This window comes from Nocardia paucivorans NBRC 100373 (genome assembly GCF_000308675.1).
Classification (GTDB): domain Bacteria; phylum Actinomycetota; class Actinomycetes; order Mycobacteriales; family Mycobacteriaceae; genus Nocardia; species Nocardia paucivorans.
In genome coordinates, this window is record NZ_BAGE01000035.1 from 55,944 (window position 1) to 113,614 (window position 57,671).

Consider the following 57,671-nt stretch of genomic DNA (forward strand, 5'->3'; position numbering starts at 1 on the left):
ATCCGGCACTTCCCGTCCCGGCGCTGATCGACGTCCCGTCCCGGGGCGCCGGTCGGCGACCGGTCAGATTCGTTCGGGAATGGCCTCTCGGTCGGTATCGACCCGTTGTCGGGCGCTGATGGTGAACGGAATATCGGCCGCCGCGCCACTGTCGAGGCTTGCGGCGAGCCGGTGTTCCAATGCCGTCACATCGGTATCGGTGAGCTCGGCCGGGTCGCCCACCAACCCCAGCGCGATCTCGTAGGTGGCACGCCCGTCCGGATCCCGGTCGGGGTGGTGGTAGCGCCACCGGGTGTCGAATTCACGGTGGAGCGGATCGTCGTCGGCGACCGGGAGGGTGAATCGCCAGGCGAAGATATCGCGATCGGACAGGTGATCGTCCAGTGCCGTGCAGACGGTGTCGACAATCCGTTGGAGCGTTTCCGGCGTCACGTAAACATGAAGCGAAACATCCGAAATGCGTTTCGGCATGCCTGATTCCTGTCGTGTGTCGAGCCTTCAACGGCAGTGTGCTTCGCCGGGCAGTTTAGTGCCTTTCGAAAACGAGAGTCGGATGCACCCGCCCGTATACCGAGCCGTCACCGATACCGGCTGCGGGGCGGTATCGAGTTGCCGGTGTGGTGTGGGCCGTTGCCACACGGTCGGTCGTGGCGACTCGGCGGGTCAGGGGCATATATTCGGTCGCGCCTATGGGGAGAACAGGCGATAATGTGATTTCGGACACTTCGATCATTCGGCTCGTCTCGGAACCGGCGAAGACGTGCGCCCGCGGCGAATTCGTCACCGTGTTCGTCGACGATATCCCTACGGATCCTCGACGGAGAAGAAGAACCGCTGTTCGAGCCCGCAAGAGTGTCGAGTCGTTCGCCCGCCGGTATACCACCGGTGCGATCCCGGCCAACGCTCCGACGCCACCGGGCGGTGCTCGATCGGGCGCGTTCCGAGACCATACGGCAATAGCATCGGGTATCGGAGTGGGGTCGGGCCATCCGAGTCGGGTGAACATGTGGTCGCTCCAGCTCGTCGAACCGAAACCGAAACAGCGCAACCGATTTCGAGTGTGTGGACCATCACCACGTGAGTGAACCGGGCCCGTGCGATGAGGGCGGAGGCCGAGTGCGCTTCGCGACCGGAAACCACCGTGTCCGTCGTGGTTTCAATGCTCGAAACGGTGGTGACGGATTGCTCTCCGATCCGGAAAACCGGAAAGCCGAAGAACGGTTCGGGCTGCGTTGCGAAGAAGAACCGGGCGAGATCGAGACGGTGCCGGCGCGCTCCGGAAAAGGGCTGGGAGACGCTGAACGACAACTGGTTCGAGAAACAAGGAGTGCAGGGTGGTCGAGCGCCCGAACATCGTGCTCACACTGTTCGAATTCACCTCGAACGACCCGGATCATGTGCCCTCCCGATATCGGGAAGACGTGACGCTGCTGTACGTGGAATCCGAAGAGGAGGCACGCGGGCTCGCCGAGGAGAATTTCCGAGGCGATGCCGGAATCCACGAGAACGAAGCCGGCTACGACATCACCGTCACACCCAAGGTGATGATCGGTGTCACGGCGGCGTCGACCGAGGATCCATCCGAGGGTGGCGACCTGTACTCACGCCATCTCCATGACATCGACTTCCATGACATCGAGGCCTACCCGAGGTGGAGTCGCTGTTGGGGACCGAATGGCGGTGACGTTTCCCGGCCGGTGACGACAGAGCGTCCGCTATGGGTTCGAGCGGAACCGTATGGCCGGATTTCCGGTTCGACCTTGGTGCCGAGTGTGGGACTCGAACCCACACGCCCTTTCGGGCAACGGTTTTTGAGACCGTCGCGTCTGCCAGTTCCGCCAACTCGGCGCACCGGGTGGAAATGATAGCCGGTCGAGGGGCGATTTACCGAATGGGCCTCCCCGTGGGGCGCGTAACGCGGGATTTGCGCAGGGTATATGCGGTGCGCGCCGGAGTGAACGGTAGTCTCTATGACACTCGATCGCGTGACGGCGGATCGTCGGCCGGGTCCTCCGGTCGGGTCCGCGTTCGCGGTGTCGGGACAGGCATCGGAACCAGAGGGGTCTAGCTATGAGCAGTACTGCGAACGCCGGGGCGAAGCGTGTCGTCGTCGCCGAGGACGAGGCGTTGATCCGGATGGATCTGGTGGAGATGCTGACCGAAGAGGGCTACGAGGTCGTGGGGGAGGCCGGTGACGGCCAGCAGGCGGTCGATCTGGCGGCGGAACTGCGTCCGGATCTGGTGATCATGGATGTGAAGATGCCGCGCCGCGACGGAATCGACGCTGCCGCCGAGATCGCGTCGAAACGTATTGCGCCGGTAGTGATCCTGACCGCGTTCAGTCAGCGTGACCTGGTGGAACGGGCGCGTGACGCCGGGGCCATGGCGTATCTGGTGAAGCCGTTCACGAAATCGGATCTGGTGCCGGCCATCGAATTGGCGGCCAGCCGTTTCCACGAGATCACCGCACTGGAAACCGAGGTCGCGACTCTTGCCGAGCGGTTGGAAACCCGCAAACTCGTGGAACGGGCCAAGGGCGTGCTGATGCAGACGCAGGGGCTGTCCGAACCGCAGGCCTTCAAGTGGATTCAGCGTACGGCCATGGACCGGCGGACCACGATGAAAGCGGTCGCCGAGGTCGTTCTGGAGAACCTCACCCCGCAGTGACGTGGTGTTTCGTGGTGCGGTGGGAATGGGATCAACAGAACCGAAACTCGGTCTTGAAAAATAATTCGCCGTACGGCCATCGATGCGCGTCAAAGTGACGCGAAAAAAATATTGCGCCGTCATGTTTCTTTTCGGGCCGGTGCAACGGGCCCCTCGGCAACCCCGGGGACAGAGGAACAGTAGGGGTCTGTCGTGTTCGGTTCGGAAGAGCTGTTCGGCCCGTCTATATACAGCCGGACCGTGCGCGGGGTGGTGGGGCGCCGTCATCGCGCTCGTACCGGCCGGATGCGGTGTGAAAACCACGGGGGCATCCGATGCGGCCGATAGTGCGGGAGGATCGTCCATCCGACCGGTGATGCGGGTCGACTCGGCCGGTAGGGAGGTCGCCGCCGTCGGCCCGGCGGGTGATGGCTCGGCCACCTGCCCGTCGAATACGACCACCGCCATGGCGGGGCGCATCGACCGGCCCTACCGGCGGAAGCCGGAGTGTCACGCCGCGCTCGAGCGGGTGTTCGACCTGTTCCCCCGTCGCGGGAACGGCGCCGCCGGGCCGGCGGCACCTGTCCGGTGGGGAACAGCAGATGCCGGCGATCGCGTGCCCCCGTGGCTCGTCCTCGGCTGCTACTGCTCGACGAGCCGTCCATGGGCCTGGCGCCGATGATGATGCGGTAGATCTTCCGAATCGTCGCCGAGATCAACCGGGCCGGTACCACCCGTCCTGCTGGTGGAACAGAACGCCCGACAGGCCCTGGGGCGCAGCGATCGGGCCTACGTCCTGGAGACCGGCTCGGTGACCGTTACCGGGACCGGCCGGATCTGCTCGCCGATTCCGCGGTGCAGGCGGCGTATCCGGGTGTCGGATAACGGTCCCCGATCGCACGCCGGGGTGGGTGTCGGCCGTCCGGGCTGTCGGGGGTGGTCCCTAGACTCTCGGATGTGACCCCACCGACCACCCGGAACACAGCAGCGCAGCCCACCTCCACCGCTCTCGTCTCCGAGACGCCCGATATCTCCGGGGAACGGCCCACCCTGCTGCTACTGGACGGTCATTCGCTGGCCTACCGCGCGTTCTACGCGCTGCCCGCGGAGAACTTCAAAACGGTTACCGGCCAGACCACCAACGCGGTGTACGGGTTCACCGCCATGCTGATCAATCTGCTGCGCGATGAGAAGCCTACGCATGTGGCCGCCGCCTTCGACGTCTCCCGACAGACCTTCCGGGTCGAGAAATACCCGGAGTACAAGGCCAATCGGATCACGACCCCCGACGATTTCCGTGGCCAGATCGAACTCGTCAAGGATGTGCTGGGGGCGCTCGGCATCCCGGTGATGGCGGTGGAGGGGTATGAGGCCGACGATGTGATCGCCACCCTCGCCGGTCGGGCGGCGCCACAGGGTTATCGGGTGCTCATCGTCACCGGGGACCGCGATTCCCTCCAGTTGGTCGACGACAATGTCACCGTGTTGTACCCGCGCAAGGGGGTTTCGGACCTGACGCGGTTCACCCCGGAGGCGGTGGAGGCCAAATACGGGCTGACGCCTGCCCAGTATCCGGATTTCGCGGCCCTGCGCGGCGACCCGAGCGACAATCTGCCCGGTATCCCCGGGGTGGGGGAGAAGACCGCCACCAAATGGATCCGGGAATACGGTGATCTGAACACCCTCGTCGACCGGGTCGACGAGGTGCGCGGCAAGGTCGGTGACGCGCTGCGCGCCAATTTGAGCACCGTGGTGCTCAACCGGCAGCTCACCGAGATGGTGCGCGATGTTCCGCTGCCCTATACCCCCGATCAGCTGGCTCGCGGCCCCTGGGACCGCGACCGTATCCACCGGTTGTTCGACGACCTGGAATTCCGGGTGTTGCGTGACCGACTGTTCGAAACCCTCGCCGCGCCCACACCGGAAGCCGAGGCCGGTTTCCACATCAGCGGGCGGACACTCGCCCCGGGAAGCGTCGCCGACTGGTTGAACGAACATACGAAAGCCGGTGTGCGCCACGGTATCTCGGTGTCGGGTAGCGGTGCGCCCGGTCGCGGTGACGTCCGTGCGATCGCCTTCGCCGCCGCCGACGGCGAAGGGGCCTACATCGATACCGTTGCCCTGACCCCCGAGGACGAGGCCGCGCTCGGGGCCTGGTTGGCCGATCCGGATGTGCCCAAGGCGCTGCACGAGGCCAAATCCGCCATTCACGCCCTGCGCGGTCGCGGGTGGACCCTGCGCGGGATCACCAGCGATACCGCCCTGGCCGCCTATCTGGTGCGTCCCGGCCAGCGCAGTTTCGACCTGGAAGACCTCTCCCTGCGCTATCTGAGCCGGGAACTGCGTACCGAAACAGACGACACGCAGCAGTTGTCGTTGCTCGACGAGGAGGACGCCGCCGACAACCGCCTTGCCGAGGGCGAGATGTTGCGGGCCCGCGCCGTCGCCGATCTCGCCGATGCGCTCGATGTGGAGCTGGCGAATATCGAATCCACCGCGCTGCTGCACGAGATGGAGCTCCCGCTGCTCGAGGTGCTGGCCGCCCTGGAGGACGCCGGAATAGCCGTCGATATCGACCGGTTGGAGGCGCTGCAGCGGCAGTTCGCGGACAAGGTCGCCGAGGCGGCGAACGCGGCCTACGCCGAGATCGGCCGACAGATCAACCTGGGATCGCCGAAACAACTGCAGGTGGTGTTGTTCGACGAGCTCGGTATGCCGAAGACCAAACGCACCAAAACCGGCTACACCACCGACGCCGACGCTCTGGAATCGCTGTACGAGAAAACCGAGCATCCGTTCCTGGCGCATCTACTGGCCCACCGCGACGCCACCCGCCTCAAGGTGACCGTGGACGGTTTGCTCAAATCGGTCGCCGACGACGGCCGCATCCACACCACCTTCAACCAGACCATCGCCGCCACCGGCCGGTTGTCGTCCACCGAGCCGAATCTGCAGAACATCCCCATCCGCACCGACACCGGTCGGATGATCCGGGACACATTCGTGGTCGGCCCCGGCTACGAATCGCTGATGACCGCCGACTACAGCCAGATCGAAATGCGGATCATGGCGCACCTGTCCGGTGACGAGGGCCTCATCGAGGCCTTCAATTCGGGGGAGGATCTGCACAGCTTCGTCGCTTCCAAGGCGTTCGACATTCCGATCTCCGAGGTCCATCCGGAAATGCGCCGCCGTATCAAGGCGATGTCCTACGGTCTGGCCTACGGCCTGAGCTCCTACGGCCTGTCCGCGCAGCTGAAGATCAGCACCCAAGAGGCCAAGGAGCAGATGGACACCTACTTCGCCCGCTTCGGCGGTATTCGCGACTACCTGCAGGAAGTGGTCGAACAGGCCCGCAAGGTCGGCTACACCCAAACCCTTTTCGGTCGGCGTCGCTACCTACCCGATCTGGACCACAGCAACCGTCAGCGACGTGAGGCCGCCGAGCGCATGGCACTCAACGCTCCCATTCAGGGCACCGCCGCCGACATCATCAAGGTGGCGATGATCAATGTGTACCGGGCCATCGCCGAGGCCGGGCTGCGCTCGCGCATGCTGCTGCAGATCCACGACGAGTTGGTGTTCGAGGTCGCACCCGGGGAACGCGAGGCCCTGGAGTCCCTGGTGCGGGAGCAGATGTCCTCCGCCATCGAGCTCTCGGTTCCGCTGGATGTCTCGGTTGGCACCGGCCCCAGTTGGGACACCGCCGCGCATTGACGTGTTCGGCCTCTGAGGCGCGAGCGACTCCCGCGTATCGTGTACCTCCGCGCCCCGAGAGCCGGGTTTTCGACCCGGTGCTTTCGGGGTGCGGAGATACGGGACGGGTTGCGGACTCCGGCCCCGCGGGCGCGAGCCCGCGCGAATCGCGGGCAGAAATATCCGACCCGGTCGGTTTCTCGGATGATTCCCGACGAGTCGGGTGGGTTCGTTATCCGTAGGTGATTTATCGATGGAATATGCGCGTCCGGGCGGGGCCGGTTGTGATGCGAGACATGGGCCGGTGCGGCGCGTAGGGCTGTGAGCAGGTCAAACAGTACTTACGAGTAGGAAAAAGGGCCGCCGAATATGGTTGCCATCGAGATACGAAGTCTTTATTCTCGAATGCGTGCAGATTCCCGCCGACCCCCGTGCCGCGCTGAAGGTTGACCTCGGCAGCGTTGTACTTCCGCTCACCACCAGGGTGTCGGGTCGGCTACTGCTCGTAGTAGCTCGCCCGTAGCGGGGTCTATTCGGACCGGCCCCTCGCTGCGGGCTGTTACTTGTTTGCTGGTCCCCCTCTGACTACCGAAAACTATTCTTCGGGAAGACCTACGTGCCATGACCATGCTGACCCTGGACAGTGATGAATTCAGTGCGTTCGCGCCGAGAAGCCTGCGGGCAGAGAGCGCGAACCTGACCCCCGCCCAATTCCACGACAAATACGGTGAATGCGGCGGTTCCATTCGACTCGACGCCTGGTCGTCGACCGGAGACCGGAATGGCGCATTCACCGCCACTCTCGATTTCGCCGGTCGGGTGAAGACCGTCGTCGCCGCCGGTAGCCCGGTGGCGGCCATGACCTCGGCCCTGTACGAGGCGGGCTATCCGGTCGAGATTTTGCAGTTCCACCAGCGCCGGACCGCCGAGGGCACCGCGACCTATATGCAGTGCGAGTTCGACGGCCGCCGGGGTTGGGGCGTCGCCTTGGCCGCCGACGGTGCGGAATCCTCGGTGCGCGCCATGATAGCGAGCGTCAATCGACTCGGCGCCTGAGGCGGCGTGAACGAAATCGACTGCGCGGCAACGGAATAGCGAACAACAACGGCGGGCCGTTCATCTTTTCGGGTGAACGGCCCGCCGTCGTACCGTCTGTTCGCGGCCGCTTGTCGCGACCATTCCCCCGGAGTCGCTAGGCGACTATTCGGCGGCCTGGCCGTTCTGTGCCTGCTGCTCGGCGATCTGCCGGCGGACCTCGTCCATATCCAAGGCCTTCACCTGGGTCACCAGGTCCTCCAGCGCGGCGGGGGGCAGTGCGCCCGGCTGCGCGAAGACCAGCACACCTTCGCGGAAGGCCATGATGGTGGGGATGGACTGGATATTGGCGGCCGCCGCCAATCCCTGTTCGGCCTCGGTGTCGACCTTTCCGTGCACCACATCGGGGTGCTTCTCCGATGAAGCCTCGAAGGTCGGTGCGAAGCTGCGGCACGGGCCGCACCACGAGGCCCAGAAATCGACGAGTACCACGTCGTTTCCGGTGACGATCTCATCGAAGTTCTGTTCTGTCAGCGTCTGGGTGGCCATGGCGTCCTCTCGTTTCGGTATGCGGTGCAACGTCGACGCCGGCCGCAATGTTCCACAGCGGTGTCGGACGCCGCGGGTGTTCGGGTCCTGTTCGGTGATCGGGCGGGTGAGGTGACGATCGCCCGGTGGCGAACAGGGCGCCGGACCGCGCTGTGCGGCCGTGCCCGGTCACCTCCCGTGCGTCGAGGATCATTCGACCTCGGTGATCGGCCACGCTCGCCGCTGATCACCGTCCCATCTCCGGATACCCACCACCGTAGCCGTGGAATCCCGATCGGACGCCACCGCCCGTACCGCCTCGCCCAGTCGGTGCGGCAGGATGCGCCGGGCCAGGGTGATATGGGGGGTCCAGTGATCCGGTCGTAGATTCGCCGGTACGCCGGGGCACGGTTCCAGGAGTTGGTAGATCCGGCGGTGCCAGCCCAGCAGCGGTTCGGACGGGACCACCAGCCGTACCAGGATGGGTCGACGGGCGCCGAAGACCAGTACCCCGCCCAGCCGCACCGGAAACGGTCGGAACTGCAGTTCCTCCAGTGCGTGCTCGATGCGCGGCCAGATCTGGGCGGCGACACCCACCGTGATGTGCGGTCGATGCCGTGGGCCGGCCGCCGCACCGTGATCGGTGGAACCGCTGCGCCCGAGGCTGGGTAGCCCGGCCTCGATCAACATCTCCCACTGCCGTCGGATGGTCTCCTCCGATGTCTCGTCCAGCACCAGTTCGACCGACTGCACCATGCCGCGAGCTTATGTCTCGGCGTCCATGGGGTGGGGCGGTTCGGTGGGGCCTGTCGTTCCTACTAGCTCGATGATATTGTGGTGATATCACTTTGATAGTGGGAGGATGTCATGGAGTTTCGGAACGCCGCGCGGGTCAACGGGTTCGTGGTGCTGCTGGTGTGGTTGGTACCGTTCGTCGCGTTGACCGTGGCCGCGATATTCGGATTCGTCGCCGCCGGTCGCGACCACAATGCGGGAGCGCTGGTCGGTGCCATTGCCGCCTGCGTGCTGTTGGTGGTGCTGCTGCTCGCGATCAGCGGGCTCACCGTGGTGAATCCGAACGAGGCCAAGGTGGTGCAGTTCTTCGGCCGATACATCGGTTCGGTGAGTGAGCCCGGTTTCTTCTCGGTGCTGCCGCTGACCGGTCGGCGCAGTATTTCGCTGCGGGTGCGTAACTTCGAGACGCAGAAGCTCAAGGTCAACGATGCCGACGGCAATCCGGTCGAAATCGCCGCGGTGGTGGTGTACCGGGTGGTCGACAGCTTCAAGGCGGCCTTCGCGGTCGACGACTACGAGGAATACGTGGCCACCCAATCCGAGGCCGCGGTGCGTCATCTGGCCACCACCCACCCCTACGACGCGCACGACGACGATCGCACCAGCCTGCGCGACGGCACCGAGGTCGCCGAGGAGCTGACCGTCGAACTGCGGGAGCGCACCGAGACCGCCGGAATCGAGATCATCGAGGCCCGGATCACCCACCTGGCCTATGCTCCGGAGATCGCCCAGGCGATGTTGGTGCGTCAGCAGGCCGCGCAGGTGGTGGCCGCTCGAACCCGGATCGTCGAGGGTGCAGTGGGTATGGTGCGGCTGGCGCTGGACCGGTTGGTCGAGGAGGGCATGGTGGAGCTGGACGAGGAGCGCAAGGCCGCCATGGTGTCGAACCTGCTGGTAGTTCTGTGCGGGGATCGGCCGACCCAGCCCGTGGTCAACACCGGAACCCTCTACGCCTGACCGCCGCCGATGGTCGATCGCAAGAAGGTGCTGCTACGGCTCGACCCGGCCGTGTACGAGGCCCTTGCCCGCTGGGCGGCCGACGATTTGCGCAGCGTCAACGCGCAGATCGAGTTCGCCCTCCGGTTGGCACTCGAACAGGCGGGGCGGAAACCGCGCACCGGAGGTGAGGGCACCTGAACGACCGTCCGGACCGCGCCGGCGACCGGGCGGTCGCGGCCGTTCGAGGGGCGGGGTCAGTGGGGTTTGTGGTCAGTGGGGTTTGTGGTCAGTGGGGTTTGTGGTCAGTGGGATTTGTGACTGACGAAGATCGCGGTCCCGGGGAAGTACTGCCCGCGCAGGGGACTCCACTGCCCCCATTCCCGGTCCAGCCATTCCGGCCATTCCGGTTCCACGATGTCGTCCAGTACCAATCCGGCACCCACGATCTCCCGCACCCGGTCGCCGATGGTGCGGTGATGCTCTACGTAGACGGGCTCACCATTGCCGTCGACCTCGGTATAGGGGGTGCGATCGAAGTACGGCACGGTGGCGACGAGGCCCTTGGGCCCGGGATCGTCCGGGAAGATCCACCGCATCGGATGGTTCACCGAGAACACCCATCGCCCGCCGGGGCGTAGGATCCGGGCGACCTCCCGCATCACCTGCGCGGAATCGGCGACGAACGGCACCGCGCCGAATGCCGAACACGCCAGATCGAACGATTCGTCCGAGAACGGCAGCGCCTCCGCATCGGCCTGGACGAGCGGCACCCGCGGCCCGCCTCGCGCCATGGCGGCCAGTCCACGGGAGAGCATCCCCATCGAGAGGTCCAGGCCCACCGTCGTGGCGCCCTGTCCGGTCAACCAGCGGGCGCACGGCGCCGACCCGCAGCCGATCTCGAGCACGCGCTTGCCCGCCACCTCGCCGAGCAACCGCATATCGCCCTCGTGCAGGCCCTCCGGACACCAGATGAACTCCCCGCCGGGGGAGTCCACCCCCAGGAATCCGGCGTGGGTGTCGTGATACTGCTCGGCGTCGGCGTCCCACCAGCGCCGGCTGGCGCGTCGACTGGCAGCGGAACCGATCCGGTCTCGGCCCACCCCCACGGTTCCCAACCGGGCATTCGCCTGCGCATGACGTTCTTCCGACACCGGGCGATCCTATCCGGGCGATACCGGGGGCGGTGTTTGCGGTGACTCGTTCTCGGAGGTCTCGCCATCCCGTGCCATCAGGCGGATTCGCGGGGGAATTCCCGGCGGATTCTCGGTGGATTCTCGGTGGATTCGCGGTGGATACGGCAAGATCATCGACGCGCCGTGGGGACCGGTTTGCCCGCCTTGCCAAAGGTCGCGTACGCTGAACGCGCGAATGATCACACCATATGCAGAGTGGTGTATCGCAGCGTACCGAAAGTTCCAATGTCCGCAACCGACCACAATCCGTCCGGAGCAAACCGCCACATGCCCACCACCATCACCTCGCCGCAGGTAGCCGTCAACGATATCGGCTCCGCCGAGGACTTCCTCGCCGCCATCGACGCCACGATCAAGTACTTCAACGACGGCGATATCGTCGAAGGAACCATCGTCAAGGTCGATCGTGACGAGGTCCTGCTCGACATCGGCTACAAGACCGAGGGCGTCATCCCGTCCCGCGAGCTCTCCATCAAGCACGATGTCGACCCCAATGAGGTCGTTTCCGTGGGCGATGAGGTGGAGGCGCTCGTCCTCACCAAAGAGGACAAAGAAGGCCGCCTGATCCTGTCGAAGAAGCGGGCGCAGTACGAGCGCGCGTGGGGCACCATCGAGGAGCTCAAGGAGAAGGACGAGGCCGTTCGCGGCACTGTGATCGAGGTCGTCAAGGGCGGTCTGATCCTCGATATCGGTCTGCGTGGCTTCCTGCCCGCCTCGCTGGTGGAGATGCGCCGGGTCCGCGATCTGCAGCCGTATGTCGGCAAGGAGATCGAGGCGAAGATCATCGAGCTGGACAAGAACCGCAACAATGTGGTTCTGTCCCGGCGTGCATGGCTGGAGCAGACCCAGTCCGAGGTGCGCAGCGAGTTCCTGCACCAGCTGCAGAAGGGCCAGGTCCGCAAGGGTGTGGTCTCCTCCATCGTCAACTTCGGCGCCTTCGTCGACCTGGGCGGTGTCGACGGTCTGGTGCACGTCTCCGAGCTGTCCTGGAAGCACATCGACCACCCGTCCGAGGTCGTCGAGGTGGGCAACGAGGTCACGGTCGAGGTGCTCGATGTCGACCTGGATCGCGAGCGCGTCTCGCTGTCGCTGAAGGCCACCCAGGAAGATCCGTGGCGGCAGTTCGCCCGCACCCACGCGATCGGGCAGATCGTGCCGGGCAAGGTCACCAAGCTGGTTCCGTTCGGTGCGTTCGTGCGCGTCGAAGAGGGCATCGAGGGCCTGGTGCACATCTCCGAGCTGGCCGAGCGTCACGTCGAGGTGCCGGACCAGGTCGTGGCCGTGGGCGACGACGCGATGGTCAAGGTCATCGACATCGACCTGGAGCGGCGCCGCATCTCGCTGAGCCTCAAGCAGGCCAACGAGGACTACAGCCCCGAGTTCGATCCGTCGAAGTACGGTATGGCCGACAGCTACGACGAGCAGGGCAACTACATCTTCCCCGAGGGCTTCGACCCCGAGACCAACGAATGGCTCGAGGGCTTCGAGAAGCAGCGGGAAGAGTGGGAGAGCCGCTACGCCGAGGCCGAGCGGCGGCACAAGATGCACACCGCGCAGATGGAGAAGATGGCGGCCGACGCCGCGGCCGAGGCCGCGAACGGCGGCGCGGGCAACTACTCCTCCGAGAGCGGGGCCCAGGCCGCGTCCGGCCAGGGCGAGCCGGCCGGTGGTTCGCTGGCCAGCGACGCTCAGCTCGCCGCACTGCGCGAGAAGCTGTCCGGTAACGCGTAGACCCCACGGCGGGTGATCCCCGCCGTGACGATGCCAGACGCCGAAGGCCCCGGTCCGTCCTCGACGGACCGGGGCCTTCGTCTGTGCTCAGTGGGCGGCCAGCATCGCGGGCATGGAGCGATAGGCATGCAGATTCCGCAGTGGATGGGGGATCGGCGGGCCATCCAGACGCAGATCCGGATGCCGGTCGAAAAGGGTGCGTAGCGCGATGGTGCCTTCCAATCGGGCCAGTCTGGCACCCAAACAGCCGTGTATCCCGCTGCTGAACGCGAGATGGTCCGCGGCGTTTTCCCTGCTCACATCGAATCGCTGCGGGTCGGGGAAGACCGCCGGATCGTTATTGGCACCCGCCAATGACAACAGGACCAGCGAACCCGATTTGATGTGCTCGCCGGCGATCTCGACATCACAGTTCGCGACCCGCCCGGTCATCCGTACCGGGCCGTCGTAGCGCAGGATTTCCTCGACCGCGTTGGGCCACAGCTGTGGTCGTTCGGCCAGTAGCTCCAGCTGGTCCGGGTGGCTCGTCAGCAGGACGATCCCATTGCCGAGCATATTCACCGTGGTCAGGAACCCGGCGTCCAGTAACAAGGCGGCATTGGCCACCTGCTCACGGCGGGTGAGCTCCTCGTCCGTTACCAACATGCCGAGCACCTTGTCGCCCGGTTCGGTGGCGAGCTCGTCGAAGTAGTGGTCGAAGTACTGCTTGACCTCGGCGAGGTCTTCGATGGCGTGGCGGTAGGTGGCCCAGGCCAGGCCGCGCTCGATCAGCGGTGCGCCGGTGTCCCCCCATTTCAGCAAGGTCGCGTGCATATCGGCCGGCAAACCGAGCATCTCGGCGATGATGGTGACCGGTAGCTGCGCGGAGAAGTCGTTGATCAGATCCGGGTGGGGTTTCGCTTCCAGGCGATCGAGGAGGTCGTCGGTCACTCGGGTGACCCGCTCCTCCAGCGCGTTGATCGCTTTCGGGCCGAATGCGTGCCGGACCGAGCGCCGGTACCGGGTGTGATCCGGTGGATCGGTCACCAGCATCGAGGGCGGTTCCCCGAGGTTGGGAAGTTCCAGATCCGTTTTGGTCAGTGTCCAACGGATCGGTTTCGGCAGGGCCGGATGATTGGGCGTCACCACCCCGAAGCGGCGATCCCGCAGGACGAGGCGACATACCTCGTAGTCCGCCGTGACGTGCACCCCCGACATCCGGGGAACTCGTCCGCGCCGCCGGATTTCCTCGACATACGGCGACGAGCCGAGCAGACGATCCTGACCGACGGCGATCTGCCCGAGCGGATCGCCCCGACGAGCCGCCCACTGGAGGTAGGTCCGGACCAGGCCATGGGTGAGCAGCCACCGAATCCATGCGCGAGTCAACATTGCTATCTCCTCACTCCCCGGACCCACCGCTCATAATAGAGAGTAGCTATGAATAATGGAGAGTAGCCATGAAAGATCGACTGTGAAATGGTGCTGCCGGTGGCTCGGTCGGTCGCTGTCGGGGTGGCGGTGCCCGATCGGGGTGGGAAGGTAGGACGCATGGTCGTCGCGATGGGGGCGCGGAGGTGATGGACCGGCGGGGTTTCGTCAAGGCCGCCGGTCTGGCCGTGGCGATGCCGGGGCTCGCGAGCACCGTCCCGGATACGTCCCGGGCTCGGGCCGACGACCCCGGTCCGGGTCCGCGAACCCCGAGCCCGCGAACGGCGATGTACCGGGCGCTGGTGCCGGAGATCTTCGCACCCTTACCGGATCCGGCCGATCATATGCCCGCGATCGTCGTCGGTTCGGGATTCGGGGCGGCGGTCACCGCACTGCGGCTGGCGCAGGCCGGGGTTCGGGTCGCGGTACTCGAGCGGGGGTCGCGCTGGCCGAACGATCCATGGCGGGACATCTTCGCCATGGATACCGTTCCGGATGGTCGTGGCTTCTGGTACCGCACCACCTTCACGGGGGTGAACAGGATTCCGCTGCCTATCGATCCGTTCGGCGGAGTTCTGGACGTCTCGAGTTATCCGGGTATGGATGTGTGGCGCGGCGCGTGTGTGGGTGGCGGCTCGGTGGTGTTCACCGGGGTGATGGTCGAACCGGAGCAGCGGTTCTTCGACCATGTGTTCCGGGGTGTGGTCGACTACCGCGAGATGCACGAGGTTTACTACCCCAGGGCGCGAAAGATATTGCGACCCGAGGTGATGCCCGACGATATCTACCACTCCTTCGCCTTCGCGCATTCACGGGCCTGGGACGAACAGGTTCGCGCGGCCGGTTATCCGCCGCAGCGCGTCGCCGGCGCGTGGAATTGGGATATCGTCCGCGACGAGCTGGCCGGGCGTTCGAGACCGTCGGCGACGGTGGGCTGTTCGAATCTCGGCAATTCCAATGGCGCGAAGTTCGATCTGAACCAGAACTACCTGCGCTATGCGGAGGCCACCGGTCGAGTCCGGATCTATCCGGGTCATCGGGTGGACACCATTGCCGCGGAACCGGGCACGCCGGGCCGCTACACCATCACCGTGACCAAACTCGCCCCGACCGGTGAGGTTCTCCGCACCCGGACGCTGACCTGCGACATGCTGTTCCTGGCCGCGGGCTCCATCGGCACCTCCGAACTGCTGGTGCGAGCGCGGGAAACCGGTGCGCTCCCGAATCTGAACGAACACATCGGCGAAGGCTGGGGCAGTAACGGCGATGTCGCCCTGGCACGTCCGCTCGCTACATTCGACGTGGGGACGCAGGGCGCGGCGTGTGCGAGCCGAATCCTGGCCGAGGCGGGAGCTCCGGTGGCGCTGGAGAGCTGGTTCATTCCGGGTACCACCCCGTTCGACACCACGCTCCTCGCCTCGTTGGGCATCGTGCTCGACGACACCCGCGGCCGATTCGGCTACGACCCCGGCGACGGTCGGGTGAACCTGTGGTGGCCGTCCGCCGGCGCCGCCGAATATCTCGCGCGGGCACGAGAGGCCAATACCGCGACCTGCGGCTGTCGACCTATCCCGTGGCCGGATCTGGAGGCGGATGCCTCGTTCACCTCCCACCCCTTGGGCGGCGCGGTGATCGGACGGGCGACGGACGAATACGGCCGGGTACGTGGGTATCGGAATCTGTATGTGGTGGATGGAGCGGCCGTGCCCGGTAGCACCGCGACGGCGAACCCCTCGTTGACGATCAGCGCGCTGGCCGAACGCAATATCGAACAGATCATTCGTGCCGGGGGATGAGGAGACGGCCGGGTGTCGACGACGCCGGTCGAGATCCCGGTCGTCGTGCCGCGTGAATTCTCGGATTCGCGCTTATACAGTCGAAAAGTGTGAACGACACTCCGGTCACGAACCGTGAGCGGTCGCTCGTCGAACGGCTGACGATTCGGCTGCTGTACCCGACGTTTCGGCCCACTGCGGAATCACTGCGGTCGGCCGTCGCCGGCAAAGTGGTGGTGGTGACCGGGGCCTCGCACGGTATCGGTAGGGCCAGTGCCCGGAAATTGGCCGCGGCGGGCGCGGTGGTGCCGCTGGTGGCCCGTTCCCGGTCGGAGCTGGAACAGTTGGCCGCCGATATCACCGCCGATGGTGGCACGGCCCACCCGTATCCGACCGACCTGACCGATATGGATGCCGTCGACCGGCTCGGTCGGACACTGTTGGTCGAGTACGGGCATATCGATACCGTGATCAGCAATGCGGGAAAGTCGATTCGGCGGCCCATCGCCGAGTCCTACGATCGCTTCCACGATTTCACCCGCACCATCGACGTCAACTATCTCGGGCCGGTGCGGCTGTTGCTCACTCTGCTGCCCCATATGCGCGCCCGCCATCGGGGACATATCGTGAATATCTCCACCTGGGGTGTGCTCATGCCGCCGAGTCCGCGCTGGTCGGCATACTTCGCCTCGAAAGCGGCCTTCGATGTCTGGTTTCGCAGCGTCGCCACCGAAATCGCGGGTGACGGGGTCGCCACCACATCGGTCTACATGCCACTGGTGCGGACCAGAATGAGTGCCCCCACCGACTTCGGTCGGCTGCCGGCGCTGAGCGTCGACGAGGCGTCCGACCTCGTCACACACGCCGTCACCGCCAAACCTCGCGATATCGCACCCTGGTGGGCGGTTCGGGTCCAGGCCTGGTCCGCCGTCCACCGGGATCAGGCCCGGCGTTTCCTGGAGCGCAGGTTCCGCGACTGACCCCGCACACGATCGTGGCCCGGTCCCCGGGGAAAGGACCGGGCCACGACGGGCGCTGCGATCAGCCGGCGGTTGCCGGTGCCCACCGGGCGCGCGCCGGAACCGGATGCCTGGGGCGGGTGACGAAACCGTGTCGGGCGGGGACAGCCAACGAGGTGAACCACGAGCGTCGATGCCTGGACAACGCGGTCTTGACAGCGGGAAACTCGCGACAATACACCCCGCCCGGCATGCCCAGTCGGTGTCGACCCGTCGTGCTCTTCCTCGTGCGCATGACCTGTCCTCCGTCTCGCCGGGCTTCCTTCTGCTTCACGGGGTATGTCCTGGACGCGGCCGAAGATTAACCGAGCTGCACTCTCCCGGCCCGTACCCATGCCGGGGAATCGCCGTGTCGTATCGGAAAAGTTATTGGCACGTCCCTGCTGGTCCCTTCGCTCTTCTGATCCTTTCGCCCCTTTGATCCCTCCGCTCTATCGACGCGGCGGCGAATGCGAGACTGGGCGAATGTTACGAATCGGCCTCACCGGAGGTATGGGTGCGGGAAAATCCACGGTTGCGCGGGCGCTCGTCGACCGGGGAGCGGTGCTCATCGACTCCGATGTCATAGCCCGGGAAGTGGTCGCCCCCGGCACCGAGGGACTTGCCGCACTGGTGGATGCCTTCGGTACGGATATTCTGGCCCCGGACGGCAGCCTCGATCGTCCGAAGCTCGCTGCCAAAGCGTTCGCCGACGACGAGTCCCGCGCCCGACTCAACGGGATAACCCACCCCCTGGTGGGCAAGCGCACCGCGGAGCTGCTAGCCGCCGCGGCCCCCGACGCGATCGTGGTGCAGGACATCCCGCTGCTCGTGGAGAACGGACTGGCACCGTTCATGAACCTGGTCCTCGTCGTCGACGCCGCGGTCGAGACCCGTATCCGGCGGTTGGTCGAGTTCCGGAACGTGCCCGAGGCCGATGCCCGGGCCCGGATCGCCGCCCAGGCCACCGACGAGCAACGTCGGGCGGTCGCGGACGTGCTGCTGGACAACAATGGACCGGCCGAGCGGGTGGAAGAGACGGTACACCGACTGTGGGACGAGCGGTTGGTGCCGTTCGAGGCCAATATCCGCAGCGGAACTGCGGTCTGCCCAAAACTGCGGGTGGTGGAGCACGATGGCGAGTGGGCGGCGCAGGCGCAACGGTTGATCGCCCGACTGCGGGTGGCCTGCGGCGCAGCGGCGGTCGACATCGACCACATCGGTTCCACGGCGGTACCGGGGCTACCGGCCAGGGACATCATCGATATCCAGATCACCGTTACCGATATGGCTGCCGCCGACGGTCTGCGCGATGCCCTGACGGTCGCCGGTTTCCCGCTCCTGCCCGGCCACGACCGGGACACATCGGGCGCGGTGGACGACGATTCGACCGTCGCGCGGACCCCACGGTGGGCGAACCGGGTGCACGGTAGCGCGGACCCGGGCCGGCCGGCCCAGGTGTATCTACGGTCGGTCGACGATCCCGAACGGATGGCCGCACCGGCCTTCCGCGACCTGCTACGCACCGACCGGGCCGTCCGCGACGAATACGCCGCGGTGAAACGGGAAGGCACGGCCGCGGCGGCCGGACTCACCGGGGACGTGGCGACGGCGGCATATCAGGCGGTGAAGCAGGCCTGGTTCGACACGGTGTATCCGCGGGTCACGGCGCGTCCTGACGCCAGGTGAGCGGCATGCCCAGGGATGCGGTCCAGCGTTGGAGGTCGTGGCCGTGGGCGGCGAGACCATCGATGGCGGTGGTGGCGGTGACAATGGCGCGTTCGGCGGTAGCGGCATCGATGAGACCCGCGGTGTGCGCGGCGAGCAGTTCGTCGACGTCCAGTAGTTCGGTGCCGCGACCGGTGCGGACCACCAGGTCGAGGTAATGGTCCTCCGAACGCCACCGGTGCGGTTCGATCGGGCCGAAGTCGCCGATATCGAGGTAGTAGTCCTGGTCGCGGCGGTGGGCGGGGCGGAAGTGGAATATGGTGGCGCGCAACGACAGCTCGGGTAGCAGCCACGATTCCAGGTAGTGGAATTCCGGGTGATCGGCGCTACGCGCCATGTACAGGCCCCACGGCTCGAGGTGATACTGCTCGACCTCGCGGACGAAACCCTTGGGATCGATATTGGTCAGCTCCGAGACATTGAAGTACTCGACCTTGGGCCGGTGGACGTCCACCAATGGTGCCTGCGACATATCTGCCGAATCTACCGTCGGCGGCCGGACGGGCGGCAATGTGTCGGTGGCCGGGCCTAGTCTGATGGGTATGGCATTCGCAACCGAACTCCGCGCCTCGGGCACGACCGGAGGCGAGACGGACGGCGAGACCCCCCTGGCCCGCTCGGAGTTCCGGCCGGTCGGCGAGATCGAACGCGCCGACGGCAGGTTCGAGGTGGTCAGCCCGTATCAACCCGCTGGTGACCAGCCGGCAGCCATCGATGAACTGGAACGGCGGCTGAAGGCGGGCGAACCGGATGTGGTGTTGCTGGGCGCGACCGGCACCGGTAAATCGGCGACCACCGCCTGGCTCATCGAACGGGTGCAGCGGCCCACCCTGGTGATGGCGCCGAACAAGACCCTCGCCGCCCAGCTGGCCAACGAGCTGCGGGAGATGCTGCCGCACAATGCGGTGGAGTACTTCGTCTCCTATTACGACTACTACCAGCCCGAGGCGTATATCGCGCAGACCGATACCTATATCGAGAAGGACAGCTCGATCAACGACGATGTGGAGCGCCTGCGCCATTCGGCCACCTCCAGTCTGCTGTCGCGGCGGGATGTGGTGGTGGTCGCGTCGGTGTCGTGTATCTACGGTCTGGGCACCCCCCAGTCGTATCTGGATCGCTCCATTCGTCTCGAGGTGGGCACCGAGGTCGATCGCGACGCGCTACTGCGGCTGTTGGTCGACGTTCAATACACCCGCAACGACATGTCCTTCACCCGGGGCTCGTTCCGGGTGCGTGGCGATACCGTCGAGATCATCCCCTCCTACGAGGAGCTGGCGGTGCGGATCGAGTTCTTCGGCGACGAGATCGAGGCGCTCTACTATCTGCATCCGCTCACCGGTGACGTGGTGCGCAAGGTCGATACCCTGCGGATCTTCCCGGCCACCCACTATGTGGCCGGTCCGGAGCGGATGGAACGAGCGATCCGCGATATCGAGGCCGAACTCGACGAGCGGTTGGCGGAGCTGGAACGACAGGGCAAACTGCTGGAGGCGCAGCGGCTGCGGATGCGCACCCAGTACGACCTGGAGATGATCCGTCAGGTCGGCTTCTGCTCGGGTATCGAGAACTATTCGCGGCATATCGACGGCCGTCCCGCCGGATCGGCGCCCGCGACCCTGCTGGACTATTTCCCCGACGATTTCCTGCTGGTGATCGACGAATCGCATGTCACCGTGCCGCAGATCGGCGGTATGTACGAAGGCGATATGTCGCGTAAGCGCAATCTGGTCGAATACGGTTTCCGCCTCCCTTCGGCAATGGACAACCGTCCCCTGACCTGGGAGGAGTTCGCCGAACGGATCGGACAGGTGGTGTATCTGTCGGCCACCCCCGGCCCCTACGAGTTGGGCCGCACCGGCGGTGAGGTGGTGGAGCAGGTCATCCGGCCGACCGGGTTGGTCGACCCGAAGGTGGTGGTCAAACCGACCAAGGGGCAGATCGACGATCTGCTGCACGAAATCCGGCTGCGCACCGAACGCGACGAGCGGGTCCTGGTGACCACCCTGACCAAGAAGATGGCCGAGGACCTCACCGACTATCTGCTCGGCCTCGGGGTGCGGGTGCGCTATCTGCACTCCGAGATCGATACCCTGCGCCGGGTGGAGTTGCTGCGCCAACTGCGGTTGGGCGAATACGACGTCCTCATCGGTATCAACCTGCTGCGAGAGGGTCTGGACCTACCCGAGGTATCGCTGGTAGCGATCCTGGACGCCGACAAGGAGGGATTCCTGCGCAGCAGCACCAGCCTGATCCAGACCATCGGCCGCGCCGCCCGCAATGTCTCGGGCGAGGTGCACATGTACGCCGACAAGATCACCGATTCCATGCGTTTCGCCATCGACGAGACCGAACGCCGGCGGGCCAAACAGATCGCCTACAACGAAGAGATGGGGATCGATCCACAGCCGCTGCGCAAACGGATCGCCGATATCCTCGACCAGGTCTATCAGGAGGCCGACGACGAGGTGGCCGTCGGCGGATCGGGCCGCAATGCCAGTCGGGGCAGGCGGGCTCAGGGCGAACCCGGCCGCGCGGTGAGCGCCGGGATCGTCGAGGGGCGGGACGTATCGTCCATGCCTCGCGCCGAATTGGCGGATCTGGTGCAGCAACTCACCGATCAGATGATGAACGCCGCCCGGGAACTGCAATTCGAACTCGCGGCGCGGCTGCGGGACGAGATCGCGGACCTGAAGAAGGAACTCCGCGGTATGGACGCCGCCGGGCTGAGCTGAGCCCCCGGGAGCGAGGTCGAGGTGGCGGGGCCTTCCGGACGGAGCGCGGTTTCCGGGGTCCGGTTGCGGGGCGGACACACGGACGGTCTGGTCGATGCTCGGCCTCGGCGGCCCGGCCGCCGCCGTGCCGGAACACTCGGGACGGTCGCCGGCCGGGACACGGTCCGATCAGGACTGGGCGGCCAGCCACTCGTTCACTCGGCGTTCGGCCTCCTCCCGGGAGACGTTCTCGACGCGGGTCAGCACCACCCAGCGATGCCCGAACGGGTCCATGACCACGCCGTAACGGTCACCGGTGACGAAGGTTTGCGCTTCCTCGACCGAGCGCGCCCCGTGCTCGACCGCCCGTGCGAGTACGGCGTCGACATCGGGGCAGTAGTGCACGATCGAGGTGTGCACCCATTCACCGTTGGGTGCGAGTATCCCGGTCTCGGGGATCGGGATCCCCACCTGAACGGTCGAGTCACCGATTTTCAGTTCCGCGTGCACGGGTTGTCCGTCGGGGCCATCGTTGCGGGACAGGACTTGCGCGCCGAAGACGGCGGAGTAGAAATCGAGTGCCTTGTCGGCGTCGCCGACCGCGAGGAAACAGGTGATGGAATGGTAGTCCTCGGGGATGGGATTCACGGTATCGCTCATGCGGACAACTCTGCTCGTGGCCCGCGCCCAGGTCTTGTAAGAAAGCGACACCATGTCCGCACCCGGTGACCCGACGGTGTCGCCGCCCGCGACGCCGATTCCCCACGACCGCAAGGGCATTCTGCACCCCTACGAACAGGGTAGATACCGCACGCTGCACCGTCTGCCCGCCGGCCCGGCGGCGGCCGACCACGTCGAGTGGTACTGGGCGGTGCGGTGGGATCTGCGTGGTCGGCCGCCCTATTTCGCCGAGGTGCTGCCGTACCCGTGTGTCCATGTCACTTTCGAACGCACCGAAACCCGTTCCGGGGGTTTCGTGAACGGTGTCTGCACCAGGAAATTCGTCCGGGAACTACGCGGGCGCGGTGAGACGTTCGGGGTGCGATTCCGACCGGGTGGTTTCGGCGCGTTCACCGGCCTGGATGTGGGTGCCTTCCGGGACAGCGCGGTCGCGCTCGATGAGGTTCTGCCCGATACCGGTGACCTGACCGAGCGGGTGCTGGCCGAACCCACCGATACCGGGCGTCGGCGGATCGTCGAGGAATTCCTGTCGTCCCGCCCGGTGCCCGTCGACCCAGCCTATCGGCTCGTGCTGGATATCGTCTCGAGCATGGCGGACGATCGGCGATTGACCCGGGTGGACCAGGTCACGGCTGCGTTCGGGGTGTCGCCACGGACCCTGCAACGGCTGTTCCGCCGCTATATCGGGGCCGGGCCGAAATGGGTGCTGCGCCGGTACCGGCTTCAGGACGGCGCCGATCTGCTCGCCCATGGCCGGGTAGACGACCTCGCCGCCCTGGCGGCCGACCTGGGCTATTTCGATCAGGCGCATTTCACCAAGGAGTTCACCGCCGAGATAGGAATGGCGCCGGGGGAATATGCCAAGACCTCGTCACGCTCACGCGACGAAGTGATATCGAAAGTCATACCGGCGCCTCGATAGTGGCCGTTCGGCGAATGCGACGTGCGAGCGTTGGGGTGGGCGGGGCTGGTCCCACGACGGCGATGAAGGAGCGGGGCATGGATCTCGTGGTGTTGATCGGTCGCGTGTTGTTCGTGATTTTGTTCCTCGGTTCGGCTTTCGGCCATTTCACCCAGACCAAGGAGATGGCCGGATATGCGCAGAGCAAGGGTGTGCCCATGCCCGAGCCGGCCGTCCTGGCATCGGGTGTCCTGATGCTCCTGGGCGGGTTGAGCGTTCTTCTCGGCGTCTGGGCCGATCTCGGTGCATTGTTGCTGGTGATCATGCTGATCCCCACGGCGGTGATCATGCACCGGTTCTGGGACGAGACCGATACCGAGACCGCCCGGGTCGAGATGATCCAGTTCAACAAGGACATCGCACTGGCCGGCGCGGCATTGATGCTGTCCGCTTTCTTCGCGCATACCGAGGATCTGGGTTTGACGATAACCGGTCCGCTTTTCTGATGTGACCCCCGAGGCGGCGAAAGGGAAATATTCGGCATACTCGTGCGGGAAAATCTCCCGCTCGTTGTGGCCGAGGGGCGTGTGATGAATATCCCAGGGCCCCAACGTTGTTCGTCACGGTTGTGGTGTTTCACGCCGAAATTGTGCCGATCGATGAATCGATGCAGGTAGGGCAGGCCCTGTCGGGGTACGTGCAGAGAAGGTGGCGTATGCGTGCGGGGAACACGTTGGTGTGATGTATTACGAATCGAAATGATTCACGGTCGGATGCCGCTATGGTCTACGCAGTCGCTGTGCTGCCGTATGCCCGCCCGTGGCGTGCCTGCGGCACGGGCGCGTTTATACCCTGCACAATTGGAGGAGAAATGACCGCCTACCGGACCATTGTCGTCGGTACCGACGGCTCGGATTCGTCGTATGTCGCCGTGGACAAGGCCGCCGCACTGGCCGGCAGCGCGGGCTCGACACTGATCGTCGCCTGCGCTTACTACCCGACCGACGAACGTGAGGTCGCCGCGGCGGCGGATGTGCTCAAGGACGAGGCCTACCAGGTTCGCGGTTCGGCGCCCACCAATGAGATCCTGCGCACCGCGCGGGACCGGGCGGTGGCCGCGGGAGCCAAGGAGATCGTCGAACGCGGCATTGTCGGCGAACCGGTCGAATCGCTGTTGAAGCTGGTGAAGGAGACCCAGGCCGATCTACTGGTGGTCGGCAACCGGGGCCTGAACACCCTCGCCGGCCGGTTGCTCGGTTCGGTGCCTTCGGATGTCGCGCGCAAGTCCCCGACCGACGTGCTGATCGTGCACACCGTCCGCTGACGCGGAAACCACGCCCAACCGATACGGTCGCGAACGCCCGCCGCCTGCACAGGTGGCGGGCGTTCACATCGAGGGAGCCATGACGGAACCGTCGGTGTGGTGACTCAGTGCGCCAGGGCGCGCAGGACTTCCGGGAGATCACCGGTGTGAACCACGGTGAGTCGCTGGGTGGCCCGGGTGAGCGCGACATAGAGATCGTTGAGGCCACGCGGGGATTCCACGACGATATCCCGTGGTTCCACCAGACAGACCGCGTCGAATTCCAGGCCCTTCACCTCGGATACCGTCAGCACCCGCACCGATTCCCCACCGTATGCGGACAACTCACCGATCAGGGCGTGCGGTGCGATCACCGCGGTGGTGCCGGGGCCGTGTTCTTCGGCGAGCACCGCCGCCACCGCGGTGGCGCGCTCCGATTCGGTCACCCGGCGGGCGCTCGGTCGGTGCCCGGAGGCACGCACCGAACGCGGAACTCGGGCCGACGGGTCGATGGCGGTGAGCACATCGGCGGCCACGGCCATGATCTCGGCCGGGGTGCGGTAGTTGACGGTGAGTTCGGTGAGTTTCCAGCGTTTGGCCACATAGGGTTCCAGCATCTGCTGCCACGACGAGGCCCCGGCCGGATCGCCGGTCTGGGCGATATCGCCCACCACGGTGATCCACCGGTTCGGGATGCGGCGCATCACCATCCGCCAGGCCATTTCCGACAGTTCCTGCGCCTCGTCGACAATGACGTGGCCGTAGGTCCAGGTGCGATCACCGGCCGCGCGTTCGGCGGTGCTCTGCCGGGCCCGAACCTGCTGTCGCTGCGCCAACTGGCTCGCATCGATCAGGTCGTAGGCCATGAGGATCTCCGGGTCCAGTTCGTCCTCCAGATCCTGGGGGGCAGAACCGGTGAGGATGTCCAGGGCGTCCTGGGCCTCGGCGAGTTGGGCGCGCCAGCGGCGGCGGGCGCGTTCGCGTTCGGCGGTATCGTCCACGCCGAGCAGTTCGGCCAATTCGTCCAGCAGCGGGGCGTCGGCGGCGCTGAACTCGCCGGTGTTCGGGCGCAGCAGTTCGGCGCGGTCGGCCGGGTCGAGCATGGGCGCGGCGCGGTCGAGCCGCTCTCGGTCGGTGAACAGATCGGTGAGCACCTGTTGCGGTGTCAGGATCGGCCACAGCGTATCGATAGCGTGCTGGATACGCGAGTCGGCGCGCATATCGTCGGCGATCTCCGACAGGTCCTCGGCGCTGAGCAGACTGCGCCGTCCCCCCATCGGGTCGGCCCCCATGGTGTGGGCGAGCTGATCGGTGAGCGCATCGATCACCGCGGCGGCGAAGACCGGACGGGCCAGATTGTGGGGGCGGCGGGAGGACCGGGCCCGGCCGCGGGCCCGGGTCGCGGTCTTGCGGTCGATGGTGATCGGGTAGCCGTCGAAGGTGAGCTCGATGGGCTCGGTGGGCACCTGCTGGCGGTCCCGGACGGCGTTCTTGAGGATGTCGAGGACGGCCAGGCTTCCTTTGATCTCCCCGGCCCGCAACGAGTCCTCGCGAGTGGCCTTCACCCCGGGGTAGAGGTCGCCGATGGTGGACAGCAGCACCCCGGTTTCACCGAGCGAGGGGAGCACCTGACCGATGTAGTCGAGGAAGGTGGCATTGGGTCCGATGATCAGCACGCCGCTCTTGGCCAGCTGTCGCCGATGGGTGTAGAGCAGGTATGCGGCGCGGTGCAGGGCCACCGCCGTCTTCCCGGTGCCCGGACCACCCTGCACCACCAGCACACTCTTGTGCTCGGCGCGGATGATCGCGTCCTGTTCGCTCTGGATGGTCTCGACGATGTCGTGCATATGGCCGGTGCGGGCCGCATTGAGCGCCGCCAACAGCGCGCTCTCACCGCCCACCCCGCTGTCGGTGGTGATCGCGCCGGCCCGTTCGGCCGCATCGAGGTCGAGATATTCGTCGTGAACCGCGGTGACCCGGCGATTGCGGGACCGGATGTGGCGGCGGCGCACCACCCCGTCGGGGGCGGCGGTGGTGGCCAGGTAGAACGGACGGGCCATCGGGGCGCGCCAATCCAGCAGGAGCGGTTCGTAGTCGTTCTGCTCGTCGAGGATGCCGAGCCGGCCGATGTAGCGACGCTCCGCTTCGCCATCGCCGGATGATTCGTCACCCGCGTCCATATCGATGCGGCCGAAGCACAGACCGTGCTCGGCGGCATCGTATTTTGCCAGGTCCTCGGTGTAGAGCTGGGTGAACGATTCGCGTTCGCTGCGGGCCTGCGGGGTGCCGCCGGTTTCCAGCAGCACGGTGCGCAACCGGTTCTCGGCGTAGGCGCGCATATCGTCGAGGCGGCCGTAGAGGCCCGTCAGGTACTCCTGTTCCTGCGCGATGTCTTCCTGCGCGATGTCTCGGTCCTCGTCGTTCGCCACCACCTCGTCGGGACGAGCGGTGCCAGGGCGCTCCTGAGTGCGATGGTCGGGCAAAACTGGACTCCTTGTCACCCCGGGCGTACCTCGCCTCCGCCGCGGTCGTGCGCAGGTCGTCGTCGGGGGAGACGGTTGACTGCGCATGCCGGACGGACGGCTCATATGGCCGCGGCACTTGTGTGCACGGAATTGTCGAGTCTACTGCGAGTTCGGACGGCTCGCCGGTCCCGCCGGTCGCGGCGTGGGTTCGGCGTCGCCGACTCAACTCGCGTGTTCGTTGTCGGGGCGCCGGTCGGGGACCGTGTTGGTGTTGCGATGGGTCGGTGCCTTGTTCCGGTACATGGCGATATCGGCGTCGTGCAGCACCGCCTCCGGGGTGCGTCGGTCGTTCGGGGCCAGGGTCGTCACCCCGATGGAGGCGTTCACCGCGATTCGGTGCCCCCGTGCCACGATCGGTTCGGCCATCGTCGAGCGCAGCCGCCGGACCAGAGGCGTCAGATCCTCGTCGGCGGGGTTGCCGGACAGCAGGACCAGGAACTCGTCGCCGCCGAGCCGGCCCACCATATCCTCGGTGCGCAGCGCCCGCTGCAGCCGTTGCGCCACGATCTGCAACACCGTGTCGCCGATGGCGTGGCCCATGGTGTCGTTGATCGACTTGAACCCGTCCAGGTCGACGAACAGCACGGTGGACACTTTCCGGCGCGCGCCGGCGTTGAGCGCGCCGGCCAGCTGGGACAAGATCAGCGACCGGTTCGCCAGCCCGGTCAGCGAATCATGGGTGGCCTGGTATTCGAGCTGTTCGCGGCTGGCCCGGTACTCGGTGATATCGCCGAACGAACATACCGCCGCCGATTCGGGATCGCCCGGGGTGAGCAGCCCGGACGACACCACCAGCCACCGGCGCTGCCCGTCGGGACGGGTGACGCCCAGAACGAAACCGCTGATCGTCTCGCCGGTCACGAAGGTTCGCGCCACCGGATGACGGGAACGCGACAGCGGTTGGCCGTTGGTGTCCTGCATGGGTATCGGTAGCCGGGTGATGTCCGCACCGACCAGCTCGTGCCGATTGTCGAAGCCGAGGATGCGGTGCGCGGCGGGATTCGCCGACAGAATGCGGCCGTCCCGATGGACCACCGCCACGCCTTCCTCCAGTTGCGATACCACCGCGGTGAAATGCTGTTCGGCGCGGCGCTGGGCCCGCTCGGCCGCGCGCTGCGCGGTGAGATCGTGAATGACGACCTGGTAGGCCAATCGGTCGTGCCAGGGGATGACCACCGAGATCGTCTCAACCGGCACTTCCCGCCCGTCCACGCCCACCAACGTCATCTCGGTGGGCGGTGAGGCGGTGCCCTCCTCGGCGACGGACAGCTCGGCGATGCGTTGGTTCATACCGGGAAGCGAATTCGGATGCACGAACTGCGCCACCTCGCGGCCGACGAGCTCGTCGGCGCTGCGTGCCCCCAGCATGCGCACCACGGCCGGATTGACGTAGACGATGATGCCGTGTTCGTGGACACACGCCCCGTTGGGGCTGTGTTCGACCAGCGAACGGTAGCGTTCCGCCAGCCGTTCCGCGGCGGCAGCCCGTTCGGCCGCATCATCCGTCACGCGAAACCTCCGATCATCCTTGACCCCCGACCGTCGGTTGATCGGGCTATTGAAACACGTTGGGGCCCGGCACGAAGTGTGCTCGACATCACCTGTGGGCGCGAGCGCCGAGCGCCCGATGTCACCTCACCGGACGAGAGTCGACTGTCATCCTGGAAAGCGTGACCCACGGAGTGGGATGGTGGGGAACGGATGAGGAGCTACGACCATGTCGGATCTCGGGCTCGTTGCCGATCGTATGTCCATCGAGCATATGTCCATCGCAGGTGTCGGCGCCGTCACCGGATATGGCTGGGGGCGGGAGAAACTCTGGTCGGGATTATCGGGTGGGAAATCCGCGGCCCGGATGGAACCGGGTTACGGCGCCGCCACCGCGTCCGGTTGGGTGGCGTTGGTTCCCGACGGCGGTGACCCCGAGGTGAGTTCCAGTCGCTATGGTCGCGCGGTGCACGCCGCGGCTGCCGAAGCCATCGACGATGCGCTGGGCCGGGGTTGGCGGCCGGGACGGACGGTCGGGCTGGTGCACGGCATCGTGCTCGGCGACGTCCGACACTGGCGGGATTTCTACCTCGAGGCCGAGGGCCATTACCGATCCCGCGAATTCTTGCGTTTGTTGCCCTCCACACCGGTGTCGGTGCTGATGCAGGAGTATGGCTTCACCGGTCCCGCCATGAACGTCTCGGCGGCATGCAGTTCGGCGAATGTCGCGTTGGTCACGGCGAAGCTGTGGCTGGCGGCCGGGATCGCCGACGATGTGGTGTGTGTGACGACCGATATGTCGGCCACTCCGGAACTACTCGGGCATTTCGTCCGGATGGGCGCCGCGGTCGACGATGTCGAGCCGCTGCAGGCGTGCCGACCGTTCCAGGAGGGCAGTCGCGGGTTCGGCATGGGGGAGGCGTCGGTGGGGTTCGTCCTCACCCGGCGCGTCGCGCGCTCGTACGCGGTGGTGCTCGGCGGCGCCATGACCAATGACGCGCACCATGTGGTGTCGGTACATCCCGACCACACGCAGATCGTCGAATGCGCGCAGCGCGCCCTCGTCGATGCCGGGGTGTCGGCCGAGCAGGTGCGCTATTTCAACGCGCACGGCACCGGAACCCGACAGTGCGATCGCGCCGAACGCGATCTACTGGCCCGTGTCTTCGCCGACCGCCCGGCGATCTACGCGGTCAAACCGCTGGTCGGGCACTGCCAGGCCGCGTCGGGAGGAGTGGAGATCGCGGCCACGGCATTGGGCTTCGAGCACGGAATGGTGCCCGCGGCACCGATCGTCGCCTCCGCGCATCCTCGGCTGATGGACGGGCCGACTGTGGCCGAGCCGGGAATCACGGCGAAACTGTCACTCGGGATGGGGGGAAACAATTCGATGGTCGTGCTCGCCCCGCCCCACGTGGCCGGTGACACTGCCCATTGACAGCGGGAATTGCCCTAGGCTGGAGGCGCAACCTTCCGGATGCCGTGCGGCCCCGGTCCGAGATCGTCGACCGGTGTTCACCGTGGCGGGGCTCGATGTGCTCCATGATCGGGGTGCTCCGTGGTCGGGACCGTAATCCGCCCCGGTCCCGCTGCCCGCCGAGGTCGTCGTCCGCCGGGCCGACGAAACTTGTCGGTGGCCCGGCCTAGCATCACCGGGGCGCCTCCCGCGACCCACTTCGACCCCGGTCGGGTGCCGGTGATCGGCCCGGCCCCCTCGCCGACCGCTGTGCCATCGATCGGGTCGACCGGTGCGAGCTCCGGGCAGGGCGCCGATGGCGATATATCGACGAACGAGAAGGGACCGACCTGGTGGCGGAACGCCTCACTGTGCGCGGAGCTCGGGAACACAACCTCAAAGGGGTCGACCTCGACCTACCCCGCGACAGTCTCATCGTGTTCACCGGGCTGTCCGGCTCCGGTAAGTCCAGCCTCGCCTTCGACACCATCTTCGCCGAGGGGCAGCGCCGCTATGTGGAATCGCTGTCGGCCTACGCCCGACAGTTCCTCGGCCAGATGGACAAGCCGGACGTCGATTTCATCGAGGGCCTGTCTCCGGCGGTCTCGATCGACCAGAAGTCGACCAACCGCAACCCGCGTTCCACGGTCGGCACCATCACCGAGGTCTCCGACTACCTGCGTCTGCTCTACGCCCGCGCCGGCACCCCGCACTGCCCGGTCTGTGGCGAGCACATCGCCAAGCAGACCCCGCAGCAGATCGTCGACCAGGTGCTGGCCCTGCCCGAAGGCACCCGATTCCAGGTGTTGGCGCCGGTGGTGCGCACCCGCAAGGGCGAGTTCGTGGACCTGTTCGAGCAGCTCAACGCGCAGGGGTATGCCCGCGTCCGGGTGGACGGGGTGGTGTATCCGCTCACCGATCCGCCCAAGCTGAAGAAACAGGAGAAACACGATGTGGAGGTGGTGATCGACCGCCTCGCCGTGAAGGCGAGCGCCAAACAGCGGCTCACCGACTCCATCGAAACCGCGCTGCGGTTGGCCGACGGCATCGTGGTGCTCGATTTCGTCGACCGCGACGAACACGCCCACGACCGGGAGCGCCGCTTCTCCGAGAAACTGGCCTGCCCCAACGGCCACCCCCTCGATATCGAGGATCTGGAACCACGCTCCTTCTCGTTCAACTCGCCCTATGGCGCCTGCCCCGACTGCACCGGTCTCGGTATCCGCAAGGAGGTCGACGTCGACCTGGTGGTGCCCGATCCGGAGCTGAGTCTGGCCGAGGGCGCCATCGCGCCGTGGTCGCGCGGGCAGAGCGCCGAATATTTCACCCGATTGCTGTCCGGCCTGGCCGACTCCATGGGATTCGATATGAACACCCCGTGGCGCGAGCTGCCGCCCCGGGTACGCAAAGCCGTATTGGAGGGCAGCTCCGATCAGGTGCACATCTCCTACACCAACCGCTACGGCCGCAAACGCTCCTACTACGCCGACTTCGAGGGCGTGATGCCGTTTTTGCAGCGTCGGTTGGACAGCACCGAGTCCGAGCAGATGAAGGAGCACTACGAGGGGTACATGCGGGATGTGCCGTGCCCGGTGTGCAACGGGGCCCGGTTGCGTCCGGAGATCCTGGCCGTCACTCTCGCCGCGGGCGACGAACGCAAATCCATCGCCGAGGTCAGCGATCTGTCCATCCGCGACTGCTCGAATTTCCTGAACGCGCTCACCCTCGGGGAACGGGAGGCCGCCATCGCCGGTCAGGTGCTCAAGGAAGTGCAGGCCCGGCTGGGCTTCCTACTCGATGTCGGCCTGGAGTACCTCACCCTGTCGCGGGCCGCGGCGACCCTGTCCGGTGGCGAGGCCCAGCGCATCCGACTCGCCACCCAGATCGGTTCCGGGCTGGTGGGCGTGCTGTACGTCCTGGACGAACCGTCGATCGGTCTGCACCAGCGGGACAACCGACGGCTCATCGACACGCTCACCCGCTTGAAGAATCTCGGCAACACTCTCATCGTGGTGGAACACGACGAGGACACCATCCGCGCCTCCGACTGGGTCGTCGATATCGGCCCCCTGGCCGGGGAACACGGCGGCCGGGTGGTGCACAGTGGCCCCTACCAGGAGCTGCTCACCGACCCGAACTCGCTGACCGGCGCATATCTGTCGGGTCGGGAGCGGATCGAGGTGCCGCGGCAGCGGCGGCCGGTCGACAAGAAGCGTCGGATCACCGTGGTCGGCGCCGCCCAGAACAATCTGCGCAATATCGACGTCGCGTTCCCGCTCGGCGTGCTGACCTCGGTCACCGGTGTCTCCGGATCCGGTAAGTCCACTCTCGTCAACGATATTCTGGCCACCGTGCTGGCCAACAAACTCAACGGCGCCCGCCAGGTCCCCGGCCGGCACACCCGGGTCAACGGCCTCGACCAGCTGGACAAACTGGTGCGGGTCGACCAGTCACCCATCGGCCGCACCCCCCGCTCCAATCCGGCCACCTACACCGGTGTGTTCGACAAGATCCGTTCCCTGTTCGCGGCCACCACCGAGGCCAAGGTGCGCGGCTATCAGCCGGGACGGTTCTCGTTCAACGTCAAGGGCGGTCGCTGCGAGGCGTGTTCCGGTGACGGCACCCTGAAGATCGAGATGAACTTCCTGCCCGATGTGTACGTCCCGTGCGAGGTGTGCCACGGCGCCCGCTACAACCGGGAAACCCTGGAAGTGCACTACAAGGGCAAGACCATCGCCGAGGTGTTGGACATGTCCATCGAGGAGGCCGCCGAGTTCTTCGAACCGGTCACCTCGATCCACCGCTACCTGAAGACCCTCGTGGGGGTCGGACTCGGCTACGTCCGGCTCGGCCAGAGCGCCACCACCCTGTCCGGTGGTGAGGCGCAGCGCGTGAAACTGGCGGCCGAACTGCAGAAACGCTCCACAGGACGGACCGTCTACATCCTGGACGAGCCCACCACCGGTCTGCACTTCGAGGACATCCGGAAACTGCTGAAGGTGATCAACGGCCTGGTCGACAAGGGCAATACGGTGATCGTCATCGAACACAACCTGGATGTCATCAAGACCTCCGACTGGGTGATCGATATGGGTCCCGAAGGAGGTTCCGGCGGTGGCACCGTGGTGGCGCAGGGCACGCCGGAGGAGGTTGCCGCGGTACCCGGTAGCTACACCGGCCAGTTCCTGAAAGAGGTTCTCGCCGCGTCCGCCGTAACCGCTCCGGCCCCGCGTGCCGAGGAGTCCGCGCCGAAGAAGTCCGTCCGGAAAGCGGCGGGCAAGGCCGCGGCGAAGTCGGCGGGTAACGGCTCGGACAAGGAGAAGAAGGCAACTGCCGAGCAGAAGGCCAAACGGCTTTCCCGTAAGGCGGCGGCACTGCGCTGAGCAGGCCGGTATGCGACCGCTCGCCGAGGTGACGGCGAGCGGTCGCATCGATCACCGGCCGCAGGATGGTCCCTTCGGTGCCGGTCGGCTTTCGTCACGAGGTGAGAGGCCGAAACACGGCGATCACACCATGGCGGTCGCGCGGTTCGGGTTCGGGAAGAGCTGCGGTCAGTAGACCGGGCCGGTGTACTTCTCGCCGGGCCCCTTGCCCGGTTCGTCCGGATGCGCCGACGCTTCCCGGAACGCGCGCTGCAATGACTGCAGACCCTCGCGCAGGGGACCGGCGTGCGGTCCCAGGTACTCCACGGAGGCGGTGATCAATCCGGCGAGTGCGGTGATCACTCGGCGTGCTTCGTCGAGATCGCGGGTGGCGCTGGTCTCCGGATCCTCGTCGGCCAGCCCCAGCTTCTCCGCGGCCGAACTCATCAGCATCACCGCCGCTCGGCTGATCACCTCCACCGCGGGAATATCGGCCAGTTCGCGCACGCTGCTGTCGGGCTGTTCGGTCATGAGCTACAAGGCTAGGTCCTGCCCGCGACGCCCTCGGCGGCGCGTCCGTCGTGACCGTCGGGTCGGAGCCGGCTCAGGCGGCGGTCGCGGCGCGCAGCAGCCGAAGTTGACCTATCTCCGCGATGTTCTTCATCAGCTCGCCGTTCACCCAGGCGGCCTGATGCGCGAGGGTCAACCCGGTATCGGCGGGCCAGGGGTAGGCCGAGGGCGCGTCCAGTTCGGTGTCCGTGCCGCGATCCAGAACGGCGCGCCAGGCGGTGTGGAGTTCGGTGAGGCGGGCCAGGGTGGCCGTCGTATCACCCGGCCAGAACACCGCCGTGCGGTCGGGCGGGGTCCGGCCCTCGGCATGGTCTATGGCGGCGCCCCACCACCAGATAATGTGCCAGGTGAGCCAACCGATGGTGGGGACGGGAACCGGATCGGGTTCGGTATCGGCCCAGTCCGGCCGCCATCGGCCGTCGTCGCCGCGGTGGACGGTCCAACAGGGCTCGGCCGGAGTCCAGTGCATATCGTCGTCGGCCAGCACGTCCAGATGCAGTCGCGCCAGTGACCAGGTGAAATCGAACTGCCAGTGCAGGAGATCACGTGGGGAACCCATGCGCGGCAGCCTGACAGGTCGAATCCCTTGCGGCAAAGGATTTTCCGGGTGGGTGATTCGGGAACCCGAGCGATTCGTCGTCGGCCTCGGGAGATGCTAGACTGACCGCTGACGACCGTCCCGGGTCCTGCCCGGGCAGACAAGTGGAGCCCGACTCCCACCGTTGCCGGTGAGCGATCACCTGGTCAAACGGTCCGGTCACCCGCCGTAGCGGTGGGTTGCTCGATCTTCGGATCGGGTGGCCCGACCACAGCGTCCGGGTGGATCGGTCGACTCGGGCCTCGCTTGCGATGAAATATCGCGGCGGGGTCTTTGTGTTGAACAAGGGGTTCATTTCCTGCGGTCGTCACCGACACCGCTAGACCTAGGAGGCCCCATCAGCACTGAGACCCGCATCAACGATCGCATCCGCGTTCCCGAAGTCCGGCTCATCGGACCAGGTGGTGAGCAGGTTGGGATCGTGCGTGTTGAAGATGCACTACGCGTCGCCCTCGAAGCCGACCTCGATCTGGTCGAGGTGGCCCCGGATGCCAGACCGCCGGTCTGCAAGATCATGGACTACGGCAAGTTCAAGTACGAGACCGCGCAGAAAGCGCGCGAGTCCCGGAAGAACCAGGTCCAGACCGTGATCAAGGAGCAGAAGCTCCGTCCCAAGATCGACGACCACGACTACGAGACCAAGAAACGCAATGTGGTGCGTTTCCTGGAGGCCGGTTCCAAGGTCAAGGTCACGATCATGTTCCGGGGGCGCGAACAGTCCCGGCCCGAACTCGGTTTCCGGCTGTTGCAGCGACTCGCCTCCGATGTCGCGGAATTGGGTTTCGTCGAGACCTCGGCCAAGCAGGACGGCCGGAACATGACGATGGTCCTCGCCCCCCACAAGGGCGCGAAGACCCGGGCCAAGGCTCAGCAGGATTCGGTCGCCCGACCGGAGTCCGGCGGTGCCCGCTCCGGTGCGCAGTCCGGTTCGTCCGGTGCCGCGCAATCCGGTGGTGCGCCGCGGCCGGGTCCGAGGCAGTAACGCGCCAACGCGCCAACGCGTCACCGCAGTACCGCGGGCCATCCGCGGATAACACCGATCAGAACATCCGGTCCGCCGCTGCGCGGGCACGAGACAGATTGAGGTACTCCTCCATGCCCAAGATGAAGAGCCACAGCGGCGCTTCGAAGCGATTCAAGGTGTCCGGTAAGGGCAAGTTGCGTCGGCAGCAGGCCAACCGTCGACACCTGTTCGAGCACAAGCCTTCCCGCCGGACTCGTCGTCTGGAGGGCACGGAGGCGGTCGCTGCCGCCGACGTTCGTCGTGTGAAGAAGCTGCTGGGTATCTGAGACGCCTTCCGGCTCGATACCTTCCCCAACGACCACTCCGGGCGCGTCGGCGCCCCCAAGATCGAACAGGACTGACCAGTGGCACGCGTCAAAAGGGCCGTCAACGCTCAGAAGAAGCGCCGTTCCATCCTCGAGGCCTCGAAGGGCTACCGTGGGCAGCGTTCCCGCCTCTACCGCAAGGCCAAGGAACAGCAGCTGCACTCGCTCAACTACGCCTACCGGGACCGTCGGGCGCGTAAGGGCGATTTCCGCAAGCTGTGGATCACCCGGATCAATGCCGCGGCCCGCGCCAACGACATCACCTACAACCGTTTCGTGCAGGGTCTGAAGGCCGCCGGCGTGGAGGTCGACCGCAAGAACCTCGCCGAACTCGCGGTCTCCGATCCGCAGGCGTTCGCCGGTCTCGTCGCCGTCGCCAAGGCCGCCCTGCCGGAGGACGTCAACGCCCCGGCCGCCTGATTCGGTGACGGTGTCGAACTCTCGTACGGCTCGACACGGGCAGCATTCGAAACGACCCGCGGAGGCGCTCTCCGAGCGCAATCCGCGGGTCGTTTCCGCTGTGAAGCTGCATCGCGGGGCGGCCCGCAAACGAGCCGGGCTGTTTCTCGCCGAGGGTGCGAACTCTGTCGCCGCGGCGCTGGAGACGGGTCGGGTCCGGGAACTGTTCTATTCCGTCGAGGGCGCGACCCGAGAACACGGGTTGATCGCGGGTGCCGCGGCCGCCGGTGTGCGCACGACCCTGGTCTCGGATCGGGCGGCGCAGGCATTGGGGGAGACCGTCACCCCACCTGGGCTCGTCGCGGTCTGTGAGCTCGTCGATGTCCCGGTGGAACGGATCCTTCCCGAGTCCGAGGGCGCGGGGGATGCGCCGCGCATCCTCGCCGTGCCCGTCGGTATCGCCGATCCCGGTAACGCGGGCGCGCTCATCCGGGTGGTCGACGCGGTCGGCGCGGACGCCGTGATACTGGCCGGTGACAGTGTCGACCCGCACAACGGCAAATGTGTGCGTTCCTGCGCGGGCAGCCTCTTCCACGTCCCGATTGCGCGTGCCCGCGATACCTTTACCGTGCTCGATGCCATTCGGGCCGCGGGTATCACTGTCGTGGCCACCGCTGCCGATGGCGAGGTCGATCTCGACGACGCCGAGGACCTGTTCACCAGGCCGGTCGCTTGGCTGTTCGGCAACGAGGCCCACGGGCTCGACCCGGAGGTGGCGGCCCGAGCCGATCATCGGGTGCGGATTCCCATCCGGGGTCGTGCCGAGAGCCTCAACCTGGCCACCGCGGCCGCCATATGTCTGTATGCGAATGCGAGGGTGCGTTTTCGGAATCGATGACCGGGTGGGTCGAGGCCTGGTTCAGTCGCCGTGTTCGTTCAGGTCCGCCAACAGTTCGCCGGCCCAGTCGGTGGGAATGGACTCGGGGCCGACGACCTGGAGTGCGGCCATGACCGTGAGCAACATGCCGGTCGCCATGAAACGTCGGGTATCGGAGACCGAGGCGCCGGTGAGTTCCCGAACCAGTCGGTAGATTCTCCCGTAGCGTTCGCGGATGACCGGGCCGATTTCCGGCACCCGCGCCGCGGCGAAACCGTGGAGGAGTAGCCGGAGCAGATCGCCTTCGGCCAGGAAGACCTCGTATGCGTGCCCGAGGGCGTCCAGCGGTTCCGCATCGCCGGCCGATTGCGAGGCTTCGGTGAAGACCTGCTCGATGCGATCGCACACCCGGCCGAGCGCGGCGAGGAACAGGGCCTGTTTGGAGCCGAAGAGCCGGATCACATATGGCTGGGAGACACCCGCCCGTCGGGCTATCTCATCGGTACGGGTGGCCGCGTAACCGGCTTCCGCGAATGCGGATATCGCTGCCGTCAGTACCTGCTCACCTCGTTCGCCCGCGGTCATCCGGGTCCTGCTCACCTCGGTCATCGTCCTCCTTCCAGCCGATCCCTTGACATGTTATCAGCCGATGCATACTTTCGACGATATTGGTTATCAGTCGATTACAACAAGGAGTGGATATGGCCGAGACGATTACCTCGACGCCCGTACCCCCGCTCGGCGCCCCCGTTCGGCCGTCTACGCTCGAGGCTCCGCCGACCCACACCGACGACCCCGGGCCGCGTAGACCACTCGCCGCCGTCCTCGCCGCGGTCGGCATCCCGATGTTCATGGTCACCCTCGACAATCTGGTGGTCACCACCGCCTTGCCGGTGATCCGCGCGGAGTTGAACGCTTCGCTCGGCGATCTGCAATGGTTCGTCAACGCCTATACGCTCTCGTTCGCCTCGCTACTGCTCACCGCGTCCACGCTCGGTGACCGCATGGGCCGTCGGCGAATCTTCACGGCCGGTATCGCGCTGTTCACGCTCGCCTCCGCGGCCTGCGCACTGGCCACCGACCCCACCATGCTGGTCGTCGCCCGCGCGATCCAGGGATTCGGCGCCGCCGCGGTGATGCCGCTCTCTCTGACCCTGCTCACGGACGCGGTCCCGCGGCGGTTGCGCAGCGCCGCCATCGGTATCTGGGGCGGTGTCTCCGGCCTCGGGGTCGCGCTCGGCCCGCTGCTCGGTGGGGCGGTGGTCGACGGACTGAGCTGGCAGTGGATCTTCTGGGTGAACGTTCCGATCGGACTGCTGGTGCTTCCACTGGTGGTGTGGGCCCTGCGGGATGTCCGAGGTGGCGGCCGGCAGTTGGATCCGCTCGGCCTGGTATCGGCGTCCGGGGGAGTGTTGGCCGTGGTGTGGGGGATCGTGCACGGTGCCGAGGACGGTTGGACCTCCCGCGGTGTGCTCACGGCTCTGATCGGCGGTGCCGTATTACTGGCCGCCCTGATCGGCTGGGAGTCGCGGACCGCCACGCCCATGCTGCCGATGCGGTTGTTCCGGATACGGGCCTTCGGTGTGGCCAATGTGGTGGCCTTCGCCTTCTCTGTCGGCGTATTCGGGTCGATCTTCCTGCTGGCCCAGTTCTTCCAGGTGGTGCAGGGCTACAGCCCATTCGAATCCGGGGTCCGCACCATGCCGTGGACCATGGCCCCCATGGTGGTCGCGCCATTGGCCGGTCTGGTGATCGACCGGGTGGGCGCCCGTGTTCTGTTGGTGAGCGGGCAGGTGCTGTTGGCGGTGGGGTTGGCCTGGATGGCCGCGATCACCACCACCGATATCGGCTACGGATCGTTCGTCGTTCCCATGCTGCTCGCCGGAACCGGTATGGGGCTCACCTTCGCGCCATTGGCGACCGTGGTGATGGCGAGTGCTCCCGAGGAGGACCGGTCCATTGCCTCGGGCACCAACAACACCGTCCGCGAGGTCGGGGTGGCCATGGGTATCGCGGTGCTGACCTCGGTGTTCGTCTCATACGGCGGCTACACCGATCCCCAGGGCTATGTGGAGGGTCTGGTCCCCGCCGTATGGGTGGGCGCGGCGATCGTCGCGACCGCCGCACTGGTCTCACTGCTCATACCGGGCCGACGTGCGGCCTAGCGATGGCGGTCGAACGGCGGCATCCCCCGAGCGGGGTGCCGTCGTTCGACCTGGGGCGGGGAGATCCCGGCACACGCGGCGACGATCTCGAGCGGACTATTGATCCCGGCTGCCGACCAGGGTGTCGCTGGGCTCGGGTGCGATACGGGGTTCCTCGGGGGCCGAGCGTCGGGCGGCGATGACCACGAAGACCACGAGCAGCAGACCGAACCAGACATAGGTATCGCCGATCACCTGTTGGATCGGTGTCCAGTCGAGCTCCCGGTTGTTCTCTCCGGGCAGATAACCGTGCGGGGCCGCGATGAACACCACGATTGTGAGCGTCGCCGCGATATACCAGCGCAGTCCGTCCCGCCCCGGTTGCCGGATCGCGTAACCGGTCATGGCCAGGATCGCGGGCGCCACCCATACCCAGTGATGCGACCAGGAGATCGGCGATACCAGCAGCGCGACGATCGCATTGACCGCGAGTGCGATCGACGGTGGTGTCCCGGGCCGACGCATGGCCACCACCGCGAGTGCGACCAATGCCGCGCTGAGCACCACCCACAGCGCGGTGGCCACGGGTCCGGTGATCTCCAGCCGGGTCAGGACGGCCTGGAACGACTGGTTGGTGTGGAAGGCCGAGCCGCTCAGACCGTCGACATTGCCGAAGCCGCCGAACCAGTACCGCACGGATTCGTCCGGCAACACCACGAACCCCACCAGAGTGGCCGCGGCCCCGCTCACCGTGGCGGTCACCGCCGCCCGGTAGTCGCGGCGGACGAGCAAGAACAATACGAATGCGGCCGGGGTCAGTTTGATCGCCGCGGCGATACCGATCAGCAGGCCACGCGGCCAGCGGGGGTTACGGGTCAGACAGTCGGCCGCGACCAGACCCATCAACAGCAGATTGACCTGGCCGAAGTCCAGGGTGGCGAAGACCGGCTCGAGCAACAACGCCGGTGGTGTGGCGGTGGCGCATACCAGGAGCGCGGTACGGGCCCGGCCGGTCTCCGGCCACAACTGTCGGGCCACCAGATACAGGGTGAGCGCCAGTGCCCCCACCGATGTCACCAGGTAGGCCACCATCGAGACCGTCCACGGGACCAGAGCGAACACCCCGAGCGCCAATGCCGCGAACGGCGGATAGATGAACGGCAGGCTGATGCCGATCCCGGTTTTCGGCAGTTCCCCGTACAGATCCCCGCCCGAACGCCATTCCTCGACACCCAGCCGGTAGACCTCGAGGTCGATGTAGTCGCCGCTGATCCTCTCGAACGGGCCGAGCGACATCCCCAGGCACACCGCGGTGACGGCCGCCGCCAACAGCGGTAACAGCCAGACCGCGAACTCGCGGACCCGGGACCCGGCCGGTGTCGTCGTCGTGGTGGTGGGGGCTCTCCTCATCACCGGGCGACTCTACCGGCTCCTCGCCGGCACGTCCCCGTCGTAGGCCCGGTGATATCCGAGTGAATTGCCGACAGCGCATCGAATACGATTCGACCAGCAACAATATGGGCAGGCGGACAACCCGGGTCCGCGAAAACCGATCCCCAGGGGAGAGACGAACGACCGTGGCCGACAACGAGGCAGTCGCACACAATCGCGCCGACGAGGCGCGCAACGCTGCCGGGCAGGCGCCCGCGCTCACCGAGGAGGGCCTGGCCGCGGCCGCGGCCGCCGCCGAGAAAGCGTTTGCCGCCGCCGCCGATCTGGACGCGCTCGCGGTCGCGAAGACCGAACACATGGGTGGTAGATCACCGGTGGCCCTGGCCCAGCGCACCTTGGGTTCGTTGCCCAAATCGGAGAAGGCCGAGGCCGGTAAGCGGGTGAACGCCGCGCGCAAGCGGATCGCCGAGGCGTTCGAGGCCCGACACGCCGTACTGCTCGCCGAACGCGATGCCGCGGTGCTGGTCGCCGAGACGATCGACGTCACCCTGCCCGCCGATCGGGTCCCGTTGGGTGCGCGGCATCCGATCACCGTGATCTCCGAGCAGGTCGCCGACGTCTTCGTCGGCATGGGCTGGGAGGTCGCCGAGGGCCCGGAGGTGGAGACCGAGCACTTCAACTTCGACGCGCTCAACTTCCTGCCCGACCATCCCGCCCGCACCATGCAGGACACCTTCCATATCGCCCCGGAGGGCTCCCGACAGGTGCTGCGCACCCATACCTCCCCGGTGCAGGTGCGGTCCATGCTGTCGCGGGAGCTGCCGATCTATGTGGTCTGCCCCGGGCGAACCTTCCGCACCGACGAACTCGACGCCACCCACACCCCGGTGTTCTCCCAGGTGGAGGGTCTGGCCGTCGACAAGGGTCTGACCATGGCGCATTTGCGCGGCACCCTGGACGCCTTCGCGCGGGCCCTGTTCGGTCCGGAGACCCGCACCCGTATCCGGCCGAACTACTTCCCCTTCACCGAGCCCTCCGCCGAGGTCGACGTGTGGTTCCCGGACAAGAAGGGCGGCGCCGGCTGGGTGGAATGGGGCGGCTGCGGCATGGTCAACCCCAAGGTGCTGATCGCCAGCGGTATCGATCCCGACGAATACAGCGGTTTCGCGTTCGGTATGGGGCTGGAACGCACCCTGCAGTTCCGCAACGGCATCCCCGATATGCGGGACATCGTCGAAGGCGATGTGCGGTTCACCCAGCCCTTCGGTATCCGGTCCTGACCGTTTCGACTAGAGAGCGATACGACAAGTGCGAGTAGCGCAGTCCTGGCTGACCGAACTCATCCGGCGCACCACCCCCGACTGGTCGGTAACCCCGGAGGAACTCGACGCCGGTTTCGTCCGGGTCGGGTTGGAGGTCGAAGAGGTCGACAAGCTGCGACCGGTGACCGGGGATATCGAGCGGCCGCTGGTGGTCGGGCGGGTCGCCGAGATCACCGAGCTCACCGGCTTCAAGAAACCGATCCGATTCTGCAAGGTCGATATCGGCAAACCCGAGCTCCAGGAGATCATCTGCGGAGCCACGAACTTCGCCGTGGGCGATCTGGTGGTCGTGGTGTTGCCCGGTGGGGTGCTGCCCGGCGGGTTCGCAATTTCCTCCCGCAAGACCTATGGGCATATCTCCAACGGCATGATCTGCTCGGTCGCCGAACTCGGGATCGGCAAGGACCACTCCGGCATCCTGGTGCTGGAACCCGGTAGCGCCGAGCCCGGCGCCGACGCCAACGAGCTGCTCGGCCTCGACGACACCGTCATCGAACTCAATATCACCCCCGACCGCGGCTACTGCTTCTCGCTGCGCGGCCTGGCCCGGGAACTGGCCTGCGGTTTCGACCTCGGATACGCCGATCCCGCGGTGCGTGTGCTGCCGAACGACGAGGCCGAGGCCTGGCCGTTGCAGGTGACCGAGGAATCGCGGTGCACCCGGTTCGGGATACGTCGGGTGACCGGTATCGACCCCGATGCGGTGAGCCCGTGGTGGCTGCAGCGCCGGTTGCTGTTGGCCGGGGTGCGGCCGATCTCGCCGGCGGTGGACGTCACCAACTACGTGATGTTGGAGCTGGGGCAGCCGCTGCACGCCTTCGACGCGGCGAAACTGTCCGGTTCCCTGGTGGTGCGGCGGGCGCAGACGGGGGAGAAGCTGCGCACCCTCGACGACGTCGAACGGGTCCTCGACCCGGAGGATGTGGTGATCGCAGACGATTCCGGTGTGATCTCCCTGGCCGGGGTGATGGGTGGGGCGAGCACCGAGGTGGGCGCCGAAACCACCGATGTGGTGCTGGAGGCGGCCACCTGGGATTCGCTGCTGGTCTACCGCACCGCCCGCCGGCACAAACTCGTCTCCGAGGCGAGTAAACGCTACGAGCGAGTGGTGGACCCGGAACTCAATCTGGCCGCCCTGGACCGAGCCGCCGCCCTGCTGGCCGAGATCGCCGGCGGCACCGTGGAACCGGCGCTCACCGATTTCCGGGCGGTTCTGCCCGCGCCGGAGCCGATCCGAATGGACATCGACCACGCCGACAAGGTGGCCGGCGTGGTCTACCCGACCGGGACGTCGGCGCGCCGGCTCACCCAGATCGGCTGTCAGGTCGACGTGGGGGTGAACGAGACCACCGGTCACGCACAGCTGGTGGTCACCCCACCCAGCTGGCGGCCCGATCTGGCCCAGCCCGCGGATCTGGTGGAGGAGGTGCTGCGACTGGAGGGACTCGAGCAGATCCCGCTGGTGCTGCCCAAGGCTCCCGCCGGTCGGGGCCTGTCCCCGCAGCAGCAGCGGCGGCGCTCGGTGAGTCGGGCGCTGGCCTTCGCCGGTTGTGTGGAGGTGCCGCCGCCGGTGTTCCTGCCCGCCGACGTCTTCGATGTGTGGGGGCTGGACGACGACGATCCGCGTCGCACCACCACCCGAGTGCTCAACCCACTCGATGTGGACCGGGCCGAACTGGCCACCACCCTGCTGCCCGGCATGCTGGAGGTGGCAGCCCGCAATATCTCGCGCGGCGCTCGCGATCTGTCGCTCTACGGGATCGCGCAGGTGGTGCTGCCCGGACCGGAGACCAAGCCGGTCGACCCGCTGCCGGTGGATCGGCGGCCGACCGACGAGGAGGTGGCCGCGCTATTGGCGTCGCTGCCGGAGCAGCCGGTGCATGTGGCGGCGGTGCTCACCGGACGTCGGGAGCCGCGCGGCCCGTGGGGCCCGGGCCGACAGGCCGAGGCCGCCGACGCCTTCGCGCTCGCCGATGTCATCGGCGCGGCGGCCGGCGTGCCGATCGAACGCCGCGCCGGCAGGTATCTGCCGTGGCATCCGGGTCGATGCGCCGAACTGGTGGTCGACGGTGTGGTGGTCGGTCACGCCGGTGAACTGCACCCGGCCGTGCTGGAACGGTCCGGTCTGCCGCCGCGCACCTGCGCGCTGGAACTGAATCTGGATGCGCTTCCGCTGCGGGATTCCCGACCGGCGCCGCTGGTGTCGCCGTTCCCGGCCGTGCTGCAGGATGTCTCGGTGAGCGTCGACCGCGAGGTCCCCGCCGCAGCCGTGGAGTCGGCGTTGCGCTCCGGTGGCGGCGACCTGCTCGAGGACATCGCCCTGTTCGATGTCTACGAAGGCGCTCAGGTAGGCGAGGGTCGCAAATCCCTCACCTACGCGCTGCGGTTCCGGGCACCGGACCGCACCCTCACCGAGGACGAGGCGAGCGCCGCCCGTGACGCAGCGGTGGCCGCGGCCGCCGAGACGGTCGGCGCGGTGCTGCGCTCTTGACCACATCGGTCCGGAGATCGTGGCGGCCGGGCCATCCGGCCCGGCCGATCCTGTACGCGCTCACCTACCGGCCGACGCGTCGGATCGAGCGGACGCCGTCTGCGCTCGGACTGGACTACACCGATCTGTCCATCCCGACCGCCGACGGCCGGACCCTGCACGCCTGGTGGGTGCGTGCGCAACGTCCGATCGGCCACATCCTGTTCGCGCACGGGAACGCAGGCAATATCGGTGACCGGGTGCCGATCTACGCCCTGCTGAACGCCGCCGGATTCGACGTTTTGGCCTTCGACTACCGCGGTTACGGCCGCAGCACCGGCCGCCCCTCCGAAACCGGTACCGCCCTGGATGCTCGCGCCGCCCGGCAGGCGCTGCTCGATCGGCCGGGTGTCGATCCGGAGCGCGTCGTCTATCTGGGTAAATCCCTCGGTGGCGCGGTCATGCTGGAACTGGCCGTGGCGCATCCGCCCGCCGGGCTCGTCCTCATGTCCACCTTCACCGGTCTGCGTGACACGGCCCGGCGGCTGTATCCGTTCCTGCCCGCGCCCGCCATTCCGGACGCCTACCCGAGCCTGCGCCGTATTCCGTCACTGACGGCGCCGCTGCTGCTCATGCACGGTGACCGGGACGAGTTGATCCCGCTGAGCCACGCCGAACGCCTCTACGCGGCAGCTCCCGAGCCGAAGCGGCTCATGGTGTATCCCGGGGCGGGGCACAACGACATCATCGGTATGGCCATGACGGACTGGGCCGCGGCGATCGTCGAATGGGCGCAGGAAAACGAGATCATCCGCCGCGCCGCCGACCGGTGACGGCATTCGTCGTCCGCCGTGGCTGCGTAGCCTGAGAAATATGAGCGGCAGGCGCTCGAAGGTGGTGGCGCGGCGTGACCGTGGAGGGCGCGCCCGTTCATACCGCGAAAGGACACAGTATGAGTGAACCCGATGCGGATCCGAGTGAGTTGGCGGTGCGGTTGGCCGCCTTGTCCGATGAGCAACTGCTCGCCGTGTTGAGTGTGGTCACCTCCGGCCGTCCGGGATTGGCGGAGGTGTACGAGGTGGTCACCCGACTGCTCGCCCGGACCGGCGCGACCGGACCGAACCCCGACGTGATTCCCGACACCCCGATATCCACCGGATATCAATCCTCTTCTGGTGGTCGGGTGTCTCCGCAGGTGGGTGGGGGCTTTTCCGCCGATACGGGGGTGACCGATCCCGGCGGTGGTGATCTCGGCGGTTATGGTCCCGATGGTGTGCCGACCTTCGAGTCGGTTCGCGATAAGGTCGAGCAGCGCTTCGGTACCGCGCAGGGGATGAGTGAACTCGACCGCCGAACTCCGGCGGGGCGTGGCGTCGACGAACAATGGGAGGCGCGCGAACAGGCCGCGCGAGAGCGTCTGGAGCAGATCCGGAAATCGGTGCGCGGCGAGCGCGGCGAATGAGGCCGGTCCGGTCCTCCGGCCCGGCAGGATAGGTGGACCCCATGACCGAACCAGCACTCACTCCGACACCGCGGCAGGCCGAGGCCATCGCCGAACGTCTCCTCGACGCCCAGGTGAAATATCTGCTGTCCGAGGTGACCGGGGACCGTTTCACCGAGGTCGTCGCCCGGGATGTGGCCGCCGTCCTCGGCGTGGCCGAAACCATCGGTTTCGAGGAGGTGGCGCCGGTCGATCGGGCCCGGGAGACCGTCGCCACGGTGATCGACCGGATCGGCGGTAGCAGCGTTATCGCCGATATGGTCGGTGTGTTCGCCGACGCCATCTACGACCACACCGCCGCCACCGACGACTACACCCTCGGCGAGGTGGTCGAACGGGAACCGGTGGAGGCGCTGCTGGAGAAGATCTTCGGTATGCACCGAACCCAGGAACGCATCCTGGACCGGCTCACCGACAGTCCCCTGATCGCCACCGTCGCCTCCAAATTCGTGGACAAACTGGTCGGTGACTTCGTGGAGGCCAACCGCCGGCGGGCCGAAAAGGTCCCCGGTATGGGCGCGCTCATGTCCCTGGGACAGTCCGCCGCCGAGCGGGCCCGCAAAGCCGCCGAAAGCAACGGCATCCTCGGTGACATCGCCGGTAAAGGGGCCATGTATGCGCTGCGCCGTACCAACAACGCCATTCGGGAGATGTTGCGTGAGGCGCCCGTGCACGAGGCCTCCATGGAGTTCTGGGATCTACACGCCGGTGAACCCGTCAGCGGGCTTCGGGCCTATCTCACCCAACAGGATCTGCGCGAACTCGTCGAGATCTGCTACCGCATCGCGGTGACCACCCGCGAAAAGGAATACTTCGGTCTACTCGTTGACGAATGCGTCCAGGTATTCCTCGACAAATACGGCGACCACACCCTCGCCGCCATGCTCGGCGAACTCGGCCTCAGCGGCGAGGACGTCACCGCCGAGATCCTGCGTTACGGCCCCGCCGTGGTGGAGGCGGCCAAACGAAACGGTGTGTTGGAGGGCCTGATCCGGGAACGGCTCGAACCCTTCTTCCTCTCGGACGAGGTCTTGCACATCCTGAGCGGGGCCGACATGTGACGGTGGTGTCTCCGGGCACCCCGATCGTCACCACTCGGGAAAGCGATTCGTCGACGAGCGGTCCCTGCGGTGTCGCGGGAGCCGATCGTGAACCCGTATTCGTCCGTCGGTCAGGCGACCACCGGCATTCCCTCCGGTAACGACCGTTCGAATGGACATCGTCGCGTCGATACGGTTCGGTTGCGTCAACGGGGGGATCGATCGGGATAGACAGGTAGGTAGATGACGGCGGCACATATAGGCCCCTCGGTGGCGGACACTCCGCGGCGTGGGGCCGGCAGCGATTACGCGGTGTTGTTGCGTCGGGTCCGAGAAGCCGGGCTGATGGAGCGGCGACCGTGGTATTACGCTCGAAGGACGGTTGCCGTGGTCGCGGCACTCGGGCTCGGGTGGGGTGTATTCGTGGCACTCGGTGATTCGTGGTGGCAGGTACTGACGGCCGTATTCCTGGGTATCGTCTTCCCGCAGTTGGCCTTTCTCGGGCACGATGCGGGACATCGGCAGATCTTCCGCACCGGACGGGCGAACTACCTGTACGGGCTGCTGGTCGGCAATCTCGGTATCGGGGTGAGCATCGGCTGGTGGACCGGTAATCACAATCGCCACCACGCCCACCCCAATACCGAGGGCGCCGATCCCGATATCACCGGTGTCCTGGTGCACTCCCCGCAACGGGCGCGTACGGAACGTGGCTTTCGGAGCTGGATCTTCCGTTATCAAGGGCTGTTGTTCTTCCCGCTGATATTCCTGGAGGCGGGCAGCCTGCACAACAAGAGCGTGCGGGCGGTGATCCGCGGGCAGGTCCCGAAACGGTTCTGGGAAGGATTGTTGTTGGCCGCGCACGGCATCGGTCTCGTGGCTGCGGCGTTCATCGTGTTGTCCCCGATACAGGCGGTGGTTTTCCTACTCGTGCAGCAGGGGGTGTTCGGTTTCTACATGGGATGCACCTTCGCGCCCAACCACAAGGGGATGGAGGTGTTCGAATCCGGCGACGCCGTGGACTATCTGCGCAGACAGGTGCTGACCTCGCGCACGGTACGCGGAGGATGGTTGCTCGACGCGGCCATGGGCGGGTTGAACTACCAGATCGAACATCATCTGTTCCCACCCATGCCGCGCTGCAATCTGCGTCGTGTCCAACCACTGGTCGTGCAGTATTGCGCGGAGATCGGGGTACCTTACCGCGAGACCGGGCTGGTGGACTCCTATCGCCAGGCGGTGGGGTTTCTGCACGCTGTCGGTAAACACGCCCGCCCGGCCGCCTCCTGAGCGTTCCGGGTGCCGCGCCGGGCGCGTTAGGGTCGGTTGCGGGACCGGAGATCTCCGGGCATGGGGTCGATACGAAGGGACAGCGCAGATGTCGGATACCTCGGTCGAGGTGCTTCTGGACGATTTCGAGAAGAAGGACGACTGGGACCTGATCGGTGCGGGGGCGGATACGACGCACCTCACCACGTTCGTGGAGGGTGCGCCGAACAAGCGGCCGGGAGTATATGCCGACGGCGGCAAAGGGGCCGATCACCGGGCGCTCGTCCTGCTCATCCGTTCGGCCGCTGCGGGTTTCGAGGTGGAACTCGTACGGCGACCGGGGCACGAGTTCTCGGTCACGGGTCGTGTATCGGGGGTGAGCTTGTGGGTGCGCACACCGCACGCCGCGCTGGAGATCGCCGCGCGGTTGCGTGACGGTTCCGGAGAAACCCGGGACGTGGTGTTGGGTACCGCGCCCATCGATGGTGAATGGCGCCGGCTCGAACACGAAGTAGGCGAACCGTTCACCGACGCCGAGCTTTTGGGATTGCGGATCCGGCTCGAGGACGTGGTGGAACGTCCGGGCGAGGTGATGATCCTGTTGGACGATCTGAGCGCGCTCACCACGGGATAGGTTCCTGCGGGGGCTTTTCGCCGTCGCGCCGGAATGGCTCGGTGCGGGCCGTGATCGCCGAGGCTCGCGGGTGGATCAGGGTTCTCCCACGGAAGCTGTTGCCGGATCGAGCCGTTCGGCACCGTGGAGGACGAGGAAATCGATGACGACGGAGGTAATGTCCCCGGCGTGGTCGCGGCCGAACCATACCGGGTAGGCGCCATCGCCGAATCCGGATTCGAATGCGGTCAACGACGGTTCGCCATCGGGCCCCGCCAGGGTCACCACCCGGGTTCCGGCAACGCGGTTCTCTGGGTCGTCACCACACAGGAGCTCGATCCAGCCGGTCGTGCCGTCCGGCTGGTCGTCGAGAACGGTGGCGAAGTATTCCAGCAGCGACGCGTCGAACAGACACCCCATCCCACCGTCGACCCCGAATCCGAAGAACTCGTCCTCGCGCAGGGCGGTGTGATCCTGTCCGGGTAGCAATGCCTGTTCCCAATGGGTGGCCGCCGTCCGTCCCACCCTGAGAACGGCCGCGCACACTCGTACGTGATCGGGATCGTCGACGAACCGGATGGTCGACAGCGACAGGGGATAACGGCCACCGGGCACCGTCTGCGTGAATGCCGTGAAATCTTCCGGGAACACCAGCCCGGTCGGGTCGCCGGCGATGAGATGTCCGGTCGGCAACACCAGGTGACCCTTGTCGTGAATCTCGCCGACCACGACCTTGCCGGTCGGCATGCGAAACCGGATGCCGTCGGTGAAGAACGCATCCGGATGAGCGGGTCTCATCGATCGCCCTCCGACGGGATCGGCGTGGTCACGCATTCCCCTCGATCCGAGTGGGAGAGGTTCGTGATCGGAGGTGATCCGACCGGATGCCGGATGGTGCTGTGATGCGGCCGAGAATGCATGTGCGGCACGGTATCGCACGATCGTGTGCCACGAGGCATGGTGTCGATCGGCCCGGCCCGTACGAATGGTCCGTCGGTGAGCGGTAGGGATCGCGGATCACGGGATCTGTGGTGCGGATCGATCATGCCGGGCATACTTTCGGCAAAGTGACATCGTGTTGTTTCTGAAATGTATCCGCAATGGTCATCGGTACGTCGACCGCGCTGGTACTCCTGGTCACCGGTTTGTTGTTTCTCACCGCCCTGGGACTCGAGGTGTGGAAGTGGCAGGCGATGGTCGATTCGCCCGACGGTCTGGCCCATCCGTACATCGATATCGCGCACCGGTCGGCGCTGCTCTATTCGTTCGCGACGGCGATGATCGCGGTTTTCGTCGAGCTGTCCGCGTGGCCTGCCGTGGTCGACGCGGTCGCCGTCACGGTGATACTGGCGATGTTCGTCATCGCCATTGCCAACCATCGCCAACCATGTCAGGCACGGCGTTCTGCGTGATACCGACAATCAGATGCGCAATCCGCCGGCGGCCATGCGCTGGGTGCCGGCGGCGTTGATCGTCGGCGAGATCGGCGGTTTTGCGGTCCTACTCGCGGGATTCACCGTGGGGCAGCTCTTGTAGTGGAGGCGCGGGGCCGGTATCCGGTCCGGTCGTGCGGAATGCACACCTGTCAGTACAGGAATCGGCCGATGGCCTCCGCCACCGTTTCGGGGCTCGTCGACGGTGCGAAGTGTGTCTGCCCGGGGAAGGTCACCAGGGTGGCGTGGGGAAGTACGGTCGCGAGCCGTTCCACGGTTTCCGGCATCGGCTGCCAGGTGTCCGCGCCGTGCATCAGCAGGGTGGGTGTGGTGACGGTCGACCATCGGTCCAGGTAGGTGGTATCCGCAATCATCGACTCGAGGTCTCGGCTCCAACCGTAGGCGTCGTCGGGCTCGTCCGTGTCCGGCTCGGCCTCCTCCACGAGGTCGAGCAATGCTGCCGGGACCCGGGCCACCTGCTCGGCCAGCAACCGGTTGGCCTGCCCCCGTTCGCCCCTCGCGGCCAGCTCCTCGAACCGGGTCAGAACCGGCGCGAGCTCCGCTCCTGCCGCGTAGAGGGGCGGTTCCCACAGCACCAGTGAGCGGGCCCCGATCCCGGCTGCCGCGGCGTGTAGGGCGACCGTGGCGCCGTAGGACATGCCGATCAGATGGGCCGGCAGGCCGATCAGGTTCATGAGCATCCGCAGGTCGCCCACCTCGTCGGCGAAATGTTTCGGCGAGCGACCGGGCCCGCTCGGGGTGTATCCGCGTCGCGCCGGTAGCCAGAGTTCGAAGCGGTCTGCCAAACGCTCGGCCACCGGCCGCCACGAGTGCAGCCCACCGCCGGAGCCGTGGATCATGATCACCGGGGAACCCGTCCCGATTCGCCGATAGTGGATGGGGGTCCCGTCGAACGACTCGAAGAACGCGGACGGCTCGTTGGTGTGTGAGGGCATGTGGCTACTTTCGCAAAGTCGGATCGGCCTTCTCGGTAACCCGGTGTCCCGGTTTCGTATGTCGAGCGGAAACGGCGTCGCGCATCCGGGTGGTGATACCGAATTCAGTGTCCACGTGTGCGGACGTGAATGCGTTCGCCGTGTTTTCCGAAGAGGCTCGGCATCTCGATGCTGCCGTGGCCGGTGGAGTCGAACCAATGGGGGATACGACAGTCGAGCCCGGCCGCCTCGTCGGCGCCCATGAGGAAATCGTTGTCCCCGAGCCGCACCCACAGCCGTCCGCGCGGTACGGTCGGCCACCGATCCGATCGACTGCCGTGAGTTCCGGTGGTGTCGTTCATCGGCGGTCGAGCCACTCCACAATGGTGCCGATGGCTCGGCGGAACGCGCGGGTACGGGGGCGATTCAGAAATCCGTGGCCGGTGTGCGGGACGACGATGTGTTCCGTGGCGACCCCGGCCGCGATGAGTTCCGTGGCAAAGGTTTCGCCGGAGGCGCGGAGGGTGTCGTGGTCGGCGTCGAGCAGGAGAGTTGCCGGGAGTTTCGCCAGATCACTGCCTCCGGGAAAAACACCGGGCGCAGTGAGCGCTTCCGTCGAGCCCACGTAGTTGAGATTCATCCGGTGGATCACCCGCGGTGAGAATTGGGTGAGGCCACGTGGCCCGCGCACTCGGGAGCGGACCGAGTCCGGCAGCGGTGGGAGCGCCGCGTGGAAGGCGCCGTAGCAGAGTACGAGCCCGTTCGACGGGTCCTTTCCGTCGTCGCGCAGGCGTAGGGCGGCGGAGGCGGCCAGGCATGCGCCGGCGCTGGCCCCGCCGAGAGCCAGGCGCGGTCGTTCGGCTCTCAGGTCGTCGACGGCGGAGACGACGGCGTCGAGGGGGACCGGATACCGGTTCTCGGAGGGGCGCAGGATTGCCCGGGGTAGGGCCGGCGCTTTCGGCACCAAGGGGTAGTCGACAGTTCGTACTCGTCGGCCGGATTCGGCGACGCGCAATGCGACGATATGTGATTCCCGCTGGTCGAGCCCACCGGAGACGAATCCGCCGCCGTGGAGCCACAGTAGTGCCACGGCACCGGGTTTCTCGCGGGCGGGTAGATAATCCCGGATCGGGATCGGTCCGTGACGTCCGGTGATCGCGCCGTCGCGGACCCGGACATCGTTCACGGTGCACTCCTCGGATCGGTTATGGCCCGGTTGTCCTCACGTCCTGCGTCGGGATCCGGCGAGTTCTCGTGGCCGGCCGTGCTCTATGGGTCGGGCGCTGCGGTCCGGCTCTTGGTTCAGGTTAGTCCGCCACGGACCCGAGATGGCAGGGCCGAGAAAATACGATGCGTCGATTTCCGACCGTGCGCTACGATCCGCGATCATGGGAAACGCAGCAATGGCGTTTGTGCGGATACGTCGCGTCTAGCGGCGTGTAGCGACTCTTCTTCGATTTCGCCGCGCCGCTTCGACAGTTCGATGTCGAGCGGCCCTTCGTGCTGCTCGAGTGTCCATTTCTCTCACCCGGAGTTTCCATGCCCGCATACCGCGACGGCCGACACGAATTCGGCCAGAACTTCCTCACCGATCGCCGGACCGTCGACACCATTGTCGACCTCGTCTCGCGAACGGCGGGACCGATCGTCGAGATCGGTCCCGGCCACGGTGCCGTGACCCTTCCCTTGCAAACGCTGCGGCGGCCGATCACCGCCGTGGAGATCGATCGTCGGTGCGTATCGGTGCTGCGGCGGCGGGTGGAGCCCGCCACGACCGTGGTGCACGACGATTTCCTGCGGTATCGGTTGCCGCGCCGGCCGCACACGATCGTGGGCAATCTGCCGTTCCATCAGACCACCGCCATATTGCGACGGTTGTTGCACACCGAGCACTGGACATCGGCGGTGCTGCTCGTGCAGTGGGAGGTGGCGCGCCGGCGGGCCGGGGTGGGCGGTGCGACGATGATGACCGCGCAATGGTGGCCCTGGTACGACTTCGCCCTGGTGGATCGGGTGCCCGCGACGGCGTTCACGCCGTGCCCCGGTGTCGACGGAGGGTTGTTGACCGTGATGCGGCGACCCGATCCGCTGGTGGACCCGGCGGCCCGTGGAAGGTACAGCTCCTTCGTCCATGCCGTGTTCACCGGCCGGGGGCACGGACTGTCACAGATCCTGTCGCGGGTCTGTGATCGGCACACCCGGCCGGCGGTGGGGAAGTGGTTGGCCCGGCAGCGGTTTCGCCGGGCCCCCTTGCCGCGAGACCTGTCCGCCGAACAGTGGGCCGCCGTTTTCGAGATCGTCGATCGTGGTTCCGGGGCCGCCGTCGAGCGGTCGGGGCGCGGGTTATGACGTCACGGATATCGTGTCGTGCCGCGCGATATGGGACCGGCGGAACGCGGCCGCCGCACCGGAGGCCCACAGGGCGACGGCGATATAGACGATCTGTTCCGGAATCCGGAACCACAGCGGTGTCGGCGGTTCGCCGTTGAGTGGAATATCTGCCAGGTCGGCGTGGATATTGGCCGGAAGCATCACCACCAGCAATACCGCCAGTCCGACTCCCACCGGAATGCGGGTGGCCGTCATCACGAGTCCCACCGCACCGGCCAGCTCCAGGACACCGGTCACGTAGACGGCGAATTCCGGGAAGGGGACGAACGGCGGCACCATCGCGGTCAGGTCGGCGTGGCCGGGCATCACCGTGACGCTGTCGGGCATGAAATGCGCGAGGCCGGTCATGGTGAACAGAAATGCCAGCCCGTGGGCCGCGCTGACCTGCCAGGTGGCGAAGCGGCGCACACCGAGCGCCCCGAGCAGGCGTAGGCCCAGGGTGGGGGCGATGAACATCATCAGTGTGCCGAGCACGGTGTTCTCCTTCGGTCGGCGGGTCGGAAACGAGAGGCGGAGCGAAACGCCCAACGATATTGTTATCGACTGATAACAAGAAAAGAGTATGCATTGACTGATAACAAGTCAAGGAACTGGTTCGCCGGCCGCCGGAACCCACGTGGAAACGGCATCCGTATGTGAAGGGTGTGCGTCGTCCCGGGCCGAAACGCCCACGAGGCCATACAGTGTGCCTATGGGTGAACCGCAGGCCGGCGCCGTACCGGAAGCGACCAGACCGCTGCGCGAGGACATCCGGTTCCTCGGTGGGATCCTGGGCGATACCATCCGCGACCACGAAGGCCCGGAGGTGTTCGACCTCATCGAGCGGGTGCGGGTGGAGGCGTTCCGGGTGCGGCGCGAGGAGGTGGGGCGCAGTGCGGTCGCCGATATGCTCACCGGGGTCGATATCGCGGTGGCCATCCCGCTGATCCGGGCATTCAGCTATTTCGTGCTCCTGGCCAATCTGGCCGAGGACATCCAACGTGATCGGCGGCGGGCGGTGCACGAGGCGGCGGGGGAACCCCCGCAGGACTCGTCCCTGGCGGCGACCTATCGAAAACTGGACAAGGCGGCGCTGCCCGAGCGGCGCGTGGCCGAACTTCTCGACGATGCCCTGGTGTCGCCGGTGATCACCGCGCATCCCACCGAAACCCGCCGCCGCACCGTTTTCGACACCCAGACCCGGATCACCGAACTGATGCGCCGGCGCCTGCGGGCGGACGAGCGGGAACGCGCGGCCATCGAGGTGGCAATCCGGCGGCAGGTGCTGATCCTGTGGCGGACCGCGCTGATCCGATTGTCGCGATTGCGCATCCAGGACGAGATCTCGGTGGGGCTGCGCTACTACGATCTGACATTCCTCGATGTGATGCCGGCGATCAATGCCGAGGTCCGGGCGTCGCTGCGGGCGCGGTGGCCCGGGACGAACCTGTTGACACGGCCGATGCTGCGCCCCGGATCGTGGATCGGCGGTGACCGGGACGGTAACCCGTATGTCACCGCGGAGGTGGTGCGTACCGCGGTGCGGCAGGCGGCCGCGGTGGCATTCGGGCGGTATCTGCGCGATCTGACGGAATTGGAGAAATCGCTGTCGCAATCGGCGCGGTTGGTATCGGTGAGTCCGGAGCTGGCCGCTTTGGCCGCATCGGGCTACCCGGACCCCGGTACCCACGCCGACGAACCGTATCGCCGCGCACTGCACGGGGTTCGACTCCGTCTGACGGCCACGGCCAGGTACATCCTGCGCACCGGGCCGTTGAGTCGGAACGCGGGTTCGGGTGATCGCGGCGTGGGCGCGGCGGGCCCGCGGGTCCACGATCGATGGCCCGGTCGCGAAATATCGGCCACGACCGACGCCGAAGCTCCGCGGTGGAGCGCCACGGAGGTGCTGCCCGACGGTTTGGGCGCGGCCCTGGCGACCGATATCGACCCCGAGATCATTCCGTATCCCACGCCGCGGGCCCTGCTCGACGATCTGGAAACCGTTGATGCCTCCCTGCGCGCCGGCGGCGACGAACTACTCGCCGACGATCTGTTGGCCACCGTGCGCCACACCATCGAGACCTTCGGCTTCCATCTGCAGGGTCTGGATATGCGGCAGAACTCGGAGGTGCACGAGCAGGTCGTGGCCGAACTGTTGGCCTGGGCCGGAGTGCATCAGGACTATACGAGCCTGTCCGAAACCCGACGGGTGGAGCTGCTGTCGGCGGAGTTGCGCACCCGCCGCCCGCTGCTGGGCCCTCATGCCCGACTGAGCGAGCGGGCCACCGCCGAACTCGACATCATTCGCGCCGCCGCCGACGCGGTCGAGATTCTGGGGCCGGACGCGGTACCGAACTACATCATCAGTATGTGCACCTCGGTCAGCGATATCCTCGAGGCCGCGCTGCTGCTGAAAGAGGGCGGCCTCCTGGATCCCGGTGATCCGGACGGCCCGCCCCATTGCCCCACCGGCATCGTGCCGTTGTTCGAAACGATAGAGGATCTCGCCGCGGGTGCGGCGACCCTGGCCGCGGCCCTGGACATCCCGGTCTACCACGATCTGGTCGCCGCCCGCGGTATGCGTCAGGAGGTGATGCTCGGCTACTCCGACTCCAACAAGGACGGTGGATATCTGGCCGCGAACTGGGCGTTGTACCGGGCCGAACTGGATCTGGTGGATCTGGCCCGCAAAACCGGTATCCGGTTGCGGTTGTTCCACGGCCGAGGCGGTACCGTCGGTCGCGGCGGGGGCCGTAGCTACGACGCCATCCTCGCCCAGCCCGCCGGCGCCGTGCAGGGCTCGCTTCGACTGACCGAACAGGGCGAGGTGATCGCCGCCAAATACGCCGAACGCGGTGCCGCGCATCGCAATCTGGAATCGTTGATCGCGGGCACTCTGGAGTCGACCCTGCTCGATGTGGAGGGGTTGGGCGCGGATGCCGAACCGTCCTACGCGCTCATGGACGACCTCGCCGCGCGCGCCCGGGCCGCCTATGCCCGGCTGGTGCACGAGACCCCCGGTTTCGTCGAATACTTCCGCCAGTCCACCCCCGTGGCCGAGGTGGGCGATCTGAATATCGGCAGTCGCCCCGCCTCCCGTAAGCCCACCAACTCCGTGGCCGATCTGCGGGCCATCCCCTGGGTGATGGCCTGGAGCCAGGCCCGAGTGATGCTGCCCGGCTGGTACGGCACCGGCGCTGCGCTCGAGGAATGGGTCGGCGGGGATCCGCAACGGTTGGCCCGATTGTCCGATCTGTATCGGCGGTGGCCGTTCTTCCGTACGGTGCTGTCGAATCTCGCGCAGGTCATGGCCAAAAGCGATCTGGCCATCGCGCGGCGCTATGCCGAGCTCGTCGACGACACCGCGCTGCGCGAGCGGATCTTCGGGATGATTCGTGCCGAACACGCCCGCACCATCGCCATGCACGCCGCCATCACCGGAAACGACCACCTGTTGGCCGACAACCCCTCGCTCGCCGAGTCGATCCACAACCGGTTCCCGTATCTGGAACCGTTGAATCAGATGCAGGTCGAACTATTGCGCCGATTGCGATCCGGGGATGACTCGGAGCTGGTCAAACGCGGCATTCTGCTCACCATGAACGGTTTGGCGACGGCGCTGCGCAACTCCGGGTGAGGCAGGTGCCGTTCGGTCGGGCACGGTGAAGGACGACAAGGTGTTGCTCGCGCCGTCCGCCATGAGCCGATGCCGTATCCCGGCCGGGATACGCGGTAGCAGCCGCATAGCGAGCTCGTTGAACACCAACTGTGCTCGGGAGCGGGGTATGCCCCTCCGCATGGCGCCGGGTGCGACCTCGCGACAGCGCAGGACGTAATCGCGTAGCCGGTTCTCGTAGGCGGCGAAGGCCGCGGTGTGATCGCCGTCCGCGTCGGCGAGGGCGCGGGCCAGCACATAGGCGCCCACTACGGCCAGGGTTGTGCCACCACCGATGGCGGGGCCCGGTGCGTAGCCCGCGTCGCCGACCAGGGTCACCCGGCCGCGCGACCACGAATCCATCCGGATCTGGCTGATGGAATCGAGGTAGAAGTCCTCGGCACGGTCCATTTCGTCGAGCAGTCGGGGGATCTCCCAGCCTTCGTCGGCGAATTCCGCGCGCAGCAGGCGTCGCTGTGCCGCGAGGTCCCGATGGTCGTAATCCGGCTCCACGGCCCGCCGGAACAGGAATATTGCCCGTGCCTGGCCGGTCTGCCACACCGGATACATGGCCGCGATGCGGTCCACCGTGTGATAGAGCACGGTCAGTTGTGACAGATTTCGATAGTTCGGCAGGGTGCCGACCGCAAAATAGCCGCCGAGAAACCGCTGTAGTTCCCGATCGGGGCCGAAGACCAGCCGGCGTACCGCGGAGTGCAGTCCGTCGGCGCCCACCACCAGATCGACTCGGCGGGTGTGTCCGTTGTCGAAGGTGACGTCGACGCCGTCGGGGGTGTCGGTGAGGGTGTGGATCGAATCGCCGAAGAGGTATTCGACACGGTCGGCGGTC

At 66.5% G+C, this 57,671-nt stretch carries 49 protein-coding genes, 1 tRNA gene and 3 pseudogenes (2 of these 53 cut by a window edge); 33 read left to right on the top strand and 20 right to left on the bottom strand.

The window, feature by feature from the left end; translation table 11 throughout:
• A protein-coding gene (locus tag ON32_RS08520; RefSeq protein WP_174361614.1) for an acyl-CoA thioesterase crosses the window boundary here: on the top strand, positions 1 to 27 show its final stretch. The gene continues 867 nt to the left of window position 1, outside the view; 27 of the gene's 894 nt are visible here — the last part of the coding sequence; its start codon lies beyond the left edge, outside the window; its stop codon occupies positions 25 to 27.
• Between the two features lie 36 nt (positions 28 to 63).
• On the opposite strand, the gene ON32_RS08525 is transcribed toward ON32_RS08520, so the two are convergent.
• On the bottom strand, positions 64 to 432 hold the full coding sequence (locus tag ON32_RS08525; protein WP_245550890.1) for a hypothetical protein: 369 nt from the start codon (positions 430 to 432) through the stop codon (positions 64 to 66).
• Positions 433 to 1,355: 923 nt separating this feature from the next.
• Between ON32_RS08525 and ON32_RS30790 the strand changes: the two are divergent.
• Positions 1,356 to 1,592 (top strand): annotated as a pseudogene (locus ON32_RS30790) (hypothetical protein); the annotation flags it as partial.
• A 169-nt stretch (positions 1,593 to 1,761) separates the two neighbouring features.
• On the opposite strand, the gene ON32_RS08540 reads toward ON32_RS30790, so the two are convergent.
• A tRNA-Leu gene (locus tag ON32_RS08540) sits at positions 1,762 to 1,848 on the bottom strand.
• Between the two features lie 222 nt (positions 1,849 to 2,070).
• Here ON32_RS08540 and ON32_RS08545 point away from each other — a divergent pair.
• The 4 genes and pseudogenes from ON32_RS08545 (at position 2,071) to ON32_RS08560 (ending at position 7,398) form a co-directional block, all read left to right on the top strand.
• Positions 2,071 to 2,667 carry an ANTAR domain-containing response regulator gene (locus ON32_RS08545; protein ID WP_040790261.1) on the top strand — a complete coding sequence of 199 codons (597 nt, stop codon included), beginning with the start codon at positions 2,071 to 2,073 and terminating at the stop codon, positions 2,665 to 2,667.
• Positions 2,668 to 3,175: 508 nt separating this feature from the next.
• A pseudogene (locus ON32_RS29930) lies at positions 3,176 to 3,531 on the top strand (ATP-binding cassette domain-containing protein); the annotation flags it as partial.
• Positions 3,532 to 3,603: 72 nt separating this feature from the next.
• A complete protein-coding gene (gene polA, locus ON32_RS08555; RefSeq protein ID WP_373284283.1) occupies positions 3,604 to 6,363 on the top strand; it encodes a DNA polymerase I in 2,760 nt (919 codons plus the stop codon).
• 600 nt (positions 6,364 to 6,963) lie between these two features.
• Positions 6,964 to 7,398, top strand: coding sequence for an alpha-isopropylmalate synthase regulatory domain-containing protein (locus ON32_RS08560; RefSeq protein WP_040790263.1), 435 nt, complete (start codon positions 6,964 to 6,966; stop codon positions 7,396 to 7,398).
• A gap of 144 nt (positions 7,399 to 7,542) precedes the next feature.
• Here ON32_RS08560 and trxA read toward each other — a convergent pair whose 3' ends face one another.
• Together trxA and ON32_RS08570 are read right to left on the bottom strand one after the other, a co-directional pair.
• Positions 7,543 to 7,926 carry a thioredoxin gene (gene trxA, locus ON32_RS08565; protein ID WP_040790265.1) on the bottom strand — a complete coding sequence of 128 codons (384 nt, stop codon included), beginning with the start codon at positions 7,924 to 7,926 and terminating at the stop codon, positions 7,543 to 7,545.
• A 189-nt stretch (positions 7,927 to 8,115) separates the two neighbouring features.
• Positions 8,116 to 8,661: a 2'-5' RNA ligase family protein gene (locus ON32_RS08570; RefSeq protein WP_040790267.1), complete on the bottom strand. Its 546-nt coding sequence runs from the start codon at positions 8,659 to 8,661 to the stop codon at positions 8,116 to 8,118.
• A gap of 111 nt (positions 8,662 to 8,772) precedes the next feature.
• Here ON32_RS08570 and ON32_RS08575 point away from each other — a divergent pair, with 111 nt between their 5' ends.
• Together ON32_RS08575 and ON32_RS29305 are read left to right on the top strand one after the other, a co-directional pair.
• Positions 8,773 to 9,657, top strand: a complete 885-nt coding sequence (locus tag ON32_RS08575; protein ID WP_040790268.1) for an SPFH domain-containing protein — start codon at positions 8,773 to 8,775, stop codon at positions 9,655 to 9,657.
• A gap of 9 nt (positions 9,658 to 9,666) precedes the next feature.
• The gene (locus ON32_RS29305; RefSeq protein ID WP_169331600.1) at positions 9,667 to 9,837 is read left to right on the top strand and encodes a type II toxin-antitoxin system antitoxin; all 171 of its coding nucleotides are present in this window, start codon (positions 9,667 to 9,669) and stop codon (positions 9,835 to 9,837) included.
• Positions 9,838 to 9,941: 104 nt separating this feature from the next.
• On the opposite strand, the gene ON32_RS08580 is transcribed toward ON32_RS29305, so the two are convergent.
• On the bottom strand, positions 9,942 to 10,790 hold the full coding sequence (locus ON32_RS08580) for a class I SAM-dependent methyltransferase (RefSeq protein ID WP_040790269.1): 849 nt from the start codon (positions 10,788 to 10,790) through the stop codon (positions 9,942 to 9,944).
• A 309-nt stretch (positions 10,791 to 11,099) separates the two neighbouring features.
• Between ON32_RS08580 and rpsA the strand changes: the two genes are divergently transcribed.
• Positions 11,100 to 12,563, top strand: a complete 1,464-nt coding sequence (gene rpsA / locus ON32_RS08585; protein ID WP_040790270.1) for a 30S ribosomal protein S1 — start codon at positions 11,100 to 11,102, stop codon at positions 12,561 to 12,563.
• A gap of 87 nt (positions 12,564 to 12,650) precedes the next feature.
• On the opposite strand, the gene ON32_RS08590 is transcribed toward rpsA, so the two are convergent.
• Complete coding sequence (locus ON32_RS08590; RefSeq protein WP_040790271.1) at positions 12,651 to 13,934, bottom strand: cytochrome P450; 1,284 nt, start codon at positions 13,932 to 13,934, stop codon at positions 12,651 to 12,653.
• 188 nt (positions 13,935 to 14,122) lie between these two features.
• Here ON32_RS08590 and ON32_RS08595 point away from each other — a divergent pair, with 188 nt between their 5' ends.
• From ON32_RS08595 to coaE, 3 genes are all read left to right on the top strand, one after another.
• Positions 14,123 to 15,769, top strand: a complete 1,647-nt coding sequence (locus ON32_RS08595) for a GMC oxidoreductase (RefSeq protein WP_040790272.1) — start codon at positions 14,123 to 14,125, stop codon at positions 15,767 to 15,769.
• 89 nt (positions 15,770 to 15,858) lie between these two features.
• A complete protein-coding gene (locus ON32_RS08600) occupies positions 15,859 to 16,728 on the top strand; it encodes an SDR family NAD(P)-dependent oxidoreductase (protein ID WP_051133011.1) in 870 nt (289 codons plus the stop codon).
• Between the two features lie 504 nt (positions 16,729 to 17,232).
• Positions 17,233 to 18,435: a dephospho-CoA kinase gene (gene coaE, locus ON32_RS08605; RefSeq protein WP_083874220.1), complete on the top strand. Its 1,203-nt coding sequence runs from the start codon at positions 17,233 to 17,235 to the stop codon at positions 18,433 to 18,435.
• Here the strand turns inward: coaE and ON32_RS08610 are convergent.
• Positions 18,410 to 18,946, bottom strand: coding sequence for a ribonuclease FAU-1 family protein (locus tag ON32_RS08610; protein WP_040790274.1), 537 nt, complete (start codon positions 18,944 to 18,946; stop codon positions 18,410 to 18,412). The two genes, coaE and ON32_RS08610, sit on opposite strands and share 26 nt — an antisense overlap.
• Positions 18,947 to 19,016: 70 nt before the next feature.
• Here ON32_RS08610 and uvrB point away from each other — a divergent pair, with 70 nt between their 5' ends.
• Positions 19,017 to 21,209, top strand: coding sequence for an excinuclease ABC subunit UvrB (gene uvrB, locus ON32_RS08615; protein ID WP_245550891.1), 2,193 nt, complete (start codon positions 19,017 to 19,019; stop codon positions 21,207 to 21,209).
• Positions 21,210 to 21,377: 168 nt separating this feature from the next.
• Here the strand turns inward: uvrB and ON32_RS08620 are convergent, their stop codons facing one another.
• Positions 21,378 to 21,848 carry a VOC family protein gene (locus tag ON32_RS08620; RefSeq protein ID WP_040790275.1) on the bottom strand — a complete coding sequence of 157 codons (471 nt, stop codon included), beginning with the start codon at positions 21,846 to 21,848 and terminating at the stop codon, positions 21,378 to 21,380.
• A gap of 52 nt (positions 21,849 to 21,900) precedes the next feature.
• On the opposite strand from ON32_RS08620, the gene ON32_RS08625 reads away from it, so the two are divergent.
• From ON32_RS08625 to ON32_RS08635, 3 genes are all read left to right on the top strand, one after another.
• On the top strand, positions 21,901 to 22,791 hold the full coding sequence (locus ON32_RS08625; RefSeq protein WP_051133012.1) for a helix-turn-helix transcriptional regulator: 891 nt from the start codon (positions 21,901 to 21,903) through the stop codon (positions 22,789 to 22,791).
• Positions 22,792 to 22,868: 77 nt separating this feature from the next.
• On the top strand, positions 22,869 to 23,276 hold the full coding sequence (locus ON32_RS08630; RefSeq protein ID WP_040790277.1) for a DoxX family protein: 408 nt from the start codon (positions 22,869 to 22,871) through the stop codon (positions 23,274 to 23,276).
• 365 nt (positions 23,277 to 23,641) lie between these two features.
• On the top strand, positions 23,642 to 24,094 hold the full coding sequence (locus ON32_RS08635) for a universal stress protein (protein WP_040790279.1): 453 nt from the start codon (positions 23,642 to 23,644) through the stop codon (positions 24,092 to 24,094).
• A gap of 104 nt (positions 24,095 to 24,198) precedes the next feature.
• Here the strand turns inward: ON32_RS08635 and ON32_RS08640 are convergent, their stop codons facing one another.
• The gene (locus tag ON32_RS08640; protein ID WP_040790351.1) at positions 24,199 to 26,502 is read right to left on the bottom strand and encodes a HelD family protein; all 2,304 of its coding nucleotides are present in this window, start codon (positions 26,500 to 26,502) and stop codon (positions 24,199 to 24,201) included.
• 258 nt (positions 26,503 to 26,760) lie between these two features.
• Positions 26,761 to 28,107, bottom strand: coding sequence for a diguanylate cyclase domain-containing protein (locus ON32_RS08645; protein WP_040790281.1), 1,347 nt, complete (start codon positions 28,105 to 28,107; stop codon positions 26,761 to 26,763).
• A 208-nt stretch (positions 28,108 to 28,315) separates the two neighbouring features.
• Here ON32_RS08645 and ON32_RS08650 point away from each other — a divergent pair, with 208 nt between their 5' ends.
• Both ON32_RS08650 and uvrA read left to right on the top strand, forming a co-directional pair.
• Positions 28,316 to 29,524 (top strand): beta-ketoacyl synthase N-terminal-like domain-containing protein, encoded by a 1,209-nt coding sequence (locus ON32_RS08650; RefSeq protein ID WP_245550892.1) that lies wholly within the window; start codon positions 28,316 to 28,318, stop codon positions 29,522 to 29,524.
• 371 nt (positions 29,525 to 29,895) lie between these two features.
• Positions 29,896 to 32,925, top strand: a complete 3,030-nt coding sequence (gene uvrA / locus ON32_RS08655) for an excinuclease ABC subunit UvrA (RefSeq protein ID WP_040790283.1) — start codon at positions 29,896 to 29,898, stop codon at positions 32,923 to 32,925.
• A gap of 168 nt (positions 32,926 to 33,093) precedes the next feature.
• On the opposite strand, the gene ON32_RS08660 is transcribed toward uvrA, so the two are convergent.
• The gene (locus ON32_RS08660) at positions 33,094 to 33,435 is read right to left on the bottom strand and encodes a DUF1844 domain-containing protein (protein ID WP_040790284.1); all 342 of its coding nucleotides are present in this window, start codon (positions 33,433 to 33,435) and stop codon (positions 33,094 to 33,096) included.
• A 73-nt stretch (positions 33,436 to 33,508) separates the two neighbouring features.
• Positions 33,509 to 34,033 carry a DinB family protein gene (locus tag ON32_RS08665; protein ID WP_040790286.1) on the bottom strand — a complete coding sequence of 175 codons (525 nt, stop codon included), beginning with the start codon at positions 34,031 to 34,033 and terminating at the stop codon, positions 33,509 to 33,511.
• Positions 34,034 to 34,370: 337 nt separating this feature from the next.
• On the opposite strand from ON32_RS08665, the gene infC reads away from it, so the two are divergent.
• The 4 genes from infC (at position 34,371) to ON32_RS08685 (ending at position 36,698) form a co-directional block, all read left to right on the top strand.
• Positions 34,371 to 35,054, top strand: coding sequence for a translation initiation factor IF-3 (gene infC, locus ON32_RS08670; RefSeq protein ID WP_083874243.1), 684 nt, complete (start codon positions 34,371 to 34,373; stop codon positions 35,052 to 35,054).
• 113 nt (positions 35,055 to 35,167) lie between these two features.
• On the top strand, positions 35,168 to 35,362 hold the full coding sequence (gene rpmI / locus ON32_RS08675) for a 50S ribosomal protein L35 (RefSeq protein WP_040790288.1): 195 nt from the start codon (positions 35,168 to 35,170) through the stop codon (positions 35,360 to 35,362).
• A 78-nt stretch (positions 35,363 to 35,440) separates the two neighbouring features.
• Entirely contained in the window at positions 35,441 to 35,821 is a 381-nt protein-coding gene (rplT, locus tag ON32_RS08680; protein ID WP_040790289.1) for a 50S ribosomal protein L20, read from the top strand.
• Positions 35,822 to 35,831: 10 nt separating this feature from the next.
• On the top strand, positions 35,832 to 36,698 hold the full coding sequence (locus ON32_RS08685) for a TrmH family RNA methyltransferase (protein ID WP_051133013.1): 867 nt from the start codon (positions 35,832 to 35,834) through the stop codon (positions 36,696 to 36,698).
• 21 nt (positions 36,699 to 36,719) lie between these two features.
• Here ON32_RS08685 and ON32_RS08690 read toward each other — a convergent pair whose 3' ends face one another.
• Complete coding sequence (locus tag ON32_RS08690) at positions 36,720 to 37,286, bottom strand: TetR/AcrR family transcriptional regulator (RefSeq protein WP_040790292.1); 567 nt, start codon at positions 37,284 to 37,286, stop codon at positions 36,720 to 36,722.
• Positions 37,287 to 37,378: 92 nt separating this feature from the next.
• Here ON32_RS08690 and ON32_RS08695 point away from each other — a divergent pair, with 92 nt between their 5' ends.
• Positions 37,379 to 38,842 (top strand): MFS transporter, encoded by a 1,464-nt coding sequence (locus ON32_RS08695; RefSeq protein WP_040790353.1) that lies wholly within the window; start codon positions 37,379 to 37,381, stop codon positions 38,840 to 38,842.
• A 96-nt stretch (positions 38,843 to 38,938) separates the two neighbouring features.
• Here ON32_RS08695 and ON32_RS08700 read toward each other — a convergent pair whose 3' ends face one another.
• A complete protein-coding gene (locus tag ON32_RS08700) occupies positions 38,939 to 40,231 on the bottom strand; it encodes a glycosyltransferase 87 family protein (RefSeq protein WP_051133014.1) in 1,293 nt (430 codons plus the stop codon).
• 167 nt (positions 40,232 to 40,398) lie between these two features.
• Here ON32_RS08700 and pheS point away from each other — a divergent pair, with 167 nt between their 5' ends.
• From pheS to ON32_RS08735, 7 genes are all read left to right on the top strand, one after another.
• Positions 40,399 to 41,493 (top strand): phenylalanine--tRNA ligase subunit alpha, encoded by a 1,095-nt coding sequence (gene pheS, locus ON32_RS08705; RefSeq protein ID WP_040790293.1) that lies wholly within the window; start codon positions 40,399 to 40,401, stop codon positions 41,491 to 41,493.
• 28 nt (positions 41,494 to 41,521) lie between these two features.
• Positions 41,522 to 44,026 (top strand): phenylalanine--tRNA ligase subunit beta, encoded by a 2,505-nt coding sequence (pheT, locus tag ON32_RS08710; RefSeq protein ID WP_040790295.1) that lies wholly within the window; start codon positions 41,522 to 41,524, stop codon positions 44,024 to 44,026.
• Complete coding sequence (locus ON32_RS08715; protein ID WP_051133015.1) at positions 44,023 to 44,838, top strand: alpha/beta hydrolase; 816 nt, start codon at positions 44,023 to 44,025, stop codon at positions 44,836 to 44,838. The genes pheT and ON32_RS08715 overlap by 4 nt, the downstream gene beginning before the upstream one ends.
• Positions 44,839 to 44,957: 119 nt before the next feature.
• Entirely contained in the window at positions 44,958 to 45,467 is a 510-nt protein-coding gene (locus ON32_RS08720) for a hypothetical protein (protein ID WP_040790356.1), read from the top strand.
• 41 nt (positions 45,468 to 45,508) lie between these two features.
• Positions 45,509 to 46,567, top strand: a complete 1,059-nt coding sequence (locus ON32_RS08725; protein WP_051133016.1) for a hypothetical protein — start codon at positions 45,509 to 45,511, stop codon at positions 46,565 to 46,567.
• Between the two features lie 222 nt (positions 46,568 to 46,789).
• Positions 46,790 to 47,836 (top strand): fatty acid desaturase family protein, encoded by a 1,047-nt coding sequence (locus ON32_RS08730; RefSeq protein ID WP_051133017.1) that lies wholly within the window; start codon positions 46,790 to 46,792, stop codon positions 47,834 to 47,836.
• A gap of 88 nt (positions 47,837 to 47,924) precedes the next feature.
• Positions 47,925 to 48,449, top strand: coding sequence for a hypothetical protein (locus ON32_RS08735; protein ID WP_040790297.1), 525 nt, complete (start codon positions 47,925 to 47,927; stop codon positions 48,447 to 48,449).
• 75 nt (positions 48,450 to 48,524) lie between these two features.
• Here ON32_RS08735 and ON32_RS26975 read toward each other — a convergent pair whose 3' ends face one another.
• The gene (locus ON32_RS26975) at positions 48,525 to 49,226 is read right to left on the bottom strand and encodes a DUF4241 domain-containing protein (RefSeq protein WP_051133018.1); all 702 of its coding nucleotides are present in this window, start codon (positions 49,224 to 49,226) and stop codon (positions 48,525 to 48,527) included.
• A gap of 302 nt (positions 49,227 to 49,528) precedes the next feature.
• On the opposite strand from ON32_RS26975, the pseudogene ON32_RS08750 reads away from it, so the two are divergent.
• A pseudogene (locus tag ON32_RS08750) lies at positions 49,529 to 49,964 on the top strand (hypothetical protein).
• A 49-nt stretch (positions 49,965 to 50,013) separates the two neighbouring features.
• Here the strand turns inward: ON32_RS08750 and ON32_RS08755 are convergent.
• From ON32_RS08755 to ON32_RS08765, 3 genes are all read right to left on the bottom strand, one after another.
• A complete protein-coding gene (locus tag ON32_RS08755; RefSeq protein WP_040790299.1) occupies positions 50,014 to 50,817 on the bottom strand; it encodes an alpha/beta fold hydrolase in 804 nt (267 codons plus the stop codon).
• 104 nt (positions 50,818 to 50,921) lie between these two features.
• Positions 50,922 to 51,158: a hypothetical protein gene (locus tag ON32_RS08760; protein WP_051133019.1), complete on the bottom strand. Its 237-nt coding sequence runs from the start codon at positions 51,156 to 51,158 to the stop codon at positions 50,922 to 50,924.
• Positions 51,155 to 51,982: an alpha/beta hydrolase gene (locus tag ON32_RS08765; protein ID WP_040790300.1), complete on the bottom strand. Its 828-nt coding sequence runs from the start codon at positions 51,980 to 51,982 to the stop codon at positions 51,155 to 51,157. The genes ON32_RS08760 and ON32_RS08765 overlap by 4 nt, the downstream gene beginning before the upstream one ends.
• 353 nt (positions 51,983 to 52,335) lie before the next feature.
• Between ON32_RS08765 and erm the strand changes: the two genes are divergently transcribed.
• Complete coding sequence (gene erm / locus ON32_RS08770; RefSeq protein ID WP_040790301.1) at positions 52,336 to 53,145, top strand: 23S ribosomal RNA methyltransferase Erm; 810 nt, start codon at positions 52,336 to 52,338, stop codon at positions 53,143 to 53,145.
• Here the strand turns inward: erm and ON32_RS08775 are convergent.
• Positions 53,140 to 53,661, bottom strand: a complete 522-nt coding sequence (locus tag ON32_RS08775) for a DoxX family protein (protein WP_217998033.1) — start codon at positions 53,659 to 53,661, stop codon at positions 53,140 to 53,142. The genes erm and ON32_RS08775 overlap by 6 nt on opposite strands.
• A 217-nt stretch (positions 53,662 to 53,878) precedes the next feature.
• Here ON32_RS08775 and ppc point away from each other — a divergent pair, with 217 nt between their 5' ends.
• Entirely contained in the window at positions 53,879 to 56,803 is a 2,925-nt protein-coding gene (gene ppc, locus ON32_RS08780; protein WP_040790302.1) for a phosphoenolpyruvate carboxylase, read from the top strand.
• Here ppc and ON32_RS08785 read toward each other — a convergent pair.
• Positions 56,702 to 57,671 carry the 3' portion of an FAD-dependent monooxygenase gene (locus tag ON32_RS08785; protein WP_083874222.1) on the bottom strand. 341 nt of this gene lie beyond the right edge of the window, so only the last 970 of its 1,311 coding nucleotides appear in the window; its start codon lies beyond the right edge, outside the window — the gene reads right to left on this strand; its stop codon occupies positions 56,702 to 56,704. The genes ppc and ON32_RS08785 overlap by 102 nt on opposite strands.

What these genes read in the sequence shown, in the direction of transcription:
- ON32_RS08545 (WP_040790261.1), top strand. Translation starts at nt 2,071, where the DNA reads ATGAGCAGTACTGCGAACGCCGGGGCGAAGCGTGTCGTCGTCGCCGAG.
- ON32_RS08560 (WP_040790263.1), top strand. Translation starts at nt 6,964, where the DNA reads ATGACCATGCTGACCCTGGACAGTGATGAATTCAGTGCGTTCGCGCCG.
- trxA (WP_040790265.1), bottom strand. Translation starts at nt 7,926, where the DNA reads ATGGCCACCCAGACGCTGACAGAACAGAACTTCGATGAGATCGTCACC.
- ON32_RS08570 (WP_040790267.1), bottom strand. Translation starts at nt 8,661, where the DNA reads ATGGTGCAGTCGGTCGAACTGGTGCTGGACGAGACATCGGAGGAGACC.
- ON32_RS08575 (WP_040790268.1), top strand. Translation starts at nt 8,773, where the DNA reads ATGGAGTTTCGGAACGCCGCGCGGGTCAACGGGTTCGTGGTGCTGCTG.
- ON32_RS29305 (WP_169331600.1), top strand. Translation starts at nt 9,667, where the DNA reads ATGGTCGATCGCAAGAAGGTGCTGCTACGGCTCGACCCGGCCGTGTAC.
- rpsA (WP_040790270.1), top strand. Translation starts at nt 11,100, where the DNA reads ATGCCCACCACCATCACCTCGCCGCAGGTAGCCGTCAACGATATCGGC.
- ON32_RS08590 (WP_040790271.1), bottom strand. Translation starts at nt 13,934, where the DNA reads ATGTTGACTCGCGCATGGATTCGGTGGCTGCTCACCCATGGCCTGGTC.
- ON32_RS08595 (WP_040790272.1), top strand. Translation starts at nt 14,123, where the DNA reads ATGGACCGGCGGGGTTTCGTCAAGGCCGCCGGTCTGGCCGTGGCGATG.
- coaE (WP_083874220.1), top strand. Translation starts at nt 17,233, where the DNA reads ATGTTACGAATCGGCCTCACCGGAGGTATGGGTGCGGGAAAATCCACG.
- ON32_RS08610 (WP_040790274.1), bottom strand. Translation starts at nt 18,946, where the DNA reads ATGTCGCAGGCACCATTGGTGGACGTCCACCGGCCCAAGGTCGAGTAC.
- uvrB (WP_245550891.1), top strand. Translation starts at nt 19,017, where the DNA reads ATGGCATTCGCAACCGAACTCCGCGCCTCGGGCACGACCGGAGGCGAG.
- ON32_RS08620 (WP_040790275.1), bottom strand. Translation starts at nt 21,848, where the DNA reads ATGAGCGATACCGTGAATCCCATCCCCGAGGACTACCATTCCATCACC.
- ON32_RS08625 (WP_051133012.1), top strand. Translation starts at nt 21,901, where the DNA reads ATGTCCGCACCCGGTGACCCGACGGTGTCGCCGCCCGCGACGCCGATT.
- ON32_RS08630 (WP_040790277.1), top strand. Translation starts at nt 22,869, where the DNA reads ATGGATCTCGTGGTGTTGATCGGTCGCGTGTTGTTCGTGATTTTGTTC.
- ON32_RS08635 (WP_040790279.1), top strand. Translation starts at nt 23,642, where the DNA reads ATGACCGCCTACCGGACCATTGTCGTCGGTACCGACGGCTCGGATTCG.
- ON32_RS08650 (WP_245550892.1), top strand. Translation starts at nt 28,316, where the DNA reads ATGTCGGATCTCGGGCTCGTTGCCGATCGTATGTCCATCGAGCATATG.
- ON32_RS08660 (WP_040790284.1), bottom strand. Translation starts at nt 33,435, where the DNA reads ATGACCGAACAGCCCGACAGCAGCGTGCGCGAACTGGCCGATATTCCC.
- ON32_RS08665 (WP_040790286.1), bottom strand. Translation starts at nt 34,033, where the DNA reads ATGGGTTCCCCACGTGATCTCCTGCACTGGCAGTTCGATTTCACCTGG.
- rpmI (WP_040790288.1), top strand. Translation starts at nt 35,168, where the DNA reads ATGCCCAAGATGAAGAGCCACAGCGGCGCTTCGAAGCGATTCAAGGTG.
- ON32_RS08690 (WP_040790292.1), bottom strand. Translation starts at nt 37,286, where the DNA reads ATGACCGAGGTGAGCAGGACCCGGATGACCGCGGGCGAACGAGGTGAG.
- ON32_RS08695 (WP_040790353.1), top strand. Translation starts at nt 37,379, where the DNA reads ATGGCCGAGACGATTACCTCGACGCCCGTACCCCCGCTCGGCGCCCCC.
- ON32_RS08700 (WP_051133014.1), bottom strand. Translation starts at nt 40,231, where the DNA reads ATGAGGAGAGCCCCCACCACCACGACGACGACACCGGCCGGGTCCCGG.
- ON32_RS08720 (WP_040790356.1), top strand. Translation starts at nt 44,958, where the DNA reads ATGAGTGAACCCGATGCGGATCCGAGTGAGTTGGCGGTGCGGTTGGCC.
- ON32_RS08725 (WP_051133016.1), top strand. Translation starts at nt 45,509, where the DNA reads ATGACCGAACCAGCACTCACTCCGACACCGCGGCAGGCCGAGGCCATC.
- ON32_RS08730 (WP_051133017.1), top strand. Translation starts at nt 46,790, where the DNA reads ATGACGGCGGCACATATAGGCCCCTCGGTGGCGGACACTCCGCGGCGT.
- ON32_RS08735 (WP_040790297.1), top strand. Translation starts at nt 47,925, where the DNA reads ATGTCGGATACCTCGGTCGAGGTGCTTCTGGACGATTTCGAGAAGAAG.
- ON32_RS26975 (WP_051133018.1), bottom strand. Translation starts at nt 49,226, where the DNA reads ATGAGACCCGCTCATCCGGATGCGTTCTTCACCGACGGCATCCGGTTT.
- ON32_RS08755 (WP_040790299.1), bottom strand. Translation starts at nt 50,817, where the DNA reads ATGCCCTCACACACCAACGAGCCGTCCGCGTTCTTCGAGTCGTTCGAC.
- ON32_RS08760 (WP_051133019.1), bottom strand. Translation starts at nt 51,158, where the DNA reads ATGAACGACACCACCGGAACTCACGGCAGTCGATCGGATCGGTGGCCG.
- erm (WP_040790301.1), top strand. Translation starts at nt 52,336, where the DNA reads ATGCCCGCATACCGCGACGGCCGACACGAATTCGGCCAGAACTTCCTC.
- ppc (WP_040790302.1), top strand. Translation starts at nt 53,879, where the DNA reads ATGGGTGAACCGCAGGCCGGCGCCGTACCGGAAGCGACCAGACCGCTG.